Raw genomic sequence first — 43,234 nt, forward strand, 5'->3', positions numbered from 1 at the left:
ACAGGAATCATAGAAGTCAAAAAATCCACATGAAAGTGCGAGTTTTCAGGCATATCTTCCATCACACCTCGCACCTGAAGCGTAAACTCCATCCCTGCAATCTCCATTTCCAGCTCTTTCCCAATTGCTGATTGATCGCCAAAATATCTAGTTGCTGTACTTTCCGAAAGAATTACACCATCTGCTTCTTTCAGAGCTTCTTTACCCTCTCCTTCTTTCACCTTCCATGAAAACACATCGAATACCTCAGGATCAGCCATAAAAAAGCGTTCCTCAACAAATGAGTTTTCTCCATTTTTGATCAAAGGATCAGCCCCCATCAGTCTGGCCGAGAATTCTACATCTTCTGGAAAATCTGATTGAATCAGTGGTCCAAATGGAGGCGCAACATGGCCTAGATGAAGGCTTTCCTGACCATCCTGATTAAACCAGGCTCGGGAAACACGATAAATTCTATCCACATCTTGGTGATAGTTGTCATAACTCAATTCAAACTTGACATACAACAAAATCACAATACTCACTGCCATTCCTATGGCCAAACCAAACAAGTTGATAAAGACATAAAGCGGATGCTTTTTAGCATTCCTAAATACGATCTTAAAATAATTTTTAAACATGAATTCTGAATTGAAATATTACAAAATTGGAAAATTGGAAAATTAGCTTTTATCGGTCCAAATCTCCGTTCCTTGTTCTCTAGTCTCTTTTTTGGCTCTTGATTCTTGGTTCTCGACTCTGGATTCTAGTCTCTCGATTCTTAACTCTTGGCTCATTATTCACGTTCGCCCTGTCTCGTGTCCTCACGAGATATTTTATTCTTAGTGACCGTGAAGACACGGTCGCAGGGGTAATCTTTACTCTTTTCACTCGATTCTTGGTTCTCGGTTCTTGACTCTTGACTCTTGACTCTTGACTCTTGGCTCTCTAATCACTTTTTAAACTTTTAACCGGATTGGATCTGGCTGCAGAAAAAGCCTGGTAACTCACTGTGAGCAAGGCGATTATCATCACCAAAACTCCAGCTAATAAGAAAATCAATGGGTTGAGTTCAGTTTGATAAGCGAAAGTTTGTAGCCATTCACCCATAGCCCAATAGGAAATTGGAACAGCAATCACAAAGGCTACCAATACCAGTTTGCTAAAATTGGTAGTCAGCATCCAAACTAAGCCAGAAGTCGACGCTCCCAAAACCTTTCTCACTCCTATTTCTTTGGTCTTTTTGTAGGCTGTATAGGCAGCCAGACCAAATAATCCTATACATGCGATCAGAATTGCCAAGACTGAGAATGAGGCCAAAATTTTACTGGAAACTTGTTCTTCTACATATTGCTTCTGAAGATTATTTTCTAGAAACGAGAATGAAAAGGGCTGATTTTGGCCAAATGTATTCCACAATTTCTCTACCTCAGCGATGGTTTGCTGAGGATTATCCCCTGAAATATTCAAAGCCAAGAAATTCTGGAACCCTACAGCAGATTCTGTACTGAAAATCGCCAAAGGTGTGATCGGTAAATGCAAAGATTCAAAATGAAAATCCTCTGCCAAGCCAATCACCGTATACGGGATATTGACTTGCTCCCCATTGACATTTGCTCCGCTATATATTTTCTTTCCGATAGGGTCTTCCAAGCCAAAAGCCTGCGCTGCGGCATGATTGAGAATCACAGAGGTACTGTCATTGAATTCCTCTCCAAACATCCTCCCATCGGTCATTTTGATTCCCATGGCATTTAAGAAAAAGTCATCGGCAACAAAGCCTTTACCTGTCAGCACTTCTGATTTTCCTTCAGGAGTGAATTGCACGCCAAAGAATGAATTTCCCGGCATCGTACTGCTTCCTCCGGCGTTGAGTACACCTGGAATTTTCAACACCTCTTTCCGGAAAGTTTCTGGGTTTTCCAATTGTCCAAAGCGATCAACAACAAGAACATTTTCTCGCTGAAAGCCCAGATTTTTGGTTTGGATAAAACTGATTTGTCGCTGAATAATCAAGGTTCCAGCGATCAGCATGATTGAAATGGTAAACTGGAAAACAACCAATCCATTTCTCAAAAATTGTCCTTTTCTAGTAGAGGAAAGCTTCCCCTTCATGATTTCAACAGCATGCATCTTTGAGATTTGAAATGCGGGATAATAGCCTGCTACAAGTGACACAAAAATCCCCATTCCCAAAAGCCAAGGGATCAGCTCGATGGCTTCGCCCATTCCAATTGACAAGGTCTTTTGAGCCATATCATTGAAAAATGGAAGCGCCAAGCCAACCAAAATACTGGACAAGGCCAAGCTGATAACCACCAGCAAGACCGCCTCCATCAAAAACTGGATAATCAACTGTTGACGGTCTGACCCCATTGCCTTTCTAACTCCCACTTCTCTGGCTCTCTCTGAAGACCTAGCAGTTGCCAGGTTGATGAAGTTTACAGAGGCAATCAGCAGGATGAAAATGGCAATGGAAATAAAAATATATACATAACGAATATCTCCATTCGCTTTCATTTCATTCTGAAGCTTGGAAGTCAAATGGATATCTCCGAGTGGTTGAAGGAAGTAATTATAGCCATTTCCGGCAGCGATGTAGTCATCGTAATTTACTCCGGTATTCTGTTCTATTTGACCCGCTGCGTATTTCTTTACCAAAGGAGGAATAGCATTCTGAACCTTCTCCCAAGAGGCTGCCGGTAGTAATTTGATATAGGTCATTGCAGAAAAACCTGCATAAGTTGGATCTTGATTAAAAGGCAAACCAGCAGTAGAACCAATCATATCAAAATTGAAATGGGTATTGCCTGGTAAGTCCTGCATCACTCCCGTCACTTCTACATCCTGCCCGTTGACTTTGAGCTGTTTGCCCACTACATCAGTGGTTCCAAAATATTTAAGTGCTGTTTTTTCATTTAATACAAAAGCGCTGGTCTGATAAAGGGCCGTTTTGGCATCTCCAGCAACCATGGGAATGGGAAACATTTCGAAAAAATTTGAATCTGCCATTGCTACCAATCGCTCCTCATAAAAATCCTCATCCACTTGAACCATGCTTGCAAAGTCCCCAAATGTAAAAAGCCTGGTGGCATCCTCCACTTCTGGGATTTCATCCTTGAAAACCTCTGCGAATCCGTCTGGAATGATTGCATAGAGATTGATATGATCAGGATAGATCCTCTCTAAACTTACTCTATATATTTCCTTTTGATCCTCCCAAAACTTATCATAACTCACTTCATCTTTTACCTGTAAAAAAATCAGCAAGCAACAGGTCAGTCCCAATGTCAACCCCAAAATATTAATCCCGGTATAGATCTTATTTTTAACCAGGTTCCGATAGGCAATCTTCAGGTAATTTTTAAACATAAGACAAGGTTTTAGATGGATGATTTTAGACAAAAAAAGCCGACAAGATATTCTCACCGGCTTTTCCATTCATAAGGCTGGGTTATTTTATTGTTTTACAACTTTGGCAGAACCAGAAGCCGCCACTTGCATTCTTGGGTCACCTCTGTAGTATACATTTCCAGATCCTGAAGCTCCTACCTTTAGGTTTTCCATTGCAGTGATATACGTTTTTCCTGATCCAGATTTTCCTACATCTACAGATTCTGCTTCCAAATCAATGGCTTCAAAATTACCCGAACCAGATTGACCGACATGAACATCTTTTGCTGAACCACCTTCGATCAAAATATCACCGGAACCACTGATACCGGCACTAACAGTTCTGGCATGTACATTTTTCAATTTGATCAATCCTGAACCAGATACTCCTAGAGCCAATTTATCAGTTTCGATATTGTCTTCAACAGTGATAGAACCTGATCCAGAAGATCCTAGACCTTCGATTTCACGCATTGTCACGTAAAACTTCAATCGGACATTTCGGTAGTTTCCTTTTTCAAGTTTCAACTTCAATCTGCCATTATCCACCTCGGTAATAATTTTATCCAAATCAATATTTTCGGATTCGATTCTTACTTCATCTCTATTTCCTATCTCCACAAAGACATCCCAGCTTCCTCCAGATTCTATCTTGGTGAAATTCCCTGGGGTTCGGGTTTCAGTTCCTTGTGCATTAGCCGTCAGACCTACTAAAAAGAGTAAAACGATCAAGGCTGTGGTTTTCGCAGTATTCATAGTGTGCTTCATAATAGTATTAGGTTATAGTTTAAATTCATCAATTGTGCCAAGGTCTAAAAAAGCCCTTCTACGGCAATGGAAGTGCTTTTTCAATAATTCACTGTCCGTATCAATTGGATTTCGACCGCTAGCGGACAAAGTTTTTAGAAGAAAATTATCCTGTTTTCATCTAGAATAAATCCTATCCAGTTCAAAATCGAATTTGAAAGAATTAAAACTATTTCTCTTTTTGACTTCCAAAAATGTAGATGCAATTGAAATCGAATAGGTTGCATTTTGACACAAAAAAACCTCCCAAATTAGGGAGGTATTTTTACTATAAATTAACCTTTAATTTTACTCACTTTTAATGGCTTGCACCGGGTTGGAATGTGCCGCTTTCAAAGACTGCAATGTCACAGTCAAGAATGCCACTCCAAAAATGGTAATCGCAGCCAGCGGGATAAACCACCACTCGAAATTGATCCTGTACTGATAGCCTTTCAGCCAGTCTTGCATGACCCAGAAGGCAATTCCTGATCCTATCAAAATTGAGAATGAAACAATCAGGATAAATTCCTTATTGATCACCTGCAAAATGGAGAAAGTGGAAGCTCCCAAGACTTTTCTAATACCAATTTCCTTGGTCTTTTGTTCAGCGACATGGGCAGAAAGTCCCAATAATCCCAAACAAGAAATCAAAATGGTCAAAATACTGAAGTATTGAGCCAAGTCCCTCAGTCTCACATCCTCTTGATAAAGTCTTGCATAATTTTCATCCATGAAGCTGTATTCAAATGGAAACTCAGGATTCAAATTTCTTCCTGTCGCTTCCATAAAAGCAACTGTCTCACGGATCTTATCCGTATTTACTTTGATATACGCTTGCCAGCTGTTTGCTGGATCTAAGAGCAGGATTGCTGGAGCTACATTGTTTCTAAAACTTTCGAAATGGAAATCTTTCACTACACCGGTGATTGATCTCTCATCTCCCCACATTCTGAAAAATTCCTGCCCCTCTTGATCCTGTTCCATCAATTTCAATGCGGTTTCATTCAGAATTGCACCAGATACAGAATCTGCTCCATTTGCGCGGTCAAATGCTCTTCCTTTTACCAGGCTTAACCCGGTAGTTTCCAAGAAATCATAATCAACACGAATGATTTCAAACAAGGCCGCATTTTCAGGATCTTTTCCTTCCCAAGACACTCCGCCGGTATTTGAGGTTCTTCCCATAAAAGCAAAAGAAGATCTACTGACTGAAAGGATATTTTCATCTTTTTCCAATTCGGCTTTGAACACATCAAAGCTTTCCAAAAGTTTCCCCTCCAAAGGGACCTGGATCAACTGATCTTTGGAATATCCCAGATCTTGATTCATGGCAAAATTGATCTGCTGATAGACCACCATCGTGGAAACAATCAGAATGGTTGCTAAAATGAATTGGAATAGTACCAAGCCTTTTCTGGCCATCACCACACCTTTTCCTGATTTAGTAAAGGACCTAAAAACAGAAACCACTTTTGTAGCAGATAGGTAGAATGCCGGGTAAGAACCCGCAACCAATCCCGTCAGGACAATAATTCCCAGAATCTGAAGCCAGAATAGACCTGAAAAATAAGGAACAGCCATATCCTTCCCAGTCAGATTATTGAATATTGGCAAAGTCACCTGAACCAAAAGGATGGCAAAAAAAGCTGCGAATAGGGTGATCAGCAGCGATTCACTCAAAAACTGAAATACCAAAGAATTCTTATTGGCACCAGAGACTTTTCTCACTCCAACTTCTTTGGCTCTTTTTTGGGATTTTGCCGTACTCAAATTCATGAAATTGATACAAGCAATGATCAATACAAAAATCCCAATCATGGCAAACAACTTCACATTCTTGATTCTTCCCTCCACAGGCATTCCATCTTTCCATTGCCCATGGAGATACAATTCACCTCTCGGATAGGCAAAAAGCTCTACATTGGAATCTTCATTTCTCTCGGCAATGTAATTTGAAATACTCTTAGAAAAGGCTTCTCCGTCCACTCCCTCTCTCAGCTTAATGATGGTGCTCGGACCATTATTTCCCCAATCGCTCAGCCAGTCATTTTCATCAAAAAACACCTGGTAAGGAAGCAAGTATTCAAACTTCATGGTGGAGTTTTTAGGAAGGGATTTCAGGACACCTTGTACGATGAAATTCTTGGAATCAGTTCCTTGACGAATCTCCACATCCTCTCCCACCACATCTGTTCTACCAAACAAGGAAATCGCCCCTTCTTCCGTAAGAACAACATGATTGTTTTCTGTAAGCATCCGATTGATATCCCCTTCCAAAGTCTCAAACTGATAGATATGAAGCAAATCTGGCATTGCATAAAGTCCATCCAATTTGATTCTTTTATCCTTCTGAATAAACAGTTGGGGTTGATTCCAAGTGTAGGTGGATGCATATTCGACTTCGGATAAAGTCTCTTTCATACTTTCAGCCAAAACTCCGGGAGTTGAAGTGGTAGTGAAAATATCAGCACCATAACTTTGATGCTCCATGACTCTATAAATCCTTTCGATATCGGCAATCTCCCGGTCCATTTTTAGCTCAGAATCCACCCACAGACCGATGAGAATCGCTGCCCACAGTCCTAAAGACAAACCGAAAAGGTTGATGAAAAAAGTAAGCTTATGTTTTTTGAAACCTCGGAGCGCAATTTTAAAGTAATTTTTAAACATGTTGGTGGACAGTTAATGATTAAGCGGAATAGAAAAAAGAGTTGGTTTAGTTTTAATAAAGATGTCCCTCCAATTCAAAAGGTTGCATTGAGATAATTCAATCGTTTGAAAAGGAGATGAATTTTGAGTGTTCTACTTTATAATGCTGATGCCATTAAAATGTTACACAGGTAATGCCAAGTAGCAAAAACAGGCTTTACGGTCAGTTTGGGGACTTTTGTCTTAAAAGTATTGTTCGCACAAAGTCAATTTTGCACGCTGGCGGTCGAAAAAAATTGATGCATGGTAAAAGCTATTCAGGATTTGAAATCCTGAACTTCAATTCCTAAAAATTCTAAAAAGAACTAAAGCCCAAATAGAATATGATTAGATATATAGGAACGGGTTAAAACCCATTCCTATTCAAAACAATTTTTCGAAATACCTCAGGGGTAGATTTAGAAACTTTCTTCAATACTCTTGATTCTCAGCTCTTGTTTCTCCGCTCTAAAATCACTCACTTCTCAAGGACTTCACCGGATTGGTGGTCGCCGCTCGGATAGACTGATAACTGGTCGTCAGCAAGGCAATCAATATCGCAAAAACTCCAGCTCCAATAAACACCTCCCATCCCAAGTCTTGCTTAAACTGATAATCCTCCAGCCATTTTTTCATCGCCCACCAGGCAATAGGAGAAGCTATCAAAAATGCGATAACCACAAGCTTTGCAAATTCCTTGGAAAGTAGCACTATGATACTTCCAATACTGGAACCCAATACTTTCCTTATTCCTATTTCCTTGGTTCTTTGCTCAGCTGTAAAGGCTGTCAAAGCAAATAATCCCAAGCAAGCAATCAGGATCGCAAAGCCTGCAAAGATGCCAAATACTTTACCCAATCTGGTTTCCGCAGCATACATATTTCCAAACCGATCATCCAAAAACGAATAGGTAAAGGGTTGCCCGGGAGCGATTTCATTCCATTTTGCTTCAACAAAATTGATGACTTCATCCGTATTTGCGGAATTGAATCGGAAAGAGGCAATTCCTTCAGGGCCATCATTTAGAAAGATCATGACTGCACCGATGTTTTCTTTGAGAGATTCGAAATGAAAGTTTTTTACGACTCCGATGACTGTTTTACTTTCCAAATCATTCAGGTTCATGGTTTCATTATTCCCAGCCATTGTATAGATCTTTTGTCCGATCGGATCACCCTCAAAATTGAAGTTGGCCAAGGCTGTTTCATTCAAAATCACCGCACTGGAATCAGAAGGAAAGTCCATCGAAAAATCTCTTCCTGCTACGATTTCCATTCCCAATGTTTTGACATAATCGAAATCGACTCTCCAGTTTTGGAGACTGACCATATTTTCTGTTTGTTTTGGGTCTTTTCCCTGTGCCCACCAAGGAGTATCACTTCTATAGGTACCTGAAACTGGGAGATAACCAGAAATCGTCCCTCCTTCCATCATACTATTGGAAAGAACGGCTGATTTGAAGGACTCAGCCTGATCACCCAAAGCATAGACATCATTGACAGTAATTACCTGATCTTTATTGAAACCTATCTTTTTGTTTTGGATATAGTTGAGTTGGTTGAAAACTGCCACTGTAGCAATGATCAAAATAATAGAAATGGCAAATTGGAAAACCACCAAAGAGCTTCGAATCATACCACTCTTCATCCCCATAGCCACTTTTCCCTTCAAAATACTAACTGGTTTAAACCCAGAAAGGAAGAAGGAGGGATAAATCCCAGCCATAATACCGGTAACAATCGCTCCTATCATCAATATCCCATAGAATGTCCATTGGGAAAAAGGCATCACCAGGGCTCTACCCGCCAAATCATTGAAAATTGGAAGCAAAAGTGCCACTATCGGAATGGCAATCATAAATGAAATAAAGCTGAGTAAAATCGATTCCATCAAAAACTGTCGGATCAGGTGGGATCTCACAGATCCCATTACTTTTCTGATGCCAACTTCTTTAGCTCTATTCGAAGAGCGCGCCGTAGACAAATTCATAAAATTGATACAGGCAATTACCAATATGAATAAGGCAATGGCAACAAAAAGGTAAACGTAAGTGATGTTGAAATTCGGTTCGAATTCACCCATCAAATCACTTTTTAAATGGATGTCCGCAAGGGGCTGAACCATGTATTCCATTTTTCCACCGTCAGCCAACATTGCATCCAAAGTTGCTCCCTCTCCAAAGACTTTCGCCAGTTCAGGCTCCACATTTTTCTTAACCAAACTCTTCAGCTTTTCATCCAAATTATCCGCATCAGATCCTTCTCTAATTTTAAGGTAGGTTTGAAAGTTGTTACTCAACCAAGATGTAGTTTTAGATTCTTCCAATCCCTCCATGGCCAATAAAAAGTCAAAATGGAAGTGAGAATTTTGAGGAATGTCTTCATAAATCCCGGTGATTCTAAAGTCCAGGTCATTATCCAAAATCAGAGATTTGCCAAGGGCACTTTCTCCTGGAAAATACTTTTCGGCTGTACTCTTACTGATTGCCATGGTATTAGGCTCAGCCAATACCCCATCAGGACTACCTTCCAGCAATGGAATTCCAAATACATTGAAAAAGTCCTTGCTAGCCCAGATCACATTATCCTCTTTGATATTCTGGTCTATTTCTTTCACCAAATATGAACCTCTCTGACGGAAATTCACAGCATATTCCACTTCAGGAAATTCCTCTGGCAATGCTTCTGCCATTGGGGCTGGTGACTGCACCATATTCCAATGATTTCCTCCAAAAATGATATCTGCATGGATTCTATAGATTTTGTCAGAATCTTTGAAATGCTTGTCGTAACTCAATTCATTGACCACAAAAAGGGTGATAATCATACAAACGGCTACCCCTACAGACAATCCAAAAATATTGATGAAGGTATAGAACTTATGTTTTTTTAAGTTCCTGATGGCGATTTTGAAATAATTCTCAAACATAGATAGGCTGGTTAAGTTTAGGGTAGGTTGTGTTATTTAAGTTGGAAAGTTCAAAGGTTTCAATGTTAAAGGCTGACAATCATTTTGACCATTTTTTGGTTTTTGATTTATGCACTGTCTCGTGTCCACACCAGAATTTATGCCCAGTCTCGTGCTCCACGAGACATTTTTATCTTATGACCGTGAAGATATGGTCATTGGCGAAGACTTTATCTTGACTCTTGATACTTGGTTCTAGCTGCTTACTACTTCAAACATCATTCACTTCGAAGAGAATTGATTGGATTGGCTGAAGCGGCTTTGAATGCTTGAAATCCAACAGTTACTAATGAAATCAGGATTAACAAAACACCTGAACCTGCAAATATCCACCAACTCAAGTTGGTCTGAAATGCATACGTCTCAAGCCAAGAATTGGCTAAATACCAAGCAATCGGAACTGCAATTAGGATCGATACCAAGATTAGATTCACAAAGTCTTTGGATACCAGAGTCAATATTCCGGTAGTCGATGCTCCCATCACTTTTCTGACTCCAATTTCCTTTTTTCTTTTTTCCGCTGTGAAAGCTGCCAAACCAAATAGTCCCAAACAGGAAAGGAAAATGGCAGTTAGCCCAAAATACTTGGCCAAGGAGGAGGCTCTTTGCTCAGAGGCATAAAGCGACTGATAATCCTCATCCATAAATTTCAAATTGATGGGTTGGCCTGTAAAATCTTCAAAAACCTCCCCTATCCCTGCAATAGTTTCTGGTTGGTTGGATGCATTGATCCTAACCATCACTTTTTGGGCAAAACCCGGATCATATTTCAGGAATGCCGGTTTAACATTTTCTTTTAAGGACTCAAAATGAAAGTCTTTGACCACACCAATCACTTCCTTGTCTTCACCCCAAAGGTTTACGATTTGACCAACTGGATCCTGAAAACCTATGGTCTTAATCGCAGCTTCATTCAAAATGATTTTATTGCTTTCATCTCCAAAATCCGGTGAAAAAGTACGGCCAGCTACCATTTCAAATCCCATGGTTTCGATCAACTCCATATTGACCGTGATATTTTCAAATTTGATCTGATCTTCCGGATCTTTGCCATCCCATTCCAATCCGATGGTAGAGCTTGCCAAACCTACGAGTGGGTGTGATAAACTGGAGGCATTCTCCACACCAGGAATATTTCTAGTTTGCTCTAAAAAAGCATCCAATTTCTGAGGATCTATCCCTGAAGCATTAAATTCCAATAAATGCTCTTGCTGGTATCCCAAGTTTTGGCTTTGAATAAAACTCATTTGCTTACTCAAAACTGTGATTCCAATGATGAGTAACAAGGAAATAGAAAACTGAAAAATCACTAATCCTTTTCGGGCCAAGATTTCTCCAAAGCTTCCTTTCACATTGGATTTCATCACCTCCACCGGCTTGAATTTGGAAAGGTAAACTGCTGGATAAATCCCTGCTAAAAGCCCTGTAACCAACCAAATCCCGCCTAAAATCAAGAAAATCTGGGTTCCAAATTGCAAAGAAAGAGTCTTGGATGTGATTTGATTGAAAATCGGCTGCAGAAGATATGCGGCCAAGACCGCAAGGATCAAGGCAAAAAATGTCAATAGTAAAGACTCTGTAATGAACTGGGTAAACAAGCCTCCACGACTCGCTCCCATTGATTTTTTTACTCCGATTTCTTTCAACCTGCTCATGGATCTGGCCGTGGTCAGATTCATGAAATTGATGCAGGCTATTAGTAATATAAAGATGGCGATGGCTGAAAATATCTTGACATAACTAATTCTGCCACCAGCCACCTTTCCCTTTTCATAGGTGCCATAGAGATAGGTATCTCCAAAGTTTTGAACAAAGACAGAGACATTGGAATTCGCTTCTTTATCTTTAATAAAACTTCCTATCTGCTCATTGAATGCCTGAACATCTGTTCCTTCCTTCAAAAGCAAATCGGTGGTGCTATTGAAATTATCCCAATGTGCACCATCCCCTAGCATCTCAACAAAATAGGGAAAGGCTAGGTAGAATTCTGGCTTCCGGACATCGAGATTTCCCGGGTCCTTCATCACCCCCGTTACTTCTACATCATTCTGAAAATTGAAAACTTTCCAATGAAGAGATTTACCCAAAGCCAATTGAGGTGAACCAAAAATTTTATTGGCCAAAGACTCGGTCAAAACAATGGAGTTGATCCCAGTTAAGGCCTTTTCCTTACTTCCAACCAAGAAATCAACATCAAAAATTTCAAGGTAGTCTTGGTCAACAAATAAACCGGCCCCTTCCATTGTGATTTCACCACTTTCGAAAGAAACTCCATCAATAAATGGAGAAAGGCCGCTGGCTTTTTCTACTTGAGGTAACTCTTCTTTCAATGCCTCTGCCAACCTCGCTGGTGTATAAGGAATCGTAACCATTCCATTGGCATTGTCATGGTTGGTAAGTACTGTATAAATCTGATCTACCTGAGAATGATATCGATTGATGGAAGTCTCATCCTTCACCCATAGCATAATCAACACCACCGTAGTCAGGCCCACTGCCAATCCAAACAAATTGATGGCAAAAATATTTTTGTGCTTTAGGAAGCTACGGATGGCAAGAAGAAGTTGGTGTCGGAGCATTGAAGTTGGATGTTTAGAGGTTGGAAGTTGGAAGTTCTTAGTGTCAACTAGAATTCCATTTCCAAAAAAGAAAATTGGTCAGTTTTCAACATGAGACTTCCTCTTTTCTTTGAAATCCAATGATTAGAAATGACCAATTTTCAAATTTTATAATTTTTCAATTGTTAATTCTCAAACATGAAATTGCTCCCGGATATTTTCGGTCACAACTTTTCCATCAAATAGGTTGATGATTCTGTGGGCGTAGTTGGCATCATGGGGAGAGTGAGTTACCATCACGATGGTAGTTCCTTCATTATTCAATTCTTCCAATAGACGCATCACTTCTTCCCCATTTTTAGAATCCAAATTACCTGTAGGCTCATCGGCAAGGATCACAGAAGGCTTAGCTACGATAGCTCTGGCAATGGCCACACGTTGTTGCTGACCACCTGAAAGCTGCTGTGGAAAGTGATTTCTACGGTGCATAATATTCATTCGGTTCAAAACTTCCTCAACGCGGGTTTTTCGCTCATCAGAAGGAATTTTTAAGTACAAAAGTGGCAACTCCACATTTTCAAATACTGTCAATTCATCGATCAGATTAAAACTTTGGAACACGAAACCGATATTCCCTTTTCTTAAAGATGATCTCTGTCTTTCGGAGTATTTGGCTACTTCATGGTCCAGGAAATGATACTCTCCTTCGTCTGGATTATCCAAAAGTCCGATGATGTTCAAAAGCGTAGACTTACCACAACCAGAAGGTCCCATGATAGCTACAAACTCACCTTTTTTGACTTCTATTTGAATTCCGTCCAATGCAGTAGTTTCAACTTCCTCGGTAGTATAAAGCTTTCTCAGATTGACGGTTTTAATTACGTTGGTCATAGTGCTTAGCGGTTTTTAGTAATATTATTTTCTATTTTTTGTTTTCTTTATTAATCAATGGATTTGGTACAGAAGACTGAAGTCGGAAGAAATTCTAATTCAATCCTTTGCCTATTTTTTAGATGATAAATTCCATCCTTTGGTTGCATAAAACCTAAAATTTTCAGCTTCAGCTCCCATTATTTTAATTCCAACACCTCATTTGTTCCAAAATTCTCATATCCGGAAACAATGACTTTTTCTCCTTCAACCAATCCATCAAGCACTTCATAGTATTCTGGATTTTTTCTTCCCAATCTGATATTTCTCTTCTCGGCATTTCCAGATGTATTCAAGACAAATACCCAATTTCCTCCGGTATCCTTAAAGAACCCACCAGTCGGAAGTAGCAAGCTTTTTTCACTATCTCCCAATTCCAATCTGATCCTTACAGACTGACCTCTTCTGATTCCTTTTGGACTTTCTCCAGTGAAAACCATGTCCACTTCAAATCGCCCATTGGTAATGGTTGGATAGATTTTGGAAATCTCCAACTCATGGTCCTGACCACTCAGGGTAAACTTCCCTCTCAATCCTTGTCCGATTCTTGGTAAATACAATTCGTCAATAGGAACTCTCACTTTAAACTCATCCAATACATCAATTTGTCCATATCTCTCACCAGAATTGATCGCCTGGCCAACTTCAATCTGCTCCATAGCCAATTGGCCTGCAATTGGAGCTTTGATGACTAGGTTGTTCAATATCTGACCTACCCCATTCAAGGAAGCATTCATTCTTCCTTCAGATTGCCTCAACTGAGCCAGCTGATAGGCTCTCGCAATGGAATCACTCTGATAAGATTTATAAGTCAGTTCTTTTCTTTTCAGGTTGTACTCGTATTGTTCAGCTACTTCTTCAAATTCTCTGTCAGAAACCAGTTTCTTCTCATGCAATTCTTTGAATCGCTTGTATTGTGGTTCCAAAAGTGAAATTTGATAATCGATTTCAGCAAGCTGACCCAATTGGTTTAGATCATTTTGATCCAAAAAGAGCCTGGTTTGTCTCAAATTATTAATCTGCTCATATAACATGGTTTCTCGCTGCATCACATCCAGCTGTAGATTTGAGTTAGCCATGATCAATATGGTATCTCCTGCATCAACAAGAGCACCTGACTCACGAACGACTTGAGCAACCATCCCTCCTTCTACCGCATCCAGGTAAAAGGTCTGAGCTGGCTCAATCTGACCGGATACCAATATATAATCGGTAAACTCTCCGGTGCTCACAGTAGCTATACTCAAGCGGTCGCGTTCCACATTCATTGTCGATCTATGATCAGCAAATCCGATTTGATAAATAATACCTAGAAGAACTGCTGCTCCTCCGGCAAACCATGCAATCTTCCTGGGTGTCCAGGTCTTTTTTTCAATTTTTCTATCCATTGTGCGTATTGCCTTTTTCGGGCCTATCCCATTATGCCAAATGATGTGCCATCAAAAAAATGCCTTTTGGAGGCTTTCAATTCGGTTTTTTGGAAAAATGGCTTTTCAGGACTCGAACATTTTCGTCCGCCAGCGAACAAAACATTTCAATTCCGAAAATTATTCTGTTAAATTCATTCCCTATTCCAAATGACCTAAATCGGTCAAAATCCTTTGAAATCGCACATTTTATCAATTTTGTTTCGATTGATAGAATTCGGCAAGCTTTTGGAACAATGGGTTGCGTCCATTTAATGATAAAATCCTAACACGAACCTGGTATGAATGAGCAACGAATAGGCAAAATCCTGATAGTAGATGACAATGAAGATTTGCTTAAAGCGGCTAAAATCTTTTTGAAAAGACATTTTGCACAAGTAGATACAGAGACCAATCCTGACTTACTTCCAATTTTGACACATAATGAAAATTATGATGTGATTATGCTGGACATGAACTTCACCAAGGATGTGAGTTCTGGTCAGGAAGGCTTTTATTGGTTGGACCGAATCTTGGAATTGGATCCATCTGCAGTCGTGGTTTTGATTACGGCCTATGGTGATGTCAATTTAGCTGTGAAAGCCATTAAAGAAGGTGCAACTGACTTTGTTTTGAAACCTTGGGAAAATGAGAAATTGCTTGCAACACTAAATTCAGCATTGCAACTCCGTCAGAAAAAGTTGGAGGTGAACCTATTGAAAGATCAAAAGGCCGCTTTGCAGCAGGATATGGACAATAAGTTCAAGGATATTATCGGTCAGAGTCCAGCCATGCAAAAGGTTTTTGAAACAATAGAACGTGTAGCCACAACGGATGCCAACGTTCTTATTTTAGGTGAAAACGGAACAGGAAAAGAACTTATTGCACGAGCAATCCATAGAAATTCAAGAAGAAGCCGAGAAGCATTCGTAGGAGTTGACTTAGGGTCAATTACTCAAACTCTCTTTGAATCCGAGCTTTTTGGACATAAAAAAGGATCATTTACTGATGCAAAAGAAGATCGAGCAGGGAGGTTTGAGCAGGCTCATAAAGGGACTTTGTTTTTAGATGAAATAGGAAACCTTCCTCTTCCTCTCCAGGCTAAGTTGTTAGCAGCTTTACAAAATCGCCAAATCACTCGAGTTGGAGCAAATAAGCCGGTGGATGTCAATATTCGCTTGATTTCGGCTACCAATATGCCTATTCATAACATGGTTTATGATAACAGTTTCCGCCAGGATTTGCTTTATCGAATCAATACTATTGAGATCCAATTGCCTCCACTTCGAGAAAGGGTAGAAGATATTCCTTTGCTTGCAGATCATTTTATCAGTTTTTACTCCAAAAAGTATAATAAAGACATCCGAAAGGCCTCTGAGCCTCTTTTGAAAAGGATGATCAAATACCAATGGCCTGGGAATATCCGTGAACTACAACATAGTATCGAGCGGGCAGTAATCATGAGTAATCACAATATATTGCAGCCAGAAGACTTGTTCCTTCAAAAGGTTAATCAGCCAGAAAAATCAGAGGAAAACGTGAGTTTGGAGCATTTGAATATCGAGGATGTGGAAAGAATCTTGATCAGAAAGGCACTTCAAAAGCATAATGGGCATATTACTCGAGCTGCCGAGGAATTAGGACTGACTCGATCCTCACTGTATAGAAGATTGGAAAAATATGGTCTATAGGCGTTTTTCAGTCGGGATTACACTTCGTATCCTGTTGATCACCATTTGCCTTTTCTTGGGAATCTGGCTGTATTTCAGCCAGGATCTGATTTTGGCTCCAGCCATCCTGGGATTGGTGGTAGCAGGGATCGTTGGGGAGATGATTTACTATGTCAACTCCATCAACCAAAAGTTGGCAAGATTCCTTGATTCCATTCGATTTGCAGACTTTTCCAGCTCCTTTACCTCAGACAGTAAAATGGGGAATTCTTTCAGGGAAGTTAACATGGCTTTCAATGAAGTGATGGAAGTCTTCAAGCAGACTCGGGCGGAAAAAGAAGAACAAATGCTCTTTCTTCAGATCATTATTCAGCACATCAATACTGGGATTATCTCTTTTAATCCTTCCGGTAAAATCGGAGTGATCAACAACGCCGCCAAGCAGTTGTTACAAATCCCTCAATTCCGTGATATCAATGATTTGGGAAGGCTTTCACCTGTTTTGCTCAAAGAGGTTTTGGAAATGAAACCCGGACAAAGGACTTCTTTTAAAGCCAGTTCAAGTTTGTTTTTGATTATTCAATCCACATCCCTGAAAATGGGAGGTCAAAGTTGGACCTTGCTTTCCTTGCAAAACATCAACGCTGAATTGCAGTCCAATGAACTGGAAGCTTGGCAGAACCTAACCAAAGTCCTCCGTCATGAAATCATGAATTCCATCACCCCAATTTCCAGTTTGGTGGATTCTTTGAGAACGATCCTGGATGAGGACAGCTATGTGCAAACTGAAGGAATGTTGATCAAACGAGACGGTTTTTTGGATATTCAAGAAGGTCTGGACACCATTGCCAACCGAAGTAAAGGGCTGGTTAATTTCGTGAATGCTTACCGTGATTACACCAATATTCCTGAGCCTAAAAAGGAAATTGTTCCTGTCCAGGAGCTATTTGAAACAGTCCTGATGCTGATGAAAGAAGAGCTCAAGACCAATGAAACTTTTGTCAAAACTGAGATTCTTCCTGAAGACCTTGAAATCAGCTGTGATCCCAATCAAATTACGATGATCTTGATCAACTTGGTAAAAAATGCGTCCGAGTCCATGCAAAAACAAGCTGATCGAATGATTAGCCTAAGAGGGATTTCACATGGAGATATGGGGACATTGATCCAAGTAGAAGATCATGGTCCAGGCATTGTTAAAGAAGCCTTGGAACGCATTTTCGTTCCATTTTATACCACTAAAAAGACTGGATCAGGTATCGGCTTGGCCATTTCACGACAGATTATGAACCTCCATCGAGGAAGTCTTTCTGTGGAATCTATTCCAGGAGAAAAGACGGTATTTACTCTTACTTTTAAATAAAGATTACTGTTCCAAAACCTGCTTTTCCTCCAATAAAACCTCTCTCAAAGTTTCATATTCTAAATCCTGAACAGCAATTTCCTCATCGATGGAAAGTGAAGCGGCAGCGGCAGCACTTTGTCCCAAAATCATAAATACAGGTTCCATCCGGATCGATCCAAAAGCGGTATGGGAACTAGAAACACAAACCGGAACCAAGAGATTGCTCACTTCCTCTTTTTTGGGAATTAATGTCCCATATGAAATTGAATATGGCTGCTTCGGATGGACTCCAATATCTCCTTCATTTTGCACAAAACCACCCGGAGTCACAAACCTCTGCGTATTATGGGAGTCCAATGAATAAGAACCCATTCCTACCGGTTGAGGCACTTCTTTGGCACCTAACACATCGTGCTCAGTCATCACGTAATTTCCAATCATTCGACGCGCTTCTCTTACATAAATCTGATGCGGCCAACCACCGTTATCAGTGAATTCATCAGCTGCCAATCCATATTTTGAAATTTCATCACGTACTTCTTGAGGCACTTTGGGATCATTGGCTAAGAAATACATCAGGCCTTTTTGATAATCCACATGTTCTTGAATGATCGCCTTTCTCCTTTTATAGGAAGCTTCTGGATAATCGTAATTTTTACCAATATAATCCGTACTGAAAGGTCCGTGATTGTTAGTATCTGTCTTATTATTGGGGATCGGGTCAAACTTATTGAATGTCTCATCCCATCCTGATGCATACACCCTAGCTAACAATTCATAGCGTGTAGGATCGTAATTTTCTGGTTTTTCGAAAGGGATCAAATTATCTGGATTTCGACTCAATGCCATTCTGAAATTATAGGCTTGGAGTTTTTTGTCTCCATCTCCATTGATTCCTGGAGCTTGATCAGAAATCTCTGGTAAAAGCCCAGAACTTGGATCACCTGGAACTTTATAGGCACTGATCGAATCCTGGAAATAATGACCATGTTGGTAAACTCCAACCTCTACCCCATTCCAATTTTCACCATAAACTGTATTGGCTTCTCTACCTACAAAATAACTGACACCCGCTGCGGCCAGCAGATCTCCTTCATAGGTGGCATCGATGAATATCTTTCCCTGAAATGTCTTTCCTGAAAGAGTTTGAAAAGATTGGATTGCCCCATTTTCTAATATCAATCCATTTTCCCGATCCAGCCATTCATCCCGATAGATTTCAAGGTCATTTTCTTTTACAAAATCTTCAAAAACCTGCTCGGCAACATGAGGCTCAAAAATCCACATGGTCCGGTTTGCTCCGTCCATGGCCGGGGTACCTTGGCCTTTATTGCCATATTCTTCCCGCTTTTGCCACTTCCATGCAGAATCCTGCTCGTAGTGTAAATAAACACGATGGTAAAACTCACGGGCCAATCCACCGATTACTGATTTATTCCCTGTATCGGTAAAACCCAAACCTCCGGAAGAAAGCCCGCCCAAATGAGTATCCGGAGAAACAACCAACACTGATTTACCCATTTTCTTGGCTTGAACTGCTGCAGTTACCGCCGCAGAAGTGCCTCCATAAATGATAATATCAGCTTCGAATAGGTTTTCTGCTTTTGGGCTACAAGAAAAAATCAACCCAATAAAAAGGAAGACAAAAAGGTAGGGTTTAAAAGACATTTTGGATCAGATTGTTAGAGTTAATAAGATAAATCAAAATAAAAAAAGGGCGATCACCGCCCTTCAAAAACTTAAATTAAATCTTGAATTAAAACCTCAACAATACCTTTATCAAATGACCTATATCATTCTGATTATTAAAAAGATTAATAGATACTCTTAAAGCTTTCCCTCGAACAGAAACATAGATCTTTTCCTGCTCCAATACTTCCTTCAAATCCAGTGGATTCAAACCTTCTTTCAAAGGAAGTTCGAATAAGTGGTTCGAAGAGTAGGTAGTCATATCCATTCCCAATCCTATACTTCCCTGAAAGTCCGCAAGCGATTTTTTCAGCTCAAAATCATAAGTCTGAATCATTTCAGGAGTCCACTCCAAGAGTTGCTTTAAGGATTGTTCCAACATGGGCATCAATACAAAATGGCTAGTCTCCCCAACATCAAATCGATTGGCTTGAGGAAGGTATTTTTCTTGATAATCCGTTAAACTCGAAAAGGTCTGGGAATTGGTTCGATTCATCCATGACTCTTCCAAAGGTCTACCCTGATCAAAGGTGGAACTGAAATAGGCGATCCCCAATGAATAGGGCCCCAAAAGCCATTTGTAAGTTGCACAAATCAGAGCGTCTATTTGACAGGCTTTGACATCAATGGGCATAGCACCTACAGACTGGGTACCATCCACAATAAAGCAAGCTCCAACCTGTTTACACTTCGCTCCTATGGTTTCTAAATCATAGCGGCAGCCGCTCATCCAATGTACGCTGGAAATCAGGACGACTGCTGTATTTTCATCGATTGCATCCACTACCATTTGATTCCAACGCTCATTTTTTCCTTCAACACGATCTGGCCTTTTGATCACTTCCAAAGTAGCTTCATTCTCATTTGCCCAGCGGTTGATGGAGAAATAACCGCTAGGAAATTCGTCCTCCACTGTGATAGCCTTCTTGCCCTTAGCAACTTTCCAATTGGATAATGCGACAGCAAAACCGTAGGAAGTACTTGGTATAATCGCAACTTCATCAGATGCAGAACCGATCAATAGAGAAAATAACCCTTTCACTTTTTTTACTCCATTAAAAAAATCATCGGGAGCAATGGTTTGAGGATTTCTCATCCTCTTTAAATCCTCTATAGCTGCTTGTTCCGAACTTTTCAAAACAGGACCTCGATAGGCATTGTTTAAATAGGAAACATCCTCTGCGAGAGAAAAAAGGTGCTTTTGGCAAGTGATCATAGGAATTGAAAATTTAAGATCAAGATATAAAAAAAGGGATCCTTATTGGATCCCTTTCTCTGGATATTTTCCTGTGACCGTTCTGCCGAAGGCCATCATTTCTTCTATTTGCCCATCCATATCTCCATTTGGATAAATGGCTGGCCCAATGCCCGCTTCTTTCTTTTTGTAATCCAAATAACCAACTACTACTGGAACATCTGCCCCTAAAGCAATATGATAGAATCCTGATTTCCATTTTTTCACAGCACTTCTGGTGCCTTCCGGAGTCACCATGATCACCAACTCATCAGATTCTTTGAGCATATTGACCATTGCTTCTGTATAGGTTTGTTTTCTTCCACCAGGAATACGCTTTCTATCAATAGCAATCCCTCCCAATGCTTTGATAAACCATCCCAATGGTCCGACCATCACTTCCTTTTTGATGGTAAATCGAACGGGAATATCCATCAGATAAAACGCAGATCTGGCATACAGCAAATCCCAATTGGAAGTATGAGGTATGGCTATTAAAACGGCTTTTTTCAGCCCTTTTGGCCAGTTGTCATTGAGCGACCAACCAGTAATCCAAAATACAATACGAGAAAGAAACTTCATCATACTCTTCTAATTGATAATTAAGCATTTTTAAGTTCTAAAATAGATGGGTTTTCATCAATATACCTCCGGACTTCATCATATCCAGCCTTATAAAGTTCTGGTGCCTTTTTCAAATCAAAAACCCCAATCTTCCCCAAACCCGGAGACTCTATGAAATAATCACATTTATCTCTGCGGCTATAGACATTATGGTTCATCATCATGATCACCGATCTCTCAATCAGGTTTTTCATGTTTTTGATATTGCTTTCCTCAGGAAGGTGATTGCAACTCACGCCTATCACATAATCACAGGTCCCCTCATGCGGTTCCACAGGTAAATTATTCAGGATTCCTCCATCTACCAAATGCTTCCCATTGTAGACAATCGGTTCAAACATTCCTGGTATACAGGCAGAAGCCATGACTGCAGGAATCAGTTCACCTTGAGAGAAATAGACAGTCTTCCCTTTTTTGATATCCGTTGCTGTCACTGTCAAGGGGATTTGAAGCTTAGCAAAATCATTATCCTTAAGATACAATTTAAAAAGGCTTTCAACGCTGGTCATTTTCAATAGTCCGGTCCAAGAAATGGCCGGCTTCATGAATTTGAAATAGTTGGTATCCAGAATAATTTTGAGTATTTCCTCAGGCTGATATCCCTGAGAATACATGGCTCCCACAATTGCTCCGGCTGAAGTCCCACTGACTTGGTTAGGAAATATCCCAACCTCATTGAGTCCTTTTAAGACCCCTAAATGGGAAATTCCTCTGGCTCCTCCACCAGAAAGTGCCAATCCAATTTTCAAATCAGATTTCATGCAATTTGAATGTTTGATCAACTCGGACACCTTTCTCGGTCATTTTCACAGTACAGCATTCGTTGACAGGATCATGTTCGAAAAACAAGATATATCCTTCCCTAGCAGCTTCTTCCAAAAACTTGGCCTTTTCATCCATGGTCAATAAAGGTCTGGTATCATAACCCATCACATAAGGAATCGGAATATGTCCTACCGAAGGAAGCAAATCAGCGACAAAAACAAGCGTTTTCCCTTTGTACTGAAGCTTAGGAAGCATTTGCTTATCGGTATGACCATCAACGGTAATGAAATCAAATCCAGGGAAGAGAGAGTTCGTTTCTAAGTCTGTAAACTGAAGCTGTCCCAACTCTTCCATCGGAAGGATATTTTCTTCCAGAAAGGAGGCTTTTTCCCTTGGATTGGGCTCTGTCGCCCATTTCCAATGATCCGGATTGGACCAATAAGTAGCTCTTGGAAAAGTAGCTTCATATTGTCCATGGCTGCCATACTTGATTCCACCTCCACAATGATCGAAATGAAGGTGAGTCAGAAAATTATCCGTGATCTGATGGTAACCAACGCCTAGATTTTTTAGGGATTTCTCCAAAGAATCATCTCCATGAAGGTAATAATGAGAAAAGAATTTGGCGTCCTGTTTATCTCCAATCCCATTATCTATCAACACCACCCGATTGCCATCAACAACCAATAATGAACGCATCGCCCAGGTGCAGAGATTGTTTTCATCAGCTTCATTTGAGCGACTCCAGAGCACTTTGGGAACTACCCCAAACATTGCTCCTCCATCCAATTTAAAAAGTCCTGTGTTGACAGTGTATAATTCCATTTCGGGTTTTTATTAGGGTTAAAAAACCAGAAGCAACCTTAACCTGGGAAAAGATTGCTTCTAGCTTAATTATAGAAAATGATAAATCCTTATTCGACTACCACGCCCATTGAACAGAATTTATCAATTCGCTGGTCAATTCGTTTTTCAGGTTTGATCTTATCCAATTCTTTCAAGGCCTCCAAAATTGCTCCTTTCAAGGTGTTGGACATCCATTTCAAGTCTTTATGCGCCCCGCCAAGAGGCTCAGGAATGATATCATCTACCAATCCATTTCCTTTCATATCAGTAGCTGTTGGCTTCAAAGCTTCTGCAGCTTGCTCTTTGTAATCCCAAGATCTCCATAGGATTGTAGAACAGTTTTCCGGAGAAATCACAGAATACCAAGAGTTTTCCAACATCATTACTTTATCGCCGATCGCAATACCCAAAGCTCCACCAGATGCACCTTCTCCGATGATGACGCAAATCACTGGAACTTTCAGCATAAACATCTCTTTGATGTTTCTTGCAATCGCTTCACCTTGACCTCTTTCTTCAGCTTCCAATCCTGGAAATGCTCCCGGGGTGTCAATCAACGTAACAATTGGCTTTCCAAACTTCTCCGCCATTTTCATCAAGCGAAGTGCTTTTCTATAGCCTTCAGGATTCGCCATCCCAAAGTTTCTCAATTGTCTTTGTTTGGTGTTTCTACCTTTTTGCTGACCGATGAACATGACCGTACGGCCATCCAAATCTCCCAACCCACCAATCATGGCCTTGTCATCAGAGACATTTCTATCTCCATGCAATTCCACAAAATCATTGGTCATCTCGTAAATGTAATCCAAGGCATAAGGTCTATCAGCATGTCTGGACAGCTGAACCCGTTGCCAGCGAGTCAGGTTTTCAAAGGTTTCTTTTTTCAAAGCAAGGATTTTTTCTTCCAGGGACTCAATATCTGAACTTAAATCGATATTCCTACCATTGGCTAAATCCTTCATTTCCTGAAGTTTTTGCTCCAGATCAGCTATTGGCTTTTCGAATTCTAATACCATTTTGGTGATTTTTGAAAGAAACAAAGATAAGTCAAAAACTGGCAAAGTCTCAACCTATTGTCCATGGAAGGTTCGACAGCGACCTAAGATTTATATAACTATTTGGATTTTAATAGATTAATCAATTGATTTTGAGACTGAACTCTACCGACTGGAAAAATCAATTCTGTAAAAGGACAGGTATTAATCCCAATCATCTCTATTTTTGAATATGAATGTTCTGGGTGTAAATATGGCCCGGTCAAAATCGAACATGGAAAAGGAAATAAAATTAAGGACCGTCAATGTGATCCGATACATCCTTCCTTTGAGAGAAGGTGGATCCTTGCCTGCTTTGGCAGATGCCGATGACGGATTCAAATATGTTTTGAAATTTCGCGGTGCCGGACAGCGTGAAAAAGCTCTAATTGCGGAGCTATTAGGTGGTGAAATCGCTAGAAAACTAGGCTTGAAAGTCCCAGAATTGGTATTTGCAGAATTGGACCCGGCTTTTGGAAGATCAGAGGGAGATGAGGAAATCCAAGACTTATTAAAAGGAAGCCAAGGATTGAACTTAGCCCTTCACTTTCTCTCTGGAGCAATTAATTATGATGCTTTGGCCATGACTTTGGATCCCCTTTTGGCTTCCAAAATTGTTTGGTTGGACATGTTGATCACCAACGTGGACAGAACTTTCCGAAACACCAATATGCTCATGTGGAACCGGGAGCTTTGGCTAATCGATCATGGGGCTTCGTTCCTGTTCCAACATAATTGGGTCAATTGGGAGAAAAGCGCTATCAATCCTTTTCCTATCATCAAAAATCATGTTTTGCTCCCACAAGCAAGTCTTCTGGAAGAAGCTAATGAAGAACTGAAACAACATTTGAGTCCAGAATTCTTTGAAAAATTAGTCCAAATCATCCCAGACGAATGGCTTTTGGCAGGCAGAGATGAAGAAGACCCCAACCAAGCCAGAAAAGTCTATCAGGACTTTTTGGCCCTTCGCCTATCCAATTCAGATCAATTCACCAAAGAAACCCAAGATGCAAGGACTTCGCTTATATGATTATGCCATCATCCGGGTGGTACCTCGGGTGGAACGGGAAGAATTTATCAATGCAGGTGTTATTATCTGTGATTGGAAAGGTGGCTTTTTGAAAGCCAAAATACATTTGCACACAGAAAAGCTCCAATGCCTTGATCCTGAGGCGGACGTTGAAACCATACTTTCCAATTTGAAATCCTTCGAAAAAATCTGTCAGGGAAGCCAAAAAGGAAGTCCGATTGGCGATATGGATTTGGCATCAAGATTCCGCTGGCTGACAGCGGTAAGAAGTTCGGTAATTCAGACTTCCAGACCTCATAATGGTTTCTCGGAAGATCTGGATAAAACCCTCGAAAAATTATTTGAAGAACAAGTAAAATAACCACAAAAAACCTTGAAAAAGCTCCTGTTTCCATTTTTCCTAACCTTTATTCTTCTTACAAGTCTTGTTTTCAAAAGTCAAGCTCAGGTAGATACTGTAAGCACTTTTAGCAAATCCATGAAGAAAGAGATCAAAGCGGTGGTCATTGCACCCGAAACTTTGGATTTGACCAAGGAATATCCTGTCACCTATTTATTGCATGGATATTCAGGCAACTATAAATCTTGGATCGATGGAGTTCCCGAATTGATTGATTTAGCAGAGGAACACCAAATGATCATTGTTACTCCTGATGGCAATTTTGATAGCTGGTACTGGGATAGCCCTGAAAAGGAGGATTCCCAATATGAAACCTACATTTCTAAAGAATTGGTGGAGTTTATAGATGAAAAATATCCGACTTTGGCTGCAAAAGAAGGTCGAGCTATTACAGGACTCAGTATGGGAGGACATGGGGCTTTGTATTTGGCCATAAGACATCAGGATATCTATGGAGCAGCAGGAAGTCAAAGCGGCGGAGTAGACATCACCCCATTTCCTGAAAATTGGAATATGAAATCCTATTTGGGAGAAAAATCAGAATTTCCTGAAAGATGGAAAGATTATTCTGTAATGGGACAATTGCATCTTTTGAGTAGAAACAACTTACCAATTATTATCCATTGCGGGACGGATGACTTTTTCTTCCAAGCGAATCTCAAGTTGCATGAAGAGCTCAACTATCTAAACATTCCACATACTTTTACTGCCAATCCAGGAGGCCATAACTGGGAATATTGGGAAGAATCAGTCCAATATCACTTGCTTTATTTCAAGAATTATTTTGAATCCAAAAAGGTAAAAGACTAAACTATTGGTAAAACTCATGTTTTAATGGGACAAGAAAAACCCATTTTACCCCCTTAGACTAAATCCAAATAAAAGTTTACCCAATAAAATTTACCAAAACATAATTCTGATTTTAGTTTTAATTACGACTATATACGTTATAAAATTTAAGCAAATCTTAATATTAGGCTAAGAATACTTTAAGAGGTTCGCCGTTACATTGGTTGTTAATTAAAATTTAAATCAACCATGGAAAACAAACTATCACGAAATCAATTCTTAAAAGAATTGGGTTTCAAAGGCGCTTCTTTATTAGCAATTTATTGTGGGGCTTCTACTTTGAGTTCTTGCACCAATGAATCCAACACTCCGACAGGAGGCTCTGTTGATTTTACCCTAGATCTTTCGACTTCTGCCAATTCGGGACTAAACACCGTAGGCAACTACCTAATCACAAATAGGATCGTAATTGCACGGATTTCAGAGACAACTTTTGCTGCAGTCACTCAGATTTGCACTCATGAAAATCGAGCAAAAGTCATTTACCAAAAAAGTTCAGGTGAATTTTATTGTACTGAACATGGTGCTAGATACACTACACAAGGAGTAGGACTCAACTCTGAAGGAAAAAGAGGAATCACTTCTTATAATACCGAACTAACCGGTACCACCCTACGGGTTTTCTCATAAAACCCACCGTACACCTATCTATCATGCTTAAGAAACTCAAGCTTATAGTACTACTGGTTTTTTGCGGATCAGGAGTTTTCGCCCAAGACGATTTGCTAAACATGCTCAATGATGACATGGAGCAAGATACCACTTTCACCCAGGCTACATTCAAAGCTTCTCGTCTGATTAATGGTCAAACCATTGAAACGGTTTCCAAAAACCATCTCAATTTTTGGATTTCTCACCGTTTTGGTTCAGTCAATAGCGGTTTCATCTCCAACTTCTTCGGGTTGGATGAGGCTAGAATCCGTTTAAGTCTGGAATACGGATTGACGGATCGATGGCTTATCGGTGCAGGTAGAAGTTCTGAGGAAAAAACTTACGACTTATATTCCAAATACAAAGTACTACGACAATCCAATCATTTCCCGATCACAGTTACTGCTTATGGAAGTATGGCTATAAATACCATGCCTACTGGCTATGTAATGAATTCGGGGGATGAGATGGTTTTCTACACGAATCCAGAGCGATGGACTTATACAGGACAGGCCCTGATAGCTAGAAAATTCCATGAAAAATTCTCATTTCAGTTGATGCCAACATTTATCCATTTCAACAAAACTGAAAGCAATTCATTTGATAACAACTTGATATCTCTTGGCATGGGGGGCAGGTACAAAATCAGCAACAGAGTAACTTTCTCTTTAGAATATTACTACAATCTTGTTGACCGAAATGGCTTTGAAGCCTCCACCGGCTATGCCTATCCTTACCACAACTCCCTTTCAATGGGATTTGATATTGATACTGGCGGACACGTATTCCAATTGCACTTCACCAATGCTAGAGGCATGATCGAGCGGCAATTTATTGGATTGAATACAGGCACTTGGGAAAATGCGGACATTTTCTACGGGTTTAATATTTCCAGAACCTTCAGTTTTGACAAAAAACGTTAAGCTTTACCTCAAAATGAAAAAAATAGCAATCGCCATTTACCTGCTGCTTTTCGCCTTCATTGCAAATGGACAAAGTCTTTTTTCCACCAAAAGTGGAATGATTTCTTTTCATTCTGATGCGCCTTTGGAGGATATTGAAGCGGTGAATAATAAAGTGGCAGCAATTCTAAACACGGATAATGAAGAGCTAGCTGTACAGATGAAAATCATCGATTTTGAATTCTCTAATAAACTAATGCAGGAGCACTTTAATGAGAACTATCTAGAAAGTGAAAAATATCCAACTGCGACATTTAAAGGAAAAATCATTGAAAAACTGGACCTTCAGAAAGCTGGAACTTATCCCGCAACCGCCAAAGGCACTTTGACTGTTCATGGAGTCAGTAAAGAAGTTACTATTCAAGGAACTATCAAATCAACTGGCCAAGAACTGGAAGCCGAATTCGATTTTCCAATAAAATTAGAGAATCATGAAATCGAAATCCCCTCGATTGTCTTTCAAAAGATTGCAGAAGAGGTTGAAGTCAAAGGAAAATTTACATTGGTCAAAAAGTAAAGTTCAAATGGGAAAAGAGGCTGTCTGAAAGGCTTGTTTCCAAGCAAAAGATGGCCTCTTTTTTAATTACTCAATCACTGAAGCCGGGTAAGGAACGGGTTGATTTGTTTCCTTAATAATTGGCATTTGAGCTCCTGTTTGCTGTAAAAGTCCTGTCATCAATAGAGCCATTTCAATAGTCTTCAATTTTTGAACTTGGCTCAAATCCCGAGTTTCACTGATGTCATTTGCGATATTAAACAGCTCCAACTTCTGGTCAGCATGGTGATAGATCAGTTTGTAATTCCCTTTTCTAAGGATTGAATAAGGAGGATTGTAATACGTATTTGGATAATGCCATAAAATCGCCCTTTCTTGATTTCCCTTTTCCCCTTCTATCAAAGATGTAACAAAACTTTGGCCGTCAATCTCGTATTTTTTCTGTATATCAACTTGGCCTGCCATTTCCAAAAATGTTGGAAAAATATCATCTATAAATACATAATCCCCATTCTGGGAATTTGGCTGCACAATTTCTGGCCATTTGACAATCAAGGGAACTCGAATCCCTCCTTCGTATGGACTTAATTTATACCCTCTTAATGGTAGATTTTGAGGAACCTCTTTGTGAACTCCATTATCGGACATAAAGACAATTATGGTATTATCCGAGACACCAAGTTTTTCCAAGTGATGTATTATATCTCCAAGAGATTTGTCCATACCCTCGATCATTGAGGCATAAGTAGCTTCCCTTTCTGTCAAACCTTGGTCTGCATATTTTTGGTAAAATCGATCATCTCTTTCCCAAGGCGCATGAATTGCATAGTGAGACATATAGAGATAAAAGGGCTTTTCTTCCTCCACAGCATCTGTCAAAGCCTTTTTTGCTTCTAAAGTCAATGCTTCCGTCAAGTTAATGTCCTTTCCGTGGTACTCTTCCAGTCCTGGCACATCCCAAATATGTTCCCCATTTGTTCTCCATGCTGCACTAAAATCTTTGGTTCCCCAATAGCTCCCAGGCCCTCCAGCAGCATGCCCAGCTATATTGACATCGAAACCCAGATTCAGTGGATTTTCACCAGGAGTCCCTATCGCTCCAAAATGAGCTTTGCCTACATGAATGGTTTTATAGCCAAGTTTTTTCAGTTCCGCTGGTAAAGTGGGCGAATAAAAAGTCCTAGGAACCGATCTATCTGGACTGAGTCCATTTAAATTCCAATCAGGTGATTTGACCACAGGGATATCATCATCTGGAGATTGATCTTTTCTCAAGGTCCAATTGGTTACTTTATGTCTGGCGGCATTGACCCCTGTTAACAAACTGACTCTCGAGGGAGAACAAACTGCATAAGCATAGGCTTGGGTAAACCTCACTCCCTCATTAGCCAACCTCTCCATATTAGGAGTTTTGTACCTTTTATTTAACTCTGTCATTTCAGAGAAAAAAGGCACAGAAGTATCTGTCCAGCCCATATCATCCACAAAAAAGAAAACAATATTAGGCTGGGTCTCACTGGTATTTTGAGAAAAAGCCGAAAACAGGAAGATGGATGAGAACAGAGAAATAAGGAATAAACCTTTTCCAAAACCAGAGAATCTTTTCACGGTATTGAGGGAATTAATTTTAGAATTGAGACACAAAAAAGCATTTTTTGAGCAATTAGCCTAATTCCTTGAACATGATATATGTATCAACAAATCCCATTTTCTGATGTCTAAAGCCTTTTGGAGTAGTTCCAATAATTTCAAAACCAAACTTCTTCCAAAGCGCAACAGCTGGCAAATTAGTACTTACGACAATATTGAATTGGATTCCTTTGTATCCTTTTTGACTGGCAAACTCCAATGAATGGTCACAAAGTAGCGTCCCAATTCCTTTCCCTTGATAATTAGGGCTGACCATATAGCTCCCATTTGCAATATGATTACCCAAATCAATTTGATTAGGTTTGATCACATAGGTCCCTACTATTTCGCCATTCTCCTTTTCAGCTACAAAAGTGTCCATGAAATCAGCAAACCAATGTTTTGGAAGAGATTCTTTGGGTGTTTGAGGGTCAAAAACATAGGTATCCCCACCTGCTATTACCTTGGAAAACAACTCCCAGACCGCTTCAAAATCACGATCAATGGCAGCTTTTCTAATTTTCATCTGCATAGAAATTTATGTAGAATCAATTTGATGAAAAATAAGGACTTAGAAAAAGAAAAGAATGCTATTCCTCCTGAAACGAAACTTTTAAATCTTCCAGAATTCCTCTAATACTGGTTTTATTAAATGGCTTATGGTAATAGCCTATCACCTCTTTATAGGCAATCGCTCTGTTTCTTTGCTCCATCCCGATAAAATTCGTGATTACCACAATTTTAAAGTGCTCTTTAAATTGGAAATCGAACTTTCCGAATTCATCGAGAAAGCCCCAACCGTCCAATACTGGCATTTTTAAATCCAGCAAAATCAATCTATCTTTTTGATCAAACAGCCGTTTAGAAAGCTCTTTAAGGTGATCAATAGCCCTACTCCCATCAAAAAATATCTTTACATTATTTTTAAAGCCAAAGGAGCACAATCTTTTTCTCACCACTTCTGTATAAAGCTTATCATCATCTATTAATACAATTTCCGAAAAATCCATTCTTAAAAACTTTTACATTATAATTTAAGAACGAATATAAATAGAGAAAAATAAATGAAAATATATTTTTAAAATTAAACAAACCACATAAAACAGGAGATGAAATTCAATTATATAAAAACAAAATCAATCATGTATTAAACAATTAATTACAATATGATTTAGTAATTAAATATTGAAAAAAATCATAAGAAAACAGTTCAATCAAGCTTTTAAAAACTGGTGCTTCAAGGATACCTATTAAATGGATACCCATCAATTCAAATTCCTATTCCGGTCAGCAGTAATTTATTTGAAAATATTGATTTTCAAATAATTAAAATCAAAACAAACTCTTTTCCAACCTTCTCAACTTTCGTTTCAAAGCATTGGTTTTCATAACCAGTAAACAAGCCAAAACAAAAAGTATTATTAGCATTCCTGAAACCAAATTCAATCTGGTAAAAAAGTTTACCCAAGAAACCAATGGGCTTGCCAATTCTTTATATAACATAATTCCAACACTTCCTAAATAACCAAAAGCATCAGCTATATAAAACAAGAATCCAACAGTCCCTTTAAATCTCAAAACTGCTATAAACCTTTCAAATATTAAGCAGTGAAACAATATATATGGTAGATAAATACTAAAACCAGAAACAATCATCCAAAGAATCGGATCCATTAATTGATTTCCAAAAAGGATTGTAGCCAAAATCATCAATGCAGCCCCAAGTAAAGTCAAAAACATCCCGGATCGAAATGCGGACTTGTTATCCAGAATCAAGATCCCAGCAGCTGAAATTAGCAACACCACAATGGCAATCGGAATCTCAGTTAATGTAATGAGCTCAGGTTGACCTGACATTCCCAGCTCTTTCCAAAATTCGACAATGAAATTATCTCTGAAATCACGTACAATCGTCAAAAGAACATAGATCAAAACGAGAAATAAGAATGCTCCCCCGTGTTTTTTTAGAAACTTGATACGATCCGATCGCTCCATAGGCTTTCTCTCAGTCCTCATTTCTATATCCAAAGAACTTGGACCTTTTACCTTGCTTAAGATAAAAGAAGAAGCGACAAACATTGGAAAGAACAATAATCCAGTCGCGAATGGCATCCACAATTCGGAAATCCCATAGGAAGACATCAGCCAAAGACCGATTGATTTGACAAAACCGGTGGAAAAAATGAAAGTAGCGCTCAAGCCCGCTACCAATAATTCGGAATTCCTCCTGCCTTCGAGGTAAATCAATACAATCCCGAAAATCATTCCCAAGGGCAATCCGTTCAGGAACATTGCCACTGGCTTTATCCAATCTGGAACTACCGCGAAGGCCAACAGCATAAGGATGCTGAATCCAACGAGGCTTATCAAAGCTGTGAATCTTTTTCCAACAGACAGCTCTGACACGACTTTAATCCCAATAAACTTTGAAAGCATATAGCCCATCACCTGACTAATGATCAAAAGTGTCTTAAAATGGAATGTCCCCAGGTCACTAATTCCTTCAAATTGTCCGGCCAAAAATGCCTTCCTTGCCGCATACATTCCCGTATAGGCTAAAAATGCCATACTAAGTAAGACTAGGTCAGTTTTCGATATAGATACTTTATTCAATCTCAAATTGAACAGTTTTTGAGTTTTAAAAATCACTGTAAATTATAATAAGGGCGTTTGACCAAAAATAGACTCAAACAAATAATCCCAAGAATCCAGAATGTTATTATAGTATTAATTTTTCGTTTAGGGAAATTAATTTTCTTATTATGAAATTTTTAATAACCTTTGATAGAAATGGATTGAGCCATTTTCAACTAGTTCGATTCATTCAATTAGAATTTGATATTCATGGAAAATTCAAACTATCTGACCAGCTATATCGGGGGTAAGATCAAAGATTTGAGAAAATCTAGAAACCTTAAACTCGGAGATCTTTCAGATCTATCAGGAATCAGTATTGCAATGCTAAGCAAAATTGAAAATGGAAGAATCTACCCGACAATTCCTTCTCTAATCCAGGTCTTACAAGCTCTCAACGCTGATCTCAACGAGTTTTTCTCAGATCTTAAAGAAGACCCTAACTCCCCTGAATACATCCTGATCAAAAGATCGGACTACAAATCGATTAAGAAAGAGGAAGAATCGATTGGTTTTGATTATGAATTAATCTTGAATAGAAAGATCGAGAAGTCTTCTTTGGAAATTTCACTTCTGACAATTTCAAAGTCGTCTAAGAGAGACCGCGTTTCAACCGAAGGCCTAGAATACTTATACGTAATCAAAGGAAGCCTGAATTTTGAATTAGGAGACACCTCTATTGCATTAGGAGAAAATGATTCTCTTTTCTTCAATGGAAAAATCCCACACGTCCCTGTCGGCACCTCACAATCTGAGGTGATTCTTTTGGTAATATATTTCATTGAAATCAATTAATCCATCATGGAAAATATTGGGAAAGCCATGGTTTTTAAAGGAATCAAATCCCCTTTTAACTTAGAGGAGTTTAAATTCCCGCTATTAAAACCTGGAGAAGTCCTAGTAAGAAATTCCTACAGCACTGTCTGCACCAGTGATCTCCATACTTTTTACGGAAGAAGGCATTCCTGCACGAATAGCGTTTTAGGACATGAAGTCATTGGAGAGATAGTTGATTTATCTCAAGGTGGCATCTCTGACTATCAGGGGAATTCTCTCAAGGTTGGAGACAAAGTCACTTGGACCGTTTTTGCCTTTGACCCCCTTTCGGAGAATACCCTAAAGGGATTTCCTCAAAAATCTGAAAGACTTTACAAATATGGGCATGAAGAAATCAACGAGGAATATCAGTTGAATGGAGGCTTTTCCACACATACTCATTTGCGAAAAGGAACTGCAATTTTCAAACTACCATCTAATCTAAGTTTGAAAGAAGCAGCTCCTATCAATTGTAGTCATGCGACAATTGCAGGAGCGATCCGAATGGCTGGAGATATTTCAGATAAAAACGTATTGGTTAGCGGAGTTGGAATGCTTGGATTATCGGCTTGTGCCCAAGCAAAATTCCTGGGAGCTAACCAGGTTTGGGCTCAGGACATCAATTCTGAAAAATTGAATTCTTCAGAGGAATTCGGAGCAGATCAAACCTTTCTTTATCCTGAAAAAGAAATAGAAACCGCCAATCAGGAGATTGGAGGGATTGACATCGTCATTGAGACTTCAGGTTCGCCGGAAGCCATTGAAAAATGCATCGGACTCTTGGGAATCGGTGGGACTATCATTTTGGTGGGATCTGTTTTTCCTCAAAGGGATTTAGCAATCAATGGAGAAGTTTTGGTCAGAAAAATCCTAACCATCAAAGGGCTACATAATTACACGCCAGAAGACTTGCAAACAGCTATAGAGTTTGTTTCCACTGCCAAAAACAGATTCCCTTTTGAAAAGCTGGTCGGGGCAGAATTTCCATTAGATGAGTTGGAAAAAGCCTTTGAATTGGGACAAGAAGGCAAACATTTTAGAGTTGGAGTAAAGCCATGAAACACAGATTGAAATACCCTTTTTATCAATATAATCAACATTACCATGTATGATTTAATAGTTGTAGGCGGTGGAGTGCTTGGAGCATTTCATGCATATCATGCTTTGGAAGCTGGATTGAAGGTGGCTATCCTTGAAAAGGACAAAGCACCTCAAGAAGCTACTACCCGCAATTTTGGACAAGTTGTCCCATCTGGAATGGACAGCAAATGGCAAACCTATGGTCGGGAAAGCCTAAAAATCTACAAATCAATCCAAGCCAAGTTTGATGTCACTGTCCGAAATAATGGATCGGTATACTTGGCTTCTAACCAAGAAGAACAGCAATTGATCGAGGAGCTTTTTTCCATCAATCAATCCAATGGATATACTTCCGAATTGCTTTCCAAAGAAGCTTGTTTGGCTAAATATCCTGGCTTGCGAAGGGATTATGCGGTAGGTGGATTGTTTTTTCCTGAGGAAGTGACAGTTGAACCGAAAACGATGATTCACAGGCTACTGGAATACTTGATTCATGAAAAAGGGCTAGCTTACTTCCCAAATCATCAAGTGGTCTCCTGTAGCAATACCGGAAATGGTGTTTGGCTGGAAACCGCTGCTGGAAACAAATTCAAAGGAGAAAAGGTCATTATCTGTAATGGTCGTGATTTCAAGACTCTTTACCCTGAGATTTTTACAGAAAGTGATCTAGAAGTCACTAAACTTCAAATGATGCTAACCAAACCTCAGTCAAAAAGCTACATACTTCCGGGTTCTATTTTGACAGGATTATCGATTCGCAGGTACGAGGCTTTCCATGAATGTCCATCATTCGCAGAGGTCAAAAGCAGGGAACCTAAGGATTCTTTGGAGAAAAAATGGGGAGTTCATATCCTTTTCAAACAAGCCACTGACGGATCAGTGATTTTGGGAGATTCTCATGAATATGCAGATGCCAAAGACAGTGATGATCTAGGTTATGATTTGAATATGGATATCGATCAGTTCATGATTGATGAAGCCAAAAAGATAATCGACCTTCCAACTTATGAAATAGCTCACCGTTGGTTTGGGGTATATTCCCAATGCAAAACCAAAGATATTTTCCAACAAACCATTGATGAACATATCCATGTGGTGACTGGAATCGGTGGAAAAGGAATGACCGGAAGTGCTGGATTTTCAAAAGAACATATTGAACAATTATTTAATTAAAATGAGCAAGATCAAACTAGCCGTATTTGATATGGCGGGAACCACTGTAGATGAAGATAATGTCGTCTATAAAACCGTCCAGAAAGTCATCAACGACAAAGGCTATGGCGTTAGCTTGGACCAGGTTTTAGAATATGGAGCTGGAAAAGAAAAACACCAGGCCATCATTGATGTATTGACCAATTGTACAGAGGAGAAAGAGGTCAAAGAAAAAGCATCTGAGATTTTCGGGAATTTCAAGCCGGAATTGAAAGCAGCATATGAAAACTTGGATGTGAAGACTTTTGAAGGAGTCAAAGAAATGATGGAGACCTTACGCTCCAAAGAGGTCTTTGTTGTTCTCAACACAGGATATGATAGAAAAACTGCCCAATCATTGGTAGATAAACTAGGTTGGGAAGTCGGTAAGGATATTGATGGATTGGTTACTGCTGATGATGTGACCAATGGGAGACCTGGTCCAGATATGATACTTAAAGCGATGGAAATTGTAGGCGTCACAGATTCTCAGGCTGTCTTAAAAGCTGGAGATTCAGCCATTGATATTGAAGAAGGAAAAAATGCCAATTGCGGTTTGACTGTAGGCGTTTTGACTGGAGCCCAAACTTCCAAGCAGCTACAAACTGTCAATCCAGATTACATTCTGGAAAGTGTGGCTAGTCTGGATAAGATTTTGAGTTAAAAAATCTTGATAAAAATAAAACAGACTCTCATTTGTTTGAGAGCCTGTTTTATTTTTTAACAAAGGAGTAAGTTGGTTTCAATTTCTCCAGTAAGGATATAATTTTCAACTTTTTCAAAAATCGTTGAAAAGGTAGCACTCTCCTCTAACTTTTCTTTTTTCTCTGCCCATTTCTTTCCGATTAGGATTTCAACATTATCAATTGGAGGGCCGATTTCCTGTCTTTCTTTTTTTATTGAGTCCAATAGTATTTCTCTACAGGATCTCACCATTCTATTTCCAAAATCCTGGCTCCGATATTCTTCTTGATGAGAAACACTGAAGACTAGTACTTTGGAATCTTTCTCATGAACTAAAGGAAGAATACATTTACAGAAATTAAAACTTGGAACGATTCCTTGACTAAATAAATCCTCAAGATTTTTATTGGTTAAATCATTTATTTTCAATTCTTGATTATGCTGGTAGAAGTTGACAAAAATCGCATCAAGCGGATACCAAGTCTCAAACAGATAAGTTTGAAACAATTGTGATTCTTCTTCATTCGAAAAGTCACAATTAAATACATGGATTTTCTCCAAATCCACTGGAGACAAATCCTTCTTAAGAAAATATTCATCCTCCTCCTTTTTCAAAGGAAGAACGATTTCAAATTCTTTTTCTAATAATATTCTTACAAGTTTTTTTTCAAAACATGAGGGTTGCATGGAGGCGACCAAGGCAACCTTTGCATTTTTATTCACTAGTTTACTATTTGGGTGACTGGTTATAGGGGAACTAAATAAGAGGGGTAATTTCACGGATTTAATTCATTTCAAAAAATTAAGGCCCAAAATGATACCATATTTTTTTGTAAATCACCGAATTAAATCAACTTCATATACCTACGTATGGAATAACTAATCTGGATGTTTTTTGTTCAAAATCACATTTGGTGAAATAAAAAAAGCCTCTAACAAATTGTCAGAGGCCTTTTCAGAGCAGAAAAAATCCGGTGATTAATAATGCGTAATCTTAAATTCAGTTCTTCTGTTCAATTGATGTTCCTCGTCCGAACATTCTACCCCATTGGAACATTGGTTTAATAGTTGGGTTTCGCCATAGCCAATCGCTTTCATTCTGTTCCCACTGATTCCCATATTGAGAATATAATCCACAGCAGCTTTCGCTCTTTTGTCCGAAAGCTTCAAATTGTAATTATCCGAGCCTCTTGCATCGGTATGAGAATAAAGTTCAATTTGAATAGTCGGGTTATCCTTTAAAATCTGGACTAGTTTATCCAATTCGGGTTTGGCATCTTCACGAATTTCCCATCGGTCAAAATCATAATAGATATTTTCCAATGTATATGTTTTCCCCACCTGAATTTGATCTAAGTAGATATCCTGATAGAAAACCGAGTCGGAAGGATTCTCAGGTAAATTGAATGATACCGAACCATCCAAATATCCAGTCTTTCGGCCTATCATTTCAAGTGACTGTCCCAATTCAACTTCAAACCTGAATTGCCCATCTGGTTTGGTAACAAAAGAAGCCAAAACATCTCCATTGCTGGATTTTAAATCCACAACGGCATCAGACAATTCCATCTTTGTCTCTTTATCTAGCACTTTCCCTTTTACCACTAGTTCCTTTTGCACATTCAGGTCAACCCAATAAATATCATCCAATCCCATTCCTCCTGTTCTATCAGAAGCTAAAAATGCCTCATCCCACTTTCCATCCACTAAAAAGAAGCCAAAATCATCCCTATTGGAATTCACAGGACTTCCTAGATTTTCAGGGTTTGAAAAACTAATCCCAGATTTTTCAGCTTTGAAAACATCTAGACCACCGATTCCTGGATAACCTGCACTTGAAAAAACCAAATCCCCATTTTGATCGATAAAGGGAGTTCTCTCATCTTCTGAAGTATTGATATCTGCTCCTAAGTTTACGGGACTAGACCAACCTTGGTCTTGAGAATAAGTGACATAGTAAATATCAGCTTTCCCCTGGCCCCCAGGCATGTCAGATGAAAAGTACAGTTTGGAATTAGCTGCATCGTAAAATGGATCCGCCACCGAATAAGCAAAGGCATTATTAAAATCCAGTGGACTAAAATCTTCCATCATCAAAGAATCACTGTCCAAGGCAAAAAAGACCTCCGGGAATAAGGTATAGTTTCGGGCCTTCCCTTCCCCTGACTTATCAAATTTCTGAGCTTGCGTAAGCGTTAAAAACACATTATCACCGCTTTGGAAATAAGGACCAACATGTAGGTTGCTTGCAAATTGTTCATCTTTCTGAGCAGTGCCAGAAACAACCTTTTCTTCCTTTTTCCAACTTGCTGAATACATGGATAAATAGCCATTTCCAGTCCATCCATACACATTGCTATTCAGGGCATTTCTGGAATCTACTCGCTTCTTAGTTTCCCCTATTCTATCTGAGGTAAACCACAATACATCCTCGGTAGAAAGAAAAGGTCCAAATTCGGAGAATGTCGAATTGATTTCCTTCAAAGAAGAAACTTGTGCATCATTGGGTTGATTTAACAAATCCCTTCCCTCACTTGCCGTCTTCCGCAAAAAAGAAAGTTCAGGATTGGATTGATCAGGATCTAATCGCGTCAAGATTTCTTCAGCCTCAGAATACTTGGAGTTTGCAATCAACACCTCTGCAAAAGGTTTCAGATCCAATGAATCCAAATCCCCATCTCTATTGAGTCTGCTATACCATTCTTCAGCCTGTTCAAAATTTCGGGTTTTGTAATATGCCTGAGCCAACCCGCGGGCAGACTCAGGCATGGGTGACAACTCCCAGCTTTTCAAGAAACTGTTAATACCTTCTGAATAATTCAAACCATCTGAAAGGGAAACCCCTTCCATATAATCCCTGTAGGCCAAAGGCTTGCAGGAAAACAAAATCAAAAAAACGAGACATTGTAAACATATTCTCCTCATGGAAATAGACTTAAAAGAAACGTGGTGAAACTAATCTTACCCTCTTTGGAGGGAATAAAAAGGCTACTGAAATATCATGTGTTGTAAAGGTATTGACAGAGAAACCTGTCAAAGAATGATCATAGGCATATCCCAATCGCAAGCCCTGCTTTAATTGAACCTGAACCATTCCGATTACAGCAGTGGATTTTTTTAATCCATCTTGAATTTCCCTCCCTGGCATATTGATTCCTGCTCTGTATCCAGCCCCTAACCAAAAGGTATCGTTAAGAATTAAGGAAGCATTTACATCCAATCTTGCCGGAGCATTGAAATCATCCATATACATGATAGAAGGAACCAAAGCAAAATTGTAATTCAAGTCAAAATGGTACCCACTGGAAAGGTAAATGTGAGGGCTTGGCTTTACCATGATATCTCCTTGGTCAAAATTCACCACTGAAGAAAGCATCTGATCAGCCGCAAGACCTACATAGAATTTTTCATCATAGAGAAACAGGCCAAATTTCATATCAGGATATGTCATCCTATCTTTCCCAACGGGAATAGAAGGATCATCATCCTGATCTGGGCGAAGGATCCCTCCATCCAATTGAGCATTCACTATTCCTGCTCCTACACCGAATGACAAATATTTTGTATTCGTCAATCTCAAATGATAGGCTAAATTTCCATAAACAGCCGTTGTTTTTTGAGCTCCCAGTTTATCAGTCAAAACTTGCCCTCCAACTCCTAGCTGGGAATCTTCCAAATAGGTATCTCCTGCTACTGCAAATGTTTCAGGACTCCCCTCCACTCCAGTCCATTGCTTTCGGTAATAGGACTGGAGATAAAGCTGCTGTTTGTATCCAGCATAAGCAGGATTGATAAATACTGGATTAAAAATGTATTGGCTATACTGAGGAACCTGCTGTCCCTGAACCAATTGAGTAGAACAAAGGACGAATCCTACTAGTATCAATGTTATTTTAAAGAATTTCATCTTGCTCACTTAATTATTGTTACAAAACCTGTCATTGTACGCATCACACCTTCATGATCCCATAGATTCACTTGGTAGTAGTAAGTTCCACCCACCAGATTATCTCCGTTCCAGTCATTTTGGTAATCATCGGACTGATACACTTCAACACCCCATCTATTGACTATCAAGATTTCATTTCTACTAAAGAACTCTTGCAGTCCTCTTAGTACCCATGTATCATTTCTTCCATCTCCATTTGGAGTGAATACGTTTGGTATTTCAAAGAACATCTGCCTATGATCCACGGTAGATGAATTATCATCTGGATCCAATTCAACATCATCTGAACTCACCCAAGCTGTATTGGATACATCTCCTTCGGCTATGGCTTTGACTCTGAAAGTCAGCATCTGGGTCGCGCCTGCTTCCAACTCATCGATCATCCAAGTCAAGGTTCGGTTTTCTGAATTGTATGAAGCAGTTCCTGCACTTACATCATGGCCCAGATATTCCACAGCACTAGAAAGAGTATCTGTCATAACGATCTTATTTGCCCTGGCTTCAGAGTTGTTGGTAATCGAAATCTTATACTCAAAGTTGGATTCCATCATAATCAGAGGTGATGAAACTTCTTTGGTAATTTCAAGATCCACCTCATTTGGTAACTCATCTACCGGAACAGGATCAGAAGATGTCTCAGTGTCCGGGAAGTTTCTTCCAGAGATAAATACCCAATTGACTAGATTTTCATCCACTTTTTCGGTCACCATCAATCTTAGATTTATTTCCATCACTTCTCCGGCATCCATGGATTCAATCATCCAAGAAACTGCTTCTTCTGACAGTTCACCTTCGGGTTCCATATTCATTACCATGGTACCGGCAGGCAATGAATCCACAACTGAAATATCCCATGCAGTATATTCTCCCACATTTTCAATTCGTATGATGTAATCAATCATTTCCCCAACCTCTACGGATTCCAGATCAGCATATTTCCAAACCTGAATTCCGGTTTGATCATCGATCACCTCGACACCATCTCCAGGATCAGATTCTTTTGGAGTTTCTGGGTCCTTCGGATCATCCACAATGGCAGTATTGAATAATATATCACCAACCTCAGCCATTTCATTGACTTGAGCCAAAAGGGTCAACTCAATCACTTGACCTGGAGCCAGGGATGGAATAATCCATTCAACCACTGAATTCGAAAAGGTTGCTCCTTGATCTGCTGAAATAAAGGTCAGTTCTTCAGTGAGGGTATCAGTTACCAAAATTGATTCCTTAACCTCTTCAGATATATTGGAAACGATGATGGTATATGTGATCTGATCTCCTACCATGGCCTTTTCAACATCAGGAACCTTGGTAATAGTAAATGAAACAGGGTCTATTACTTCAATAATTTCAGGATCAGATTCATCCGGAGAGTCAGGATCATCAGGGTCAGTAACCACTGCGATATTGCTGATCGAGGTTCCAACCTGAGTGGATGCATTTACTCCTACAGTCAAGGTAAACACCTTACTTTCCCCTGCTGCCAACTCATTCAATTCCCAAACAACCACTCCTTCTGTCAATACTCCCGATTCTGAGGCGTTGATGAATTGAAGGTTGGAATTCAGAGTATCTGATATGATTAGGTTTTCAGCCAATTGAGAACCTGGGTTCGTTACTGTAATAGTATAAATCACCTGGTCTCCTGGTAGAACTTCCTTCTTATCGGCAGACTTACTGATGGTCAGAGAAACTGGATCTTCAACAACCACAATTTCCGGATCAGATTCTTTTGGACCCTCTGGCTCATCTGGACTGGATGCGATAGCCACATTGCTAATTTCAGTACCACCAGTTACATCTTCAGCCACTTGTACTTCTAGAGTAACCGTTCTACTCTCCCCTGCTCCCAGTTCTGAGATTTCCCAGGTAACAACTCCATTGGAAACTGTTCCTCCATCAGTTGCAGCGATAAACTCAAGCGCTTCATCAAGTGTATCATGGATCGTAACATCCCCAGCTATTCCTTGACCTGAGTTCATGACATTGATCATATACACAACCAAACCTCCTGGAAGTACAGTTTCTACGTTAGCAGACTTCGTAACACTCAATGAAACAGGATTTACAACTGTAATAATTTCAGGATCAGTCTCTTTTGGAGTATCAGGATCATCAGGACTGGAAATGATAGCAACATTGCTGATTTCAGTCCCCACAGGCGTATCCTGACTCACTCTTACAGTTAAGAGAAGTTCCACAATTTCCTTGGAATCTATAGAGGCTAGATTCCAAGTAACTGTACCTCCATCATTTACTCCACCATTTGTAGAGCTGGTGTATTCCAGATAATCTGACAATTCATCTTTTACTGTCACATCCGACATTGGAACCTCTGAGGAATTAAGAACTGTAATCGTATAAACAACTTCCTCTCCTGGTAACACTTGGACATTATTCGCAGTTTTTGTAATAACTAGACCGTCATTCATATCGCAAGTCAAAATCTGAATGGTAACCATAGCCCTTTCAACACTTTCACAATTAGTCGCAGGATTCGTCTGACTTGCATAATAAGTCTCTCCGTCGACTAAAAGTGTATTGGCAGGAAGTGGAGTATCAGAATCCAAACTTGAATACCAAAGAATTCCTTCTCCAACAATGGCAATTGATTCTAAGGTTGCGTTATCGGTATTACAGAATGCCTGATTTGGATTTTCGATTTCAGGTTTTTCAGTCACTCTTACAGTTACCGTCAAATGGGCAGCCTCTTCTGGCTTGCTTTCACAAACTTCATCCCCTTCAACTGTCACATAATAACGAGTGGTTACTTGTGGGCTGATAGATGTAGAAGAAACTTCCTCAGTCAAATCCTCATCCAAATAGAATCTGAAAATTGGATTGGTTATGGTGCTGGAAGTGGCTGTCAGATTAACCGATTCTCCCAAGCAGATAAATAGATTTTCTACATCAATATCTGAGCTTTGCGCATCATCCTTAACAGTA

34 protein-coding genes (1 of these 34 only partly in view) are annotated in these 43,234 nt (G+C 39.5%); 12 read left to right on the top strand and 22 right to left on the bottom strand.

Features of this window, described 5'->3' with window-relative positions; translation table 11 throughout:
- From O0V13_RS12660 to O0V13_RS12695, 8 genes are all read right to left on the bottom strand, one after another.
- On the bottom strand, window positions 1–620 hold the start of the coding sequence (locus tag O0V13_RS12660; RefSeq protein ID WP_268035331.1) for an ABC transporter permease. Its footprint begins 1,807 nt before the window's first position; 620 of the gene's 2,427 nt are visible here — the first part of the coding sequence; its start codon is at window positions 618–620; its stop codon lies beyond the left edge, outside the window.
- A gap of 307 nt (window positions 621–927) precedes the next feature.
- Window positions 928–3,351: an ABC transporter permease gene (locus O0V13_RS12665; protein ID WP_268035332.1), complete on the bottom strand. Its 2,424-nt coding sequence runs from the start codon at window positions 3,349–3,351 to the stop codon at window positions 928–930.
- Window positions 3,352–3,438: 87 nt separating this feature from the next.
- Entirely contained in the window at window positions 3,439–4,140 is a 702-nt protein-coding gene (locus O0V13_RS12670) for a head GIN domain-containing protein (protein WP_268035333.1), read from the bottom strand.
- Between the two features lie 327 nt (window positions 4,141–4,467).
- Window positions 4,468–6,831, bottom strand: coding sequence for an ABC transporter permease (locus O0V13_RS12675; protein ID WP_268035334.1), 2,364 nt, complete (start codon window positions 6,829–6,831; stop codon window positions 4,468–4,470).
- Window positions 6,832–7,323: 492 nt separating this feature from the next.
- Entirely contained in the window at window positions 7,324–9,777 is a 2,454-nt protein-coding gene (locus O0V13_RS12680; RefSeq protein WP_268035335.1) for an ABC transporter permease, read from the bottom strand.
- 257 nt (window positions 9,778–10,034) lie between these two features.
- Entirely contained in the window at window positions 10,035–12,395 is a 2,361-nt protein-coding gene (locus O0V13_RS12685; RefSeq protein ID WP_268035336.1) for an ABC transporter permease, read from the bottom strand.
- A 171-nt stretch (window positions 12,396–12,566) separates the two neighbouring features.
- Window positions 12,567–13,265 (bottom strand): ABC transporter ATP-binding protein, encoded by a 699-nt coding sequence (locus O0V13_RS12690; protein WP_268035337.1) that lies wholly within the window; start codon window positions 13,263–13,265, stop codon window positions 12,567–12,569.
- Window positions 13,266–13,444: 179 nt separating this feature from the next.
- Window positions 13,445–14,692, bottom strand: a complete 1,248-nt coding sequence (locus tag O0V13_RS12695) for an efflux RND transporter periplasmic adaptor subunit (RefSeq protein ID WP_268035338.1) — start codon at window positions 14,690–14,692, stop codon at window positions 13,445–13,447.
- 320 nt (window positions 14,693–15,012) lie between these two features.
- On the opposite strand from O0V13_RS12695, the gene O0V13_RS12700 reads away from it, so the two are divergent.
- Both O0V13_RS12700 and O0V13_RS12705 read left to right on the top strand, forming a co-directional pair.
- Window positions 15,013–16,401, top strand: a complete 1,389-nt coding sequence (locus O0V13_RS12700) for a sigma-54-dependent transcriptional regulator (protein WP_268035339.1) — start codon at window positions 15,013–15,015, stop codon at window positions 16,399–16,401.
- Window positions 16,391–17,743 (top strand): sensor histidine kinase, encoded by a 1,353-nt coding sequence (locus tag O0V13_RS12705; RefSeq protein ID WP_268035340.1) that lies wholly within the window; start codon window positions 16,391–16,393, stop codon window positions 17,741–17,743. Before O0V13_RS12700 ends, O0V13_RS12705 begins: the two co-directional genes overlap by 11 nt.
- A gap of 3 nt (window positions 17,744–17,746) precedes the next feature.
- Here the strand turns inward: O0V13_RS12705 and O0V13_RS12710 are convergent, their stop codons facing one another.
- From O0V13_RS12710 to O0V13_RS12735, 6 genes are all read right to left on the bottom strand, one after another.
- The gene (locus O0V13_RS12710) at window positions 17,747–19,393 is read right to left on the bottom strand and encodes an FAD-dependent oxidoreductase (protein ID WP_268035341.1); all 1,647 of its coding nucleotides are present in this window, start codon (window positions 19,391–19,393) and stop codon (window positions 17,747–17,749) included.
- Window positions 19,394–19,481: 88 nt separating this feature from the next.
- Entirely contained in the window at window positions 19,482–20,630 is a 1,149-nt protein-coding gene (locus tag O0V13_RS12715) for an aminotransferase class V-fold PLP-dependent enzyme (protein WP_268035342.1), read from the bottom strand.
- 42 nt (window positions 20,631–20,672) lie between these two features.
- Window positions 20,673–21,233, bottom strand: coding sequence for a 1-acyl-sn-glycerol-3-phosphate acyltransferase (locus tag O0V13_RS12720; protein ID WP_268035343.1), 561 nt, complete (start codon window positions 21,231–21,233; stop codon window positions 20,673–20,675).
- A 17-nt stretch (window positions 21,234–21,250) separates the two neighbouring features.
- Entirely contained in the window at window positions 21,251–22,033 is a 783-nt protein-coding gene (locus tag O0V13_RS12725; protein ID WP_268035344.1) for a patatin-like phospholipase family protein, read from the bottom strand.
- Complete coding sequence (locus O0V13_RS12730) at window positions 22,023–22,862, bottom strand: MBL fold metallo-hydrolase (protein WP_268035345.1); 840 nt, start codon at window positions 22,860–22,862, stop codon at window positions 22,023–22,025. The genes O0V13_RS12725 and O0V13_RS12730 overlap by 11 nt, the downstream gene beginning before the upstream one ends.
- Window positions 22,863–22,951: 89 nt before the next feature.
- The gene (locus tag O0V13_RS12735; protein WP_268035346.1) at window positions 22,952–23,899 is read right to left on the bottom strand and encodes an acetyl-CoA carboxylase carboxyltransferase subunit alpha; all 948 of its coding nucleotides are present in this window, start codon (window positions 23,897–23,899) and stop codon (window positions 22,952–22,954) included.
- A gap of 253 nt (window positions 23,900–24,152) precedes the next feature.
- On the opposite strand from O0V13_RS12735, the gene O0V13_RS12740 reads away from it, so the two are divergent.
- The 6 genes from O0V13_RS12740 (at window position 24,153) to O0V13_RS12765 (ending at window position 28,326) form a co-directional block, all read left to right on the top strand.
- A complete protein-coding gene (locus tag O0V13_RS12740; protein WP_268035347.1) occupies window positions 24,153–24,947 on the top strand; it encodes a HipA family kinase in 795 nt (264 codons plus the stop codon).
- The gene (locus O0V13_RS12745; RefSeq protein WP_268035348.1) at window positions 24,925–25,308 is read left to right on the top strand and encodes a DUF3037 domain-containing protein; all 384 of its coding nucleotides are present in this window, start codon (window positions 24,925–24,927) and stop codon (window positions 25,306–25,308) included. The genes O0V13_RS12740 and O0V13_RS12745 overlap by 23 nt, the downstream gene beginning before the upstream one ends.
- A 12-nt stretch (window positions 25,309–25,320) precedes the next feature.
- On the top strand, window positions 25,321–26,157 hold the full coding sequence (locus tag O0V13_RS12750; RefSeq protein WP_268035349.1) for an alpha/beta hydrolase: 837 nt from the start codon (window positions 25,321–25,323) through the stop codon (window positions 26,155–26,157).
- A 228-nt stretch (window positions 26,158–26,385) separates the two neighbouring features.
- Window positions 26,386–26,826 carry a Rieske 2Fe-2S domain-containing protein gene (locus O0V13_RS12755; RefSeq protein WP_268035350.1) on the top strand — a complete coding sequence of 147 codons (441 nt, stop codon included), beginning with the start codon at window positions 26,386–26,388 and terminating at the stop codon, window positions 26,824–26,826.
- Between the two features lie 23 nt (window positions 26,827–26,849).
- Window positions 26,850–27,770, top strand: coding sequence for a DUF5777 family beta-barrel protein (locus tag O0V13_RS12760; RefSeq protein WP_268035351.1), 921 nt, complete (start codon window positions 26,850–26,852; stop codon window positions 27,768–27,770).
- Window positions 27,771–27,783: 13 nt separating this feature from the next.
- A complete protein-coding gene (locus O0V13_RS12765) occupies window positions 27,784–28,326 on the top strand; it encodes a YceI family protein (protein WP_268035352.1) in 543 nt (180 codons plus the stop codon).
- Between the two features lie 66 nt (window positions 28,327–28,392).
- On the opposite strand, the gene O0V13_RS12770 is transcribed toward O0V13_RS12765, so the two are convergent.
- From O0V13_RS12770 to O0V13_RS12785, 4 genes are all read right to left on the bottom strand, one after another.
- Window positions 28,393–29,913, bottom strand: a complete 1,521-nt coding sequence (locus tag O0V13_RS12770; RefSeq protein WP_268035354.1) for a sulfatase — start codon at window positions 29,911–29,913, stop codon at window positions 28,393–28,395.
- 55 nt (window positions 29,914–29,968) lie between these two features.
- Window positions 29,969–30,460, bottom strand: a complete 492-nt coding sequence (locus O0V13_RS12775; RefSeq protein WP_268035355.1) for a GNAT family N-acetyltransferase — start codon at window positions 30,458–30,460, stop codon at window positions 29,969–29,971.
- Between the two features lie 64 nt (window positions 30,461–30,524).
- Complete coding sequence (locus O0V13_RS12780; RefSeq protein WP_268035356.1) at window positions 30,525–30,944, bottom strand: response regulator; 420 nt, start codon at window positions 30,942–30,944, stop codon at window positions 30,525–30,527.
- Window positions 30,945–31,266: 322 nt separating this feature from the next.
- Window positions 31,267–32,502: a DUF5690 family protein gene (locus tag O0V13_RS12785; RefSeq protein WP_268035357.1), complete on the bottom strand. Its 1,236-nt coding sequence runs from the start codon at window positions 32,500–32,502 to the stop codon at window positions 31,267–31,269.
- A gap of 276 nt (window positions 32,503–32,778) precedes the next feature.
- On the opposite strand from O0V13_RS12785, the gene O0V13_RS12790 reads away from it, so the two are divergent.
- Genes O0V13_RS12790 through O0V13_RS12805 form a run of 4 tightly spaced genes read left to right on the top strand, consistent with a single transcriptional unit; the run spans window position 32,779 to window position 36,319 of the window.
- Window positions 32,779–33,363 (top strand): helix-turn-helix domain-containing protein, encoded by a 585-nt coding sequence (locus O0V13_RS12790; protein WP_268035358.1) that lies wholly within the window; start codon window positions 32,779–32,781, stop codon window positions 33,361–33,363.
- Window positions 33,364–33,369: 6 nt separating this feature from the next.
- Entirely contained in the window at window positions 33,370–34,443 is a 1,074-nt protein-coding gene (locus O0V13_RS12795; RefSeq protein ID WP_268035359.1) for a zinc-binding dehydrogenase, read from the top strand.
- A 45-nt stretch (window positions 34,444–34,488) separates the two neighbouring features.
- Window positions 34,489–35,637, top strand: a complete 1,149-nt coding sequence (locus O0V13_RS12800) for a TIGR03364 family FAD-dependent oxidoreductase (protein WP_268035360.1) — start codon at window positions 34,489–34,491, stop codon at window positions 35,635–35,637.
- 1 nt (window position 35,638) lies between these two features.
- A complete protein-coding gene (locus tag O0V13_RS12805) occupies window positions 35,639–36,319 on the top strand; it encodes a phosphonatase-like hydrolase (protein WP_268035361.1) in 681 nt (226 codons plus the stop codon).
- A 56-nt stretch (window positions 36,320–36,375) separates the two neighbouring features.
- On the opposite strand, the gene O0V13_RS12810 is transcribed toward O0V13_RS12805, so the two are convergent.
- The 4 genes from O0V13_RS12810 to O0V13_RS12825 form a co-directional block, all read right to left on the bottom strand.
- Window positions 36,376–37,062 carry a hypothetical protein gene (locus tag O0V13_RS12810; RefSeq protein ID WP_268035362.1) on the bottom strand — a complete coding sequence of 229 codons (687 nt, stop codon included), beginning with the start codon at window positions 37,060–37,062 and terminating at the stop codon, window positions 36,376–36,378.
- A gap of 255 nt (window positions 37,063–37,317) precedes the next feature.
- The gene (locus tag O0V13_RS12815) at window positions 37,318–39,264 is read right to left on the bottom strand and encodes an OmpA family protein (protein WP_268035363.1); all 1,947 of its coding nucleotides are present in this window, start codon (window positions 39,262–39,264) and stop codon (window positions 37,318–37,320) included.
- 10 nt (window positions 39,265–39,274) lie between these two features.
- Complete coding sequence (locus O0V13_RS12820; protein ID WP_268035364.1) at window positions 39,275–40,246, bottom strand: PorP/SprF family type IX secretion system membrane protein; 972 nt, start codon at window positions 40,244–40,246, stop codon at window positions 39,275–39,277.
- Between the two features lie 5 nt (window positions 40,247–40,251).
- The coding region (locus O0V13_RS12825) for a gliding motility-associated C-terminal domain-containing protein (protein WP_268035365.1) at window positions 40,252–43,234 on the bottom strand (2,983 nt) is incomplete at its 5' end.

Source organism: Algoriphagus sp. PAP.12 (assembly GCF_026652115.1).
Classification (GTDB): Bacteria; Bacteroidota; Bacteroidia; order Cytophagales; family Cyclobacteriaceae; genus Algoriphagus.

Bases quoted from the DNA above. Each gene is read 5' to 3' on its own strand.
- O0V13_RS12720 (WP_268035343.1), bottom strand. From the start codon at position 21,233: ATGATGAAGTTTCTTTCTCGTATTGTATTTTGGATTACTGGTTGGTCG.
- O0V13_RS12755 (WP_268035350.1), top strand. From the start codon at position 26,386: ATGGAAAACAAACTATCACGAAATCAATTCTTAAAAGAATTGGGTTTC.
- O0V13_RS12745 (WP_268035348.1), top strand. From the start codon at position 24,925: ATGCAAGGACTTCGCTTATATGATTATGCCATCATCCGGGTGGTACCT.
- O0V13_RS12670 (WP_268035333.1), bottom strand. From the start codon at position 4,140: ATGAAGCACACTATGAATACTGCGAAAACCACAGCCTTGATCGTTTTA.
- O0V13_RS12740 (WP_268035347.1), top strand. From the start codon at position 24,153: ATGGAAAAGGAAATAAAATTAAGGACCGTCAATGTGATCCGATACATC.
- O0V13_RS12710 (WP_268035341.1), bottom strand. From the start codon at position 19,393: ATGTCTTTTAAACCCTACCTTTTTGTCTTCCTTTTTATTGGGTTGATT.
- O0V13_RS12715 (WP_268035342.1), bottom strand. From the start codon at position 20,630: ATGATCACTTGCCAAAAGCACCTTTTTTCTCTCGCAGAGGATGTTTCC.
- O0V13_RS12680 (WP_268035335.1), bottom strand. From the start codon at position 9,777: ATGTTTGAGAATTATTTCAAAATCGCCATCAGGAACTTAAAAAAACAT.
- O0V13_RS12685 (WP_268035336.1), bottom strand. From the start codon at position 12,395: ATGCTCCGACACCAACTTCTTCTTGCCATCCGTAGCTTCCTAAAGCAC.
- O0V13_RS12725 (WP_268035344.1), bottom strand. From the start codon at position 22,033: ATGAAATCTGATTTGAAAATTGGATTGGCACTTTCTGGTGGAGGAGCC.
- O0V13_RS12800 (WP_268035360.1), top strand. From the start codon at position 34,489: ATGTATGATTTAATAGTTGTAGGCGGTGGAGTGCTTGGAGCATTTCAT.
- O0V13_RS12695 (WP_268035338.1), bottom strand. From the start codon at position 14,692: ATGGATAGAAAAATTGAAAAAAAGACCTGGACACCCAGGAAGATTGCA.
- O0V13_RS12820 (WP_268035364.1), bottom strand. From the start codon at position 40,246: ATGAAATTCTTTAAAATAACATTGATACTAGTAGGATTCGTCCTTTGT.
- O0V13_RS12780 (WP_268035356.1), bottom strand. From the start codon at position 30,944: ATGGATTTTTCGGAAATTGTATTAATAGATGATGATAAGCTTTATACA.
- O0V13_RS12705 (WP_268035340.1), top strand. From the start codon at position 16,391: ATGGTCTATAGGCGTTTTTCAGTCGGGATTACACTTCGTATCCTGTTG.
- O0V13_RS12730 (WP_268035345.1), bottom strand. From the start codon at position 22,862: ATGGAATTATACACTGTCAACACAGGACTTTTTAAATTGGATGGAGGA.
- O0V13_RS12790 (WP_268035358.1), top strand. From the start codon at position 32,779: ATGGAAAATTCAAACTATCTGACCAGCTATATCGGGGGTAAGATCAAA.
- O0V13_RS12700 (WP_268035339.1), top strand. From the start codon at position 15,013: ATGAATGAGCAACGAATAGGCAAAATCCTGATAGTAGATGACAATGAA.
- O0V13_RS12690 (WP_268035337.1), bottom strand. From the start codon at position 13,265: ATGACCAACGTAATTAAAACCGTCAATCTGAGAAAGCTTTATACTACC.
- O0V13_RS12805 (WP_268035361.1), top strand. From the start codon at position 35,639: ATGAGCAAGATCAAACTAGCCGTATTTGATATGGCGGGAACCACTGTA.
- O0V13_RS12815 (WP_268035363.1), bottom strand. From the start codon at position 39,264: ATGAGGAGAATATGTTTACAATGTCTCGTTTTTTTGATTTTGTTTTCC.
- O0V13_RS12765 (WP_268035352.1), top strand. From the start codon at position 27,784: ATGAAAAAAATAGCAATCGCCATTTACCTGCTGCTTTTCGCCTTCATT.
- O0V13_RS12785 (WP_268035357.1), bottom strand. From the start codon at position 32,502: ATGGCATTTTTAGCCTATACGGGAATGTATGCGGCAAGGAAGGCATTT.
- O0V13_RS12795 (WP_268035359.1), top strand. From the start codon at position 33,370: ATGGAAAATATTGGGAAAGCCATGGTTTTTAAAGGAATCAAATCCCCT.
- O0V13_RS12665 (WP_268035332.1), bottom strand. From the start codon at position 3,351: ATGTTTAAAAATTACCTGAAGATTGCCTATCGGAACCTGGTTAAAAAT.
- O0V13_RS12735 (WP_268035346.1), bottom strand. From the start codon at position 23,899: ATGGTATTAGAATTCGAAAAGCCAATAGCTGATCTGGAGCAAAAACTT.
- O0V13_RS12775 (WP_268035355.1), bottom strand. From the start codon at position 30,460: ATGAAAATTAGAAAAGCTGCCATTGATCGTGATTTTGAAGCGGTCTGG.
- O0V13_RS12760 (WP_268035351.1), top strand. From the start codon at position 26,850: ATGCTTAAGAAACTCAAGCTTATAGTACTACTGGTTTTTTGCGGATCA.
- O0V13_RS12675 (WP_268035334.1), bottom strand. From the start codon at position 6,831: ATGTTTAAAAATTACTTTAAAATTGCGCTCCGAGGTTTCAAAAAACAT.